56 protein-coding genes (2 of these 56 only partly in view) are annotated in these 54,748 nt (G+C 65.0%); 35 read left to right on the top strand and 21 right to left on the bottom strand.

The features are described from left to right. A protein-coding gene (locus tag JC616_RS23895) for an indolepyruvate ferredoxin oxidoreductase family protein (protein ID WP_227105865.1) crosses the window boundary here: on the bottom strand, nt 1-1,714 show its 5' end (the start). The gene continues 1,763 nt to the left of window position 1, outside the view; only the first 1,714 of its 3,477 coding nucleotides appear in the window; its start codon is at nt 1,712-1,714; the stop codon falls past the left edge of the window. A 604-nt stretch (nt 1,715-2,318) separates the two neighbouring features. Between JC616_RS23895 and rarD the strand changes: the two genes are divergently transcribed. From rarD to JC616_RS23870, 5 genes are all read left to right on the top strand, one after another. After that, nucleotides 2,319-3,233: an EamA family transporter RarD gene (rarD, locus tag JC616_RS23890; protein ID WP_227105863.1), complete on the top strand. Its 915-nt coding sequence runs from the start codon at nt 2,319-2,321 to the stop codon at nt 3,231-3,233. 302 nt (nt 3,234-3,535) lie between these two features. Then, complete coding sequence (locus JC616_RS23885) at nt 3,536-3,811, top strand: hypothetical protein (protein WP_081547485.1); 276 nt, start codon at nt 3,536-3,538, stop codon at nt 3,809-3,811. Between the two features lie 304 nt (nt 3,812-4,115). Further along, on the top strand, nt 4,116-4,307 hold the full coding sequence (locus JC616_RS23880; RefSeq protein ID WP_227105861.1) for a hypothetical protein: 192 nt from the start codon (nt 4,116-4,118) through the stop codon (nt 4,305-4,307). Next, nucleotides 4,301-4,864 carry a GNAT family N-acetyltransferase gene (locus JC616_RS23875; RefSeq protein WP_158274391.1) on the top strand — a complete coding sequence of 188 codons (564 nt, stop codon included), beginning with the start codon at nt 4,301-4,303 and terminating at the stop codon, nt 4,862-4,864. Before JC616_RS23880 ends, JC616_RS23875 begins: the two co-directional genes overlap by 7 nt. Nucleotides 4,865-4,987: 123 nt before the next feature. Continuing rightward, the gene (locus tag JC616_RS23870; RefSeq protein WP_227105859.1) at nt 4,988-6,862 is read left to right on the top strand and encodes a M3 family metallopeptidase; all 1,875 of its coding nucleotides are present in this window, start codon (nt 4,988-4,990) and stop codon (nt 6,860-6,862) included. A 212-nt stretch (nt 6,863-7,074) separates the two neighbouring features. Here the strand turns inward: JC616_RS23870 and JC616_RS23865 are convergent, their stop codons facing one another. The 3 genes from JC616_RS23865 to JC616_RS23855 form a co-directional block, all read right to left on the bottom strand. After that, nucleotides 7,075-7,635, bottom strand: coding sequence for a hypothetical protein (locus tag JC616_RS23865; protein ID WP_227105857.1), 561 nt, complete (start codon nt 7,633-7,635; stop codon nt 7,075-7,077). Between the two features lie 67 nt (nt 7,636-7,702). Next, nucleotides 7,703-8,572, bottom strand: coding sequence for a D-hexose-6-phosphate mutarotase (locus JC616_RS23860; RefSeq protein ID WP_227105855.1), 870 nt, complete (start codon nt 8,570-8,572; stop codon nt 7,703-7,705). A gap of 35 nt (nt 8,573-8,607) precedes the next feature. Beyond that, nucleotides 8,608-9,024 (bottom strand): Mpo1 family 2-hydroxy fatty acid dioxygenase, encoded by a 417-nt coding sequence (locus tag JC616_RS23855; RefSeq protein ID WP_107801302.1) that lies wholly within the window; start codon nt 9,022-9,024, stop codon nt 8,608-8,610. Nucleotides 9,025-9,179: 155 nt separating this feature from the next. Between JC616_RS23855 and hutC the strand changes: the two genes are divergently transcribed. The 6 genes from hutC to hutH all read left to right on the top strand — a co-directional run bounded on the left by hutC (nt 9,180) and on the right by hutH (nt 17,664). Next, the gene (hutC, locus tag JC616_RS23850) at nt 9,180-9,896 is read left to right on the top strand and encodes a histidine utilization repressor (protein WP_199225959.1); all 717 of its coding nucleotides are present in this window, start codon (nt 9,180-9,182) and stop codon (nt 9,894-9,896) included. A gap of 254 nt (nt 9,897-10,150) precedes the next feature. Next, nucleotides 10,151-11,398 (top strand): imidazolonepropionase, encoded by a 1,248-nt coding sequence (hutI, locus tag JC616_RS23845; RefSeq protein ID WP_227105854.1) that lies wholly within the window; start codon nt 10,151-10,153, stop codon nt 11,396-11,398. Between the two features lie 15 nt (nt 11,399-11,413). Then, on the top strand, nt 11,414-12,337 hold the full coding sequence (gene hutG, locus JC616_RS23840; protein WP_227105852.1) for a formimidoylglutamase: 924 nt from the start codon (nt 11,414-11,416) through the stop codon (nt 12,335-12,337). 75 nt (nt 12,338-12,412) lie between these two features. Further along, complete coding sequence (gene hutU, locus JC616_RS23835) at nt 12,413-14,086, top strand: urocanate hydratase (protein ID WP_107801300.1); 1,674 nt, start codon at nt 12,413-12,415, stop codon at nt 14,084-14,086. A 521-nt stretch (nt 14,087-14,607) separates the two neighbouring features. Continuing rightward, a complete protein-coding gene (locus JC616_RS23830; RefSeq protein ID WP_107801299.1) occupies nt 14,608-15,993 on the top strand; it encodes an amino acid permease in 1,386 nt (461 codons plus the stop codon). Between the two features lie 141 nt (nt 15,994-16,134). Next, complete coding sequence (gene hutH / locus JC616_RS23825; RefSeq protein ID WP_227105850.1) at nt 16,135-17,664, top strand: histidine ammonia-lyase; 1,530 nt, start codon at nt 16,135-16,137, stop codon at nt 17,662-17,664. A 62-nt stretch (nt 17,665-17,726) separates the two neighbouring features. Here the strand turns inward: hutH and JC616_RS23820 are convergent, their stop codons facing one another. Next, a complete protein-coding gene (locus JC616_RS23820) occupies nt 17,727-18,482 on the bottom strand; it encodes a BPSS1780 family membrane protein (protein WP_227105849.1) in 756 nt (251 codons plus the stop codon). A 429-nt stretch (nt 18,483-18,911) separates the two neighbouring features. Between JC616_RS23820 and tkt the strand changes: the two genes are divergently transcribed. The 11 genes from tkt to JC616_RS23765 all read left to right on the top strand — a co-directional run bounded on the left by tkt (nt 18,912) and on the right by JC616_RS23765 (nt 30,556). Then, nucleotides 18,912-20,897, top strand: a complete 1,986-nt coding sequence (tkt, locus tag JC616_RS23815; protein ID WP_227105848.1) for a transketolase — start codon at nt 18,912-18,914, stop codon at nt 20,895-20,897. A gap of 130 nt (nt 20,898-21,027) precedes the next feature. Further along, on the top strand, nt 21,028-22,038 hold the full coding sequence (gene gap / locus JC616_RS23810; protein ID WP_227105847.1) for a type I glyceraldehyde-3-phosphate dehydrogenase: 1,011 nt from the start codon (nt 21,028-21,030) through the stop codon (nt 22,036-22,038). Between the two features lie 186 nt (nt 22,039-22,224). Beyond that, nucleotides 22,225-23,340 carry a serine endopeptidase gene (locus JC616_RS23805; RefSeq protein ID WP_227105846.1) on the top strand — a complete coding sequence of 372 codons (1,116 nt, stop codon included), beginning with the start codon at nt 22,225-22,227 and terminating at the stop codon, nt 23,338-23,340. Further along, a complete protein-coding gene (locus JC616_RS23800) occupies nt 23,327-24,502 on the top strand; it encodes a phosphoglycerate kinase (protein ID WP_227105845.1) in 1,176 nt (391 codons plus the stop codon). The genes JC616_RS23805 and JC616_RS23800 overlap by 14 nt, the downstream gene beginning before the upstream one ends. Before the next feature lie 90 nt (nt 24,503-24,592). After that, a complete protein-coding gene (locus JC616_RS23795; RefSeq protein WP_227105844.1) occupies nt 24,593-25,222 on the top strand; it encodes a LysE family translocator in 630 nt (209 codons plus the stop codon). Nucleotides 25,223-25,308: 86 nt separating this feature from the next. Further along, nucleotides 25,309-26,373, top strand: a complete 1,065-nt coding sequence (fba, locus tag JC616_RS23790) for a class II fructose-bisphosphate aldolase (RefSeq protein WP_107801293.1) — start codon at nt 25,309-25,311, stop codon at nt 26,371-26,373. A gap of 118 nt (nt 26,374-26,491) precedes the next feature. Continuing rightward, nucleotides 26,492-27,316, top strand: a complete 825-nt coding sequence (locus JC616_RS23785; RefSeq protein WP_107801292.1) for an arginase family protein — start codon at nt 26,492-26,494, stop codon at nt 27,314-27,316. A gap of 74 nt (nt 27,317-27,390) precedes the next feature. After that, entirely contained in the window at nt 27,391-27,642 is a 252-nt protein-coding gene (gene moaD, locus JC616_RS23780) for a molybdopterin converting factor subunit 1 (RefSeq protein ID WP_107801291.1), read from the top strand. Nucleotides 27,643-27,644: 2 nt separating this feature from the next. Further along, nucleotides 27,645-28,103, top strand: coding sequence for a molybdopterin synthase catalytic subunit MoaE (moaE, locus tag JC616_RS23775; protein ID WP_107801290.1), 459 nt, complete (start codon nt 27,645-27,647; stop codon nt 28,101-28,103). Beyond that, complete coding sequence (gene mobA / locus JC616_RS23770) at nt 28,100-28,684, top strand: molybdenum cofactor guanylyltransferase MobA (RefSeq protein ID WP_227105842.1); 585 nt, start codon at nt 28,100-28,102, stop codon at nt 28,682-28,684. Before moaE ends, mobA begins: the two co-directional genes overlap by 4 nt. 180 nt (nt 28,685-28,864) lie before the next feature. Then, complete coding sequence (locus tag JC616_RS23765) at nt 28,865-30,556, top strand: bifunctional metallophosphatase/5'-nucleotidase (RefSeq protein ID WP_227105840.1); 1,692 nt, start codon at nt 28,865-28,867, stop codon at nt 30,554-30,556. A 15-nt stretch (nt 30,557-30,571) separates the two neighbouring features. On the opposite strand, the gene JC616_RS23760 is transcribed toward JC616_RS23765, so the two are convergent. After that, nucleotides 30,572-31,186, bottom strand: coding sequence for a 3'-5' exonuclease (locus JC616_RS23760; protein ID WP_227105838.1), 615 nt, complete (start codon nt 31,184-31,186; stop codon nt 30,572-30,574). 138 nt (nt 31,187-31,324) lie between these two features. Between JC616_RS23760 and JC616_RS23755 the strand changes: the two genes are divergently transcribed. Next, complete coding sequence (locus tag JC616_RS23755) at nt 31,325-31,936, top strand: EAL and HDOD domain-containing protein (protein ID WP_107801286.1); 612 nt, start codon at nt 31,325-31,327, stop codon at nt 31,934-31,936. A 13-nt stretch (nt 31,937-31,949) separates the two neighbouring features. Here the strand turns inward: JC616_RS23755 and JC616_RS23750 are convergent, their stop codons facing one another. Further along, a complete protein-coding gene (locus JC616_RS23750) occupies nt 31,950-32,750 on the bottom strand; it encodes a substrate-binding periplasmic protein (RefSeq protein ID WP_199225955.1) in 801 nt (266 codons plus the stop codon). 453 nt (nt 32,751-33,203) lie between these two features. Beyond that, nucleotides 33,204-34,637, bottom strand: a complete 1,434-nt coding sequence (locus JC616_RS23745; RefSeq protein ID WP_107801285.1) for a DEAD/DEAH box helicase — start codon at nt 34,635-34,637, stop codon at nt 33,204-33,206. Nucleotides 34,638-35,015: 378 nt separating this feature from the next. On the opposite strand from JC616_RS23745, the gene JC616_RS23740 reads away from it, so the two are divergent. Together JC616_RS23740 and JC616_RS23735 are read left to right on the top strand one after the other, a co-directional pair. Next, nucleotides 35,016-35,702 carry an MliC family protein gene (locus JC616_RS23740; RefSeq protein WP_227105837.1) on the top strand — a complete coding sequence of 229 codons (687 nt, stop codon included), beginning with the start codon at nt 35,016-35,018 and terminating at the stop codon, nt 35,700-35,702. Between the two features lie 237 nt (nt 35,703-35,939). Beyond that, nucleotides 35,940-36,476, top strand: a complete 537-nt coding sequence (locus tag JC616_RS23735; RefSeq protein WP_227105835.1) for a YaeQ family protein — start codon at nt 35,940-35,942, stop codon at nt 36,474-36,476. Here JC616_RS23735 and JC616_RS23730 read toward each other — a convergent pair. The 3 genes from JC616_RS23730 to JC616_RS23720 all read right to left on the bottom strand — a co-directional run bounded on the left by JC616_RS23730 (nt 36,469) and on the right by JC616_RS23720 (nt 37,279). Then, nucleotides 36,469-36,630 carry a hypothetical protein gene (locus JC616_RS23730; protein WP_158274390.1) on the bottom strand — a complete coding sequence of 54 codons (162 nt, stop codon included), beginning with the start codon at nt 36,628-36,630 and terminating at the stop codon, nt 36,469-36,471. The genes JC616_RS23735 and JC616_RS23730 overlap by 8 nt on opposite strands. Next, nucleotides 36,627-36,830, bottom strand: coding sequence for a hypothetical protein (locus tag JC616_RS23725; RefSeq protein ID WP_227105833.1), 204 nt, complete (start codon nt 36,828-36,830; stop codon nt 36,627-36,629). The genes JC616_RS23730 and JC616_RS23725 overlap by 4 nt, the downstream gene beginning before the upstream one ends. A gap of 143 nt (nt 36,831-36,973) precedes the next feature. Further along, a complete protein-coding gene (locus JC616_RS23720) occupies nt 36,974-37,279 on the bottom strand; it encodes an antibiotic biosynthesis monooxygenase family protein (RefSeq protein WP_227105831.1) in 306 nt (101 codons plus the stop codon). A 114-nt stretch (nt 37,280-37,393) separates the two neighbouring features. Between JC616_RS23720 and JC616_RS23715 the strand changes: the two genes are divergently transcribed. Together JC616_RS23715 and JC616_RS23710 are read left to right on the top strand one after the other, a co-directional pair. Then, a complete protein-coding gene (locus JC616_RS23715; RefSeq protein ID WP_158274389.1) occupies nt 37,394-37,921 on the top strand; it encodes a GNAT family N-acetyltransferase in 528 nt (175 codons plus the stop codon). A gap of 54 nt (nt 37,922-37,975) precedes the next feature. Beyond that, nucleotides 37,976-38,473 (top strand): M48 metallopeptidase family protein, encoded by a 498-nt coding sequence (locus JC616_RS23710; protein WP_227105829.1) that lies wholly within the window; start codon nt 37,976-37,978, stop codon nt 38,471-38,473. A gap of 61 nt (nt 38,474-38,534) precedes the next feature. On the opposite strand, the gene JC616_RS23705 is transcribed toward JC616_RS23710, so the two are convergent. Further along, nucleotides 38,535-39,533 (bottom strand): sulfate ABC transporter substrate-binding protein, encoded by a 999-nt coding sequence (locus JC616_RS23705; protein ID WP_227105827.1) that lies wholly within the window; start codon nt 39,531-39,533, stop codon nt 38,535-38,537. 210 nt (nt 39,534-39,743) lie between these two features. On the opposite strand from JC616_RS23705, the gene JC616_RS23700 reads away from it, so the two are divergent. From JC616_RS23700 to JC616_RS23690, 3 genes are all read left to right on the top strand, one after another. Further along, nucleotides 39,744-40,316: an RBBP9/YdeN family alpha/beta hydrolase gene (locus JC616_RS23700; RefSeq protein WP_107801277.1), complete on the top strand. Its 573-nt coding sequence runs from the start codon at nt 39,744-39,746 to the stop codon at nt 40,314-40,316. Between the two features lie 171 nt (nt 40,317-40,487). Then, entirely contained in the window at nt 40,488-41,438 is a 951-nt protein-coding gene (locus JC616_RS23695; RefSeq protein ID WP_227105825.1) for a substrate-binding domain-containing protein, read from the top strand. A gap of 113 nt (nt 41,439-41,551) precedes the next feature. Further along, nucleotides 41,552-42,094 carry a DUF2059 domain-containing protein gene (locus tag JC616_RS23690; RefSeq protein ID WP_107801275.1) on the top strand — a complete coding sequence of 181 codons (543 nt, stop codon included), beginning with the start codon at nt 41,552-41,554 and terminating at the stop codon, nt 42,092-42,094. Nucleotides 42,095-42,183: 89 nt separating this feature from the next. Here the strand turns inward: JC616_RS23690 and JC616_RS23685 are convergent, their stop codons facing one another. Next, nucleotides 42,184-42,408: a hypothetical protein gene (locus JC616_RS23685; protein WP_227105823.1), complete on the bottom strand. Its 225-nt coding sequence runs from the start codon at nt 42,406-42,408 to the stop codon at nt 42,184-42,186. 127 nt (nt 42,409-42,535) lie between these two features. On the opposite strand from JC616_RS23685, the gene JC616_RS23680 reads away from it, so the two are divergent. From JC616_RS23680 to JC616_RS23670, 3 genes are all read left to right on the top strand, one after another. Next, entirely contained in the window at nt 42,536-43,324 is a 789-nt protein-coding gene (locus tag JC616_RS23680; RefSeq protein WP_227105821.1) for a substrate-binding periplasmic protein, read from the top strand. Nucleotides 43,325-43,412: 88 nt separating this feature from the next. Beyond that, the gene (locus tag JC616_RS23675; protein WP_227105819.1) at nt 43,413-44,279 is read left to right on the top strand and encodes an NYN domain-containing protein; all 867 of its coding nucleotides are present in this window, start codon (nt 43,413-43,415) and stop codon (nt 44,277-44,279) included. 239 nt (nt 44,280-44,518) lie between these two features. Continuing rightward, nucleotides 44,519-45,037: a GNAT family N-acetyltransferase gene (locus JC616_RS23670; protein ID WP_107801271.1), complete on the top strand. Its 519-nt coding sequence runs from the start codon at nt 44,519-44,521 to the stop codon at nt 45,035-45,037. 105 nt (nt 45,038-45,142) lie between these two features. Here the strand turns inward: JC616_RS23670 and pyrI are convergent, their stop codons facing one another. The 4 genes from pyrI to JC616_RS23650 form a co-directional block, all read right to left on the bottom strand. Beyond that, nucleotides 45,143-45,601: an aspartate carbamoyltransferase regulatory subunit gene (pyrI, locus tag JC616_RS23665; protein ID WP_107801270.1), complete on the bottom strand. Its 459-nt coding sequence runs from the start codon at nt 45,599-45,601 to the stop codon at nt 45,143-45,145. A 20-nt stretch (nt 45,602-45,621) separates the two neighbouring features. Continuing rightward, nucleotides 45,622-46,542, bottom strand: a complete 921-nt coding sequence (gene pyrB, locus JC616_RS23660; protein ID WP_227105817.1) for an aspartate carbamoyltransferase — start codon at nt 46,540-46,542, stop codon at nt 45,622-45,624. A gap of 454 nt (nt 46,543-46,996) precedes the next feature. Continuing rightward, nucleotides 46,997-47,611, bottom strand: coding sequence for a LysE family transporter (locus JC616_RS23655; protein WP_227105815.1), 615 nt, complete (start codon nt 47,609-47,611; stop codon nt 46,997-46,999). A gap of 28 nt (nt 47,612-47,639) precedes the next feature. Beyond that, a complete protein-coding gene (locus tag JC616_RS23650; RefSeq protein ID WP_227105813.1) occupies nt 47,640-49,715 on the bottom strand; it encodes a methyl-accepting chemotaxis protein in 2,076 nt (691 codons plus the stop codon). Between the two features lie 493 nt (nt 49,716-50,208). Between JC616_RS23650 and JC616_RS23645 the strand changes: the two genes are divergently transcribed. Beyond that, on the top strand, nt 50,209-51,423 hold the full coding sequence (locus JC616_RS23645) for an HD-GYP domain-containing protein (protein WP_107801266.1): 1,215 nt from the start codon (nt 50,209-50,211) through the stop codon (nt 51,421-51,423). Nucleotides 51,424-51,451: 28 nt separating this feature from the next. On the opposite strand, the gene JC616_RS23640 is transcribed toward JC616_RS23645, so the two are convergent. Beyond that, on the bottom strand, nt 51,452-52,177 hold the full coding sequence (locus JC616_RS23640; protein ID WP_227105810.1) for a 16S rRNA (uracil(1498)-N(3))-methyltransferase: 726 nt from the start codon (nt 52,175-52,177) through the stop codon (nt 51,452-51,454). Between the two features lie 96 nt (nt 52,178-52,273). On the opposite strand from JC616_RS23640, the gene JC616_RS23635 reads away from it, so the two are divergent. Further along, the gene (locus JC616_RS23635) at nt 52,274-53,059 is read left to right on the top strand and encodes an inositol monophosphatase family protein (RefSeq protein WP_197081382.1); all 786 of its coding nucleotides are present in this window, start codon (nt 52,274-52,276) and stop codon (nt 53,057-53,059) included. 6 nt (nt 53,060-53,065) lie between these two features. Here JC616_RS23635 and JC616_RS23630 read toward each other — a convergent pair whose 3' ends face one another. The 3 genes from JC616_RS23630 to JC616_RS23620 form a co-directional block, all read right to left on the bottom strand. Continuing rightward, on the bottom strand, nt 53,066-53,413 hold the full coding sequence (locus tag JC616_RS23630) for a DMT family protein (RefSeq protein WP_107801265.1): 348 nt from the start codon (nt 53,411-53,413) through the stop codon (nt 53,066-53,068). Nucleotides 53,414-53,422: 9 nt separating this feature from the next. Then, on the bottom strand, nt 53,423-53,614 hold the full coding sequence (locus tag JC616_RS23625) for a Lar family restriction alleviation protein (RefSeq protein WP_227105808.1): 192 nt from the start codon (nt 53,612-53,614) through the stop codon (nt 53,423-53,425). A 72-nt stretch (nt 53,615-53,686) separates the two neighbouring features. Beyond that, nucleotides 53,687-54,748 carry the 3' portion of an SGNH/GDSL hydrolase family protein gene (locus JC616_RS23620; RefSeq protein ID WP_227105806.1) on the bottom strand. Its footprint extends 273 nt past the window's final position, so 1,062 of the gene's 1,335 nt are visible here — the last part of the coding sequence; its start codon lies beyond the right edge, outside the window — the gene reads right to left on this strand; it ends in the stop codon at nt 53,687-53,689.

Genomic DNA, 54,748 nt, shown 5'->3' with positions numbered 1-54,748 from the left:
GATCGTCGCTGGTGATCACGATGCGCTTGATGCCTTCCGCCGCCAGCTGGCGGGTGATCATGGGCACGTCCAGATAGCCGTCCACGTGCTGGCCGCCGGTCATCGCCACCGCGTCGTTGTACAGGATCTTGTAGGTGATGTTGACCTTGGCGGCCACGGCGGCGCGGATGGCCAGCAAGCCGGAGTGGAAGTAGGTGCCGTCGCCCAGATTGGTGAAAATGTGCTTGGTGTGGGTAAACGGCGCCTGGCCCACCCAGGTGATGCCTTCGCCGCCCATCTGGGTGAAGGTCTTGGTGCTGTCTGCCTGAATCCAGTGCGCCATATAGTGGCAGCCGATGCCGGCGACGGCGCGGCTGCCTTCCGGCACCTTGGTGCTGGTGTTGTGCGGACAGCCGGAGCAGTAGTGGGGCACGCGGGCGATGGACTCGCGCGGTTTGACCAGCTGGGCTTCCTTGTCGTCGTAGAACTTCAGCCTGTCGTGGATGATGGGGCTGTCGAAGATCAGCGCCAGCCGGCCGGCGATGGCGCGGGCGATCATCGCCGGGGTCAGCTCGCCGGCGGCCGGCAGCAGCCAGTCGCCGTGCGGCAGCGCCCATTCGCCTTTTTCGGCGAACTTGCCCACCACGCGCGGGCGCACGTCGTCGCGCCAGTTGTACAGCTGCTCTTTCAACTGGTATTCGATGATCTGGCGTTTTTCCTCCACCACCAGGATCTCTTCCAGGCCTTCTGCGAACTGGCGCACGCCCTCCGGCTCCAGCGGCCAGACCATGCCCACCTTGAAGATGCGCAGGCCGATGTCGGCGGCCAGCGCCTCGTCTATGCCCAGATCGTCCAGCGCCTGCATCACGTCCAGATAGCTTTTGCCACAGGTGATGATGCCCAGCCGCGGCTTGGGGGAATCCAGCGTGATGTGGTTCAGCTTGTTTGCGCGGGCATAGGCCAGCGCCGCGTACAGGCGGTGGTGCAGCACGCGTTTTTCCTGCGCCAGCGGCGCGTCCGGCCAGCGGATGTTGAGGCCGTCCTCGGGCAAGGGAAAGTCTTCCGGAATCTTGAACTGCAGCCGTTCCGGGGAGATGTCGACGATGGCGGAGCTTTCGATGGTGTCGGAGATCGCCTTGATCGACACCCAACAGCCGGAATAGCGGCTCATCGCCCAGCCGTGCAGGCCGTAGTCCAGGATTTCCTGTACCCCGGACGGGCTGAGCACCGGAATCATGCTGGCGGCGAGGATGTGGTCGGATTGATGCGGGAAGGTGGACGACTTGGCCGCGTGGTCGTCGCCGGCCACCAGCAGCACGCCGCCGTGGCGGCTGGTGCCGGCGGCATTGCCGTGCTTGAGCACGTCGCCGGAGCGGTCCACGCCCGGACCCTTGCCGTACCACAGCGCGTAGACGCCGTCGTATTTGGGGCCGTCGAACATATTCACCTGCTGGGTGCCCCAGACCGCGGTGGCGGCCAGGTCCTCGTTGAGGCCGGGGTGGAACACCACATTGTGTTCCTTCAGGTATTTGCCGGCCTTCTGCATGGTCTGGTCGACATTGCCCAGCGGGGAGCCGCGGTAGCCGGTGACGTAGCCGGCGGTATTGAGCCCGGCGGCGCGGTCCAGTTGTTGTTGCAGCATGGGCAGGCGCACCAGCGCCTGAATCCCGGTCATCAGCACCTGGCCGGTGGGGGCCGTGTATTTTTCTTCCAGGTCTGCGTGGCGGATCGACATGGTTTCTCCTCCTGTCATTCTCGGGCGCGTCCGCCGCGCGGCGGACGTCCCATCGCTTGTGGCGATGGGGCCGGCCTGCGCCTTGTGGGCGCGTTCGGCCGGCCTTCTCCTTAAGTTTTAGACCCGCTGGCCCGGTGTCACCGCCCTTATGAGAGCCTGTTTCACGTTTCGCGCGTTGAGCGCGGCAGACATTGAACAGGTTCTATGCAAGGGCGGCGGCCCGGTGTGTCTGCGCCCGCCGCATGTGTGCGGTCTGTGCGGCGCCGACGGCTTCTCCTTTGCTGTCAGCGGTTGAGCTCCATCTTCCAGCCGGTGTTTTTTTGATCGCCGGCATGTTTTGCATGCCGGCGCGGTCCCTGGTCCGGGGCTGGTTTCTAGAGTCTTTTCTCTATTTGATCGGACTATAAGTTACGTTTACGTCAACGTCAAAGAGATTGACTGAATTGGACGGCGACTGCGGCGATTGTGCCAGCGCAGCATGTTTGCCATCCGGAAAGTCATTGTTTTAAATATTGAACAATCTGTTGATTGAATAGCGGTTTTTCCGCTGAGGCAATTTGGTTAAGCTGTCATCCTGACCCCCTCCCTTGCTGTGTGAAATCCCATGAGTTCAGTTTCTTCTACCTCCGAAAGCGGCCGCGGCGTCGTTTTCACCGTTGCCGCCTTCATCTGTTGGGGTCTGTTTCCTTTGTACTGGAAGCCGCTGCACGATGTCCCGGCTTTGCAAATTCTGTGCCACCGCATTGTCTGGTCTGCGGTGTTCGTCGCGGCGGTGCTGACCGCGCGCAATCATTGGGGCTGGCTGCCGGCCGCGGTGCGCGAGCCGCGCAAACTGGGCATCTTCGGCCTGTCTTCCTTGCTGCTGTCGCTGAACTGGCTGATCTATATCTGGGCGGTGAATGCCGGCCACGTGGTGGAGGGCAGCCTGGGCTATTTCATCAATCCGCTGTTCAATGTGTTGTTGGGCCGGATCTTTCTGTCCGAGCGCTTGAGCGGGCTGCAGAACGCCGCCTTGCTGCTGGCGGCGGCCGGCGTGGCCTGGATCACTTACAGCGCCGGCGCCTTGCCGTGGATCGCGCTGTCGCTGGCGGCCACCTTCGGCTTGTACGGCCTGCTGCGCAAGAAGGCGCCCTTGGCCTCGCTGGAGGGCCTGGCTTTGGAAACCTTCCTGATGACGCCGCTGGCGGCGCTGGCCCTGGTCTGGTTTGAATGGCAGGGGCAGGGCGCTTTCGGCCATGGCTCCGCCGCGCAGACCGGTTTGCTGATAGGCGCCGGCGTGGTGACCGCGGTGCCCTTGCTGCTGTTCGCCGCCGGCGCGCGCCGGCTCAAGCTGGCGACGGTGGGAGTGATCCAGTACATCGGCCCCAGCATCCAGCTGGCGCTGGGCGTGCTCTTGTTCGGAGAGGCGTTCGACAGCGGCCGCGCGCTGGGTTTCGGCCTGATCTGGGCGGCGCTGCTGCTGTACTCCGCCGCCGGTCTGCTGCAGATGTGGCAGGGGCGACGCGCCGCCGCGACCTGAGTTTTTCCGCGTTTGGAGCAGCCCGCGTTTCGCAAGAAACGCGGGCTGTTTTCATTAGGAGAGTCTGCTATAAACCACTCAATGGGCCGTCGCCGAGTGTTTCCGGCGTCGGCCCATTGCCGAGCCGAATCCGGCCCGCGCCAGCCGTTCAAAAGCACCGAGCGCGGTTGCACCGCGCCGCCCATGCATCATTGCAATGCGTTGCCGCCCCTGATTGCCCCAAAAACAAGCATTCGCTCCGAGCCGCCCTCGTGCCGCCGGCGGCGGAGTGACATGGTCAATATTTTGCAAGGAGGCGCGTCATGGCGCTCTATCTGGTTAGCGTGGTTTTCTTCGGTTCGGATCTTCTGATCCGCTTGGCCCTGCGCGCGCGTTCCCGCGCCTGGGTGGGCGCGGCGCTGGCGGCAGGCCTGTTGCTGGCGTGCTTGCTGTATCCGATGTTGAGCGATTGGGCGCTGCCCTATATGCCGGACGAACACGGCATGCAGCTCTACGCGGCGATGGTGGGCCTGCAATTGGGCCTGACCGACGCGGCCATTTCCACCAGCCTGGCCCGTTATCTCGGCTGGTGGCGCTGAGCGCCTGCACCATGCCCGCCGGGCGCGGCGCGCCCCTTCGTACCGCTCCTACGCTTTTCTCGGCGGCGTTCGCCTGTCTCGTTCCCGCTCGCGAGGAGCGTAAACGGATTTAGAGGCTACGGCTTCCCTCTCTCCATGCCATAGGTATGTTTCGCTCAGATTATGCTTGACGCCATGCCATCCCGGTAGCAGACTGCGCAGCGTCGCCCGGCCCCACAAGCTGGACGACGCATGCCGGACGCCTTCCCGCTCCCCGCGGGCCAGCCGTCCATGATCTTTATCGTTCTTTACAGGTTACGCCATCATGGCATTGTTCTTTATTCCCCTGTCGCGGCACTTGCTGCGCGACATTCTCGGCGACGACCACACGGCGTTGACCGATAAAGCATGGCTGAGAAGCCAGACTCAACACCAGGATCAACAAGAGCGACACCGTCGCCAGGAGCTGGAACAGCGCATTCACCGGCTGCGGCTGGAGAAGGGCGGCTTATGCTGAGCCCCTTGCTCTACAGCCGGCGTCTGATGCTGCGCGATTTCCGCCCGGACGACCACGCCGCCTACGCGATGGCGCGCAGCGGCCGCGAGTTCGCCCGTCATTACCCGCCGGAAGAACTCACGCCTGCGCGCAGCGGGCAGTTATTGCTGCGCTTTCTGGAGCAGCAGCGCGACGCTCCCCGCCGCGGCTGGCAGCTGGCCATCGTGCGCGTCGAAGACAAGGCGCTGCTCGGTTCGGTCGGCCTGCGCGGCCTGGGACGCGGCGGCGAAGCCGGCTTCGGCATCGAACTGGCGGAATCGGCCTGGGGCCAGGGCTACGCTCTGGAGGCGGCGCGGATGATGCTGGACTTCGGCTACCGCCAATTGGGCTGGCACCGGATCTGGGCCGATTGCGCGCCCGGCAACATCGCCATGCTGCAATTGGCGCGGCGTTTGGGTTTCGTGGTGCAGCCGCTGGGCGCTGAGCCGAGGCTGAGCCTGCTCTTGTCCGCGGTGCCGCCGCCCTTCGCCGGCCCGCGGCGGGAAGTCCTGCAATGGGCGGCGGAAGCGCGCGGCTAGCTTGGGCGCGGCCCGCGCTTGACCGGCGGAGGACGCTCGCGCACACTTAATGCAAACTTCATAAACAGACTGTTCCGGCCCGCCACAAGCGGCCGACGGACAGCGCAAAGGAGAGTGAGCAAGATGACAGCGATTGCCGAACTGCGCGCGGGCTTCGACCAGCTCAACCGCGATTACCTGGCGGTGCACAAGACCAAGGAAGACCTGTTCTGGGACACCTATATGGCGGTGTCCGACGACCACGACGGTTTCGCCCGCGCGGAAGCCGCCTACAAGGCCTTCATCTCCAGCCCGGAGCGGCTGACGGCGGTGCGCGCGGCGCTGGAGGGCTTGCAGGCGCAGCCGGCCGGCGCGGAGCGCGACGCCCTGCTGCACGGTTATCGGGGATGGTTGGCCTTGTTCGAGAGCAATATCGTCGACAGCGAGGCGGCGCAGGAGCAGATGCGCCGGCTGATCGAGATGGAAGCCGCGTTGTTCGCCAAGCGCCGCGATCTCGCGCTCAGCCACGTCAACGAGCGCGGCGAGCGCGAAGAGGCGACGCTGACCATGTTGAGCATCAATATGACCACCAACCCGGACGCCGCCGCGCGCAAGAGCTCGCACGACGCCTTGCTCGATCTCGAGCGCTGGGTGTTGGACAACGGCTTCCTCGACATCGTCAAACAGCGCAACGCGCTGGCGCGCAGCCTGGGCAGCGCCGATTATTTCGAGCACAAGGTGCGCAAGAACGAGCAGATGACGCCGGAGGCGCTGTTCGCCGTGCTCGACGATTTCGAGGCGCGCACCCGCGACGCCAATCAGCAAGCGCTGCGGCGCCTGGCCGACGACAAGGGCGAGGACGCGCTGCTGCCGCACAATCTGCGTTTTCACATGAGCGGCGACGTCACCCGGCAGATGGACCCTTATCTGCCGTTCTCCAAGGCGGTGGAGCGCTGGGTGCTGAGTTTCCGCCGGCTGGGCGTGCAATACCGGCAAGCCACGATGCAGCTGGACCTGGTGGAGCGCAAGGGCAAGTATCAGAACGGTTTCTGCCACGGGCCGGTGCCTAGCTTCTACAACGATGGACGCTGGGTGCCGGGCCGGATCAATTTCACCGCCGACGCCACGCCGGATCAGGTGGGCAGCGGCGCGCGTGCGATCAATACCCTGTTCCACGAAGGCGGTCACGCCGCGCACTTCGCCAATGTGATCCAGAACGCGCCGTGCTTCTCCCAGGAGTTCGCGCCCACTTCGATGGCTTACGCCGAAACCCAGAGCATGTTCTGCGACAGCCTGCTGAACGATGCCGACTGGCTGAAGCGCTACGCGCGCAACGCCGCGGGGGAGGCGATGCCGGACGCCTTGATCCGCGCGCGCATCGAAGCGGTCCAGCCTTTCTTCGCCTTCTCCGAGCGCTCCATCGCCGTGGTCGCCTACTTCGAGCGCGAGCTGTACCGCTTGCCGGAGGCGGAACTGAAGCCGGAGACGGTGCTGGCGCTGGCGCGTCGTTGCGAGCGCGAGATTCTGGGCGTGGAATGCGGCCCGCGGCCGCTGCTGGCGATTCCGCATCTGCTGAATCAGGAATCGGCGGCGTCCTATCACGGCTATCTGCTGGCGCATATGGCGGTGTACCAGACTCGCGCCCATTTCCTGCGCGAATACGGCTATCTGACCGACAACCCGGCGATCGGCCCGCTGCTGGCCGAGCATTACTGGGCGCCGGGCAACAGCCTCAGCCACGACGCCACCTTGCTGAGCCTGACCGGCGAGCATTTCAACGCCCTTTATCTGGCGGAGGCCTGCAAGCGCAGCGCGGCCGAGGCCTGGCAAGAGGCGGAGCGGCAGATCGCCGCCGCCGCGGAGCGGAACTACGCGCGGGATTACCCGGAGCGGCTGGACGCGACGATACGGCTGGTGCACGGCGCCGAGCTGATCGCCGACAACGAGGCCGGGGAGGCGGAAATGTGCCGCCGTTTCGAGACTTGGGTCAGAGAGCGCTACCCGGCCGCGGCGCACTGAGAAGCTGTTCATAATCTGCTGCGCGTCGCGGAGCGTTACACGGTGAGTACAAGCTCAACATGCTCATGTACCACGTGCACATTCCGCTTTCTCAGACGCTCGCCTTAGCTCGCGAGATCGTAAACACGTGCTGAGGCCGCGCATGACAACGGCAGCCCAAGGGCTGCCGTTTTCTTTGTCCTCGCTCAGAAGCAGAAGCGGCGCTATAGACTTCAGGCCTGGCGGTAGATCAGCCGGCCTTCAAACAGCAGCTCGCTTGAATCCAGCCGGGCGTCGCCGCTGGGCGGCGCGGCGCGTTCGAACACGAAGCGCTGGCCCTGATATTCGATCCAGGCGTTGATGGGCTCGCCCTGAAAACGGCCCAGCACTTCTTCCGATCGGGTGACGAAGGCGTTGTCGGGCAGCACGAAGCCTTGCTGCGGCGTTTCCGACGGGCTTGCCTCCAGCGTCCAGTTTTCGTCGCCGGGCGGCTGCGGATCGTTGCGGGTGGCCATGTGCAGCCACATGCGGAAGGCCCAGTGCGGCAGCAGCACGCGGTGCACGCGCTTGTCGTCCGTGATCACGCAACGCACCGGGAAACCGGCGCCGCAGGACGGGCAGCGCGCCTGGGCCGCGAGGAAGATCTTGTCCTGCTGTTTGCTGGCGATGCCTTCCATATGCTCCGAGCCCACCATCGCGCGGCAGCTGGGGCAGTGTTTGCCGAAGCGGCGCACGCTGTTGCCGTTGGCAAAGGAAATCGGCAGGAAACGGGAAATCTTGTCGGGTCTGGCCATCGCTAGGGGTTCCGGAACTGAAAAACGCGGTCCGCCGGGCTGTGCGCCGCGGCGGCATCGGCCCTCATTATACCCCGGCCTCGCCGTGGAAGGGTTCCAGCGTCAAGCGGCAGGCCAGGCGGTGGCTGGCGCCGGGGGCGAGCTCGCGGACATCGTCGCCGGCGTTGGCGGTTTCCACGCAGACGAAATCAAGCCAGGCGGTGTCCGGCAAGTCGCCCAGCAAGGCGGTTTTCTCCGCCGCCGGATTCCACACCACCACGCTGCCGGCGCCTTCCGCTGTGACGCGAATGCAACGCCGCCAGACCGGGTCGCGCAGCAAGGCGGGGCGCTCGCTGTAAACAATGCTGTCCACCTCGCCCCGGAAGCGGAATTCGCCGTCCGGCCAGCGGCTTTCGCGGCCGGCCACCTTGTCGTGACAGCGCTCGCCGTCCAGGCCGGACAAGGCGGCTTGGCGCGCGTCGCCCACCGCCAGATAACTGTGCAGCGCGGCGCCGAGGCGTTGCGGGCGGTCGCCGAGGTTGCGGGTGGTCAGCGCCGCTTCCACCGCCGCGCCCAGCCGGTATTCCATTTCCGCCGTCAGGCCGTCGCATTCCGGGCCGGAGAGTTTCACGTGGAACGCGCCGGCGTCCTCGCGGACCTCGTCCAGGCGCCAGGCTTGCGTGCGCGCCACGCCGTGGGCCGGCAGGCTCGCGTCGTCGGGGTGCGGGCCGAACCAGGGCCAGCACAGCGGCACGCCGCCGCGTATGGCCTTGCCCGGCTGGTAGCGCGCCTGCGGCGACAAATACAGCAAGGGTTGCTGGCCGGCGGCGCGGAAGCTGAGCAACTGACCGCCCAGCAAGGAGATTTCCGCGTGAAAATCCGCCGTGGAGATGACGAGGATATCGACGCCGGGCGCGCGGCTGGACAGCGCGGCGGCGGGAGGCAGGGCGACGGACATACGGAGCTTCCGGGCAAAAAACCGATGATAGCGCGCTACAGCCAGCGGCGCAGCGTCCACAGCGGGCCGATCAGCAGGAATTGCAGATCGCGCAGAAAGGAGGGCTTTTTGCCCTCGATCGCGTGGCCGACGAACTGGCCGATCCAGGCGACGACGAACAGCCCCAGAGAGAGCAGCGCCAGCGGCAGGCCGGCGCGGGACGCCGCCTCCAGAAGCAAGAGCATGGGCAGGCACATCGCCGCCATCGCCAGCGCGGGCGCGCGGCCCAGCCGCCAATAGAAGGCCAGGCCGGCCGCCGCCGCCAGCCAGGCGAGGTTCAGCGGCGAGGGCACGCTGGAGAGCAGGCCCAAGAGCGCGAACACGATGGCGGGCACGCAGATTTTATGAATGCGGATATTGACGGGATGGCGGTGACTGAGATCATACTCTTGCAACCATTGCTCAAGCGTCATGTCAGGCCTCGCAAACGGGCGACGGGCTTCCATCTTGGCGCAGACAAGCGGCGGCGGCAATGCCCGCGGCCGGTTTTGTCTGCGCTGGATCAGGGGCTTGCGCGCCGCCTTGGGCTACAATCCTTTTGCCAACCGTTAATGTCTGGGTTCCCAAGGTGTCATCCACAGCACAACCGCGTTATCTGCGCATCAAGGAATACATCCTTGAAGGCATTCGTTCCCGCCAGTTTCTGCCAGGCGGCAAGATTCCGCCCGAGCTGGAGTTGGCGCGTCAGTTCCAGGTATCGCGCATGACCGTCAACAAGGCGGTGCGGGATCTGGCCGAGGCCGGCATCCTGCTGCGCTTCGCCGGCGACGGCACGTATGTGGCGGAGCGCAAGGCGGAGTCACCGCTGCTGGACATCAACAACATCTCCGAAGAAATCGAGGCGCGCGGCCATCGCCACAGCGCCGACGTCTACGAACTCAAGGCCGTGCAGGCTACCGAAGACGTGGCGCTGCGCCTGGGCGTGAAGGAGGGCAGCACGGTGTTCCGCTCGCTCATCGTCCACCGCGAGGACGATGTGGCCATCCAGCTGGAAGACCGCTACGTCAATCCCGCTTTCGCGCCGGATTATCTGGAGCAGGACTTCAGCAGCCGCACGCCCAACGACTACCTGATGAAGAACTGCCCGCTGACCGACATCGAGCACAGCGTGGAGGCGGTGCTGCCCAGCGCGGCCGAGCAGGCGATGCTGGACATGAGGGCGCAGGAGCCCTGCCTGTTGGTTTTGCGCCGCACTTGGTCGCACAAGAAGCTGGTCAGCTTCGCGCGGCTGACGCATCCGGGCTCGCGCTACAAATTGCGTTCGCAAACCCGGGTCAAGCGCTGAGCGGCGGCGGGGATGCTGCGCCGCAGCTTGCCGCGCTTGTTCGAGCGCAATATTGTATATACAAATAGAGGCTGAATTTTCCAGTCGCCTCAAGCCGCCGCCGGGCGGCTTTTTTGTTGCCATGCAACATCAAGTGATTGGACTATAAGTAAAATCTGCCAATTCGGCCTGTTTACAAAAATCACCGCTTCAAACTTGACAGGCTGTTTGGATAGGATTAATTGTATATACAAATAACCCGCAGCGAGCCCACCATGAGTCAAGCCGAAACGGATCGCCGCAGCCTGTGGATCAACGCCAGGCTGGCGACCATGGACCCTAGCCGCCCGGCGCCTTACGGCGCGCTGGACGGCCACGCGCTATTGCTGGAAGCCGGCCGCATCGTCGCGCTGCCGGCGGCCGCGGACGTGGACCCCGCCGGCTTCGACGGCGCGGTGATCGACGCCAAGGGCGCCTGGATCACGCCCGGCTTCATCGATTGCCACACTCACCTGGTTTACGGCGGCAACCGCGCCGCCGAATGGGAAAAGCGCCTCAACGGCGTGCCTTATCAGCAGATCGCCGCCGAGGGCGGCGGCATCGTCTCCACCGTGCGCGCCACCCGGGCGCTGGACGAAGCCGGCCTGGCCGCCGCCGCCAAGCCGCGCTTGCGAGCCTTGATGGCCGAGGGCGTGACCACGGTGGAGATCAAGTCCGGCTACGGCCTGAGCCTGGAGGACGAACTCAAGCAACTGCGCGCGGCGCGGCGCCTGCGGGACGAGCTGCCGGTGGAAGTGTCCGCCACCTTGCTGGCCGCCCACGCGCTGCCGCCTGAGTACGCCGGCCGGCCCGACGCCTACGTCGACCACATCGTGGACGACATCCTGCCGGCCGCCGCGCGCGCCGGCCTGGCCGAGGCGGTGGACGCTTTCTGCGAGAGCGTGGGCTTCAGCCCGGCGCAGACCCGCCGCGTGTTCGAAGCGGCGCGCGCGCACGGCCTCAAGGTCAAGGGCCATGTCGAGCAGTTGTCCAATCTGCACGGCGCCGAACTGGTGGCCGAGTTCGGCGGCTGGTCCGCCGATCACGTCGAATACCTGGACGCCGCCGGCGTGGCCGCGCTGAAGGCCGCCGGCACCGTGGCGGTGCTGCTGCCGGGCGCGTTCTACTTCCTGCGCGAAACCCAAAAGCCGCCGGTGGACCTGCTGCGCGCCGCCGGCGTGCCGATGGCGGTGTCCACCGATCTCAACCCCGGCACCAGTCCGTTCGCCTCCATCCGGCTGGCGATGAACCAGGCCTGCGTGCTGTTCGGTCTGACGCCGGAAGAGGCGCTGGCCGGCGTCACCCGCCACGCGGCGCAAGCCCTGGGCCGCGGCGCCAGCCACGGCCGGCTGGCCGCCGGCCATGTTGCCGACTTGCTGGTGTGGGACATCGATTCGCCGGCCGAGATCGTTTACGGCCTGGGCGACAATCCTTTGCGTCAGCGCGTGTTCCGCGGCGTGGCGCAGCATATGAAAGGCTGTTGAAGCATGAGCGTGGACATGAGTGTTTGGAGCGGCCGGGTCGACGCCGGCGAGGGCGATCTGGCGCGGCGCTGGCATCAGCTGGCGCGTCCCTACGCCGCCGGGCTGGAGCCGGGCGTCGGCATCGTCGGTTTCTCCTGCGACGAGGGCGTGCGCCGCAATCAGGGCCGCGTCGGCGCCGCCGCCGGCCCGACGGCGATCCGCAAGGCGCTGGCCAATCTGGCCTGGCATCAGGCCTTGCCCTTGTGCGACGCCGGCGACGTGGCCTGCGCCGACGGCGACCTGGACGCCGCGCAGGCGCGCTTGGGCGAACAGGTGCGCCGGCTGCGCGCCGACGGCCACTTTCCGCTGGTGCTGGGCGGCGGCCACGAAACCGCCTACGGCACCTGGCGCGGACTGGCGGCCGCGCATCCGGACAAGGTGATAGGCATCGTCAATTTCGACGCCCATTTCGACATCCGCGAAGCGGCCGAAGCCACCTCCGGCACCCCGTTCGCCCAGATCGCCGCCGACTGCGCGCAGGCCGGCCGGCCCTTCCATTATCTGTGCCTGGGCGTGGCCGAGCCGTCCAATACCCAGGCCTTGTTCGCCCGCGCCCGCGCGCTCGGCGTCAAGTGGACGCTGGACAGCGATATGACGCTGGACACCTTGTCCACGGTGCGCAGCGCGATGATGGCCTTCGTCGATCAGGTGGACATCGTCTACCTGACCATAGATCTGGATGTATTGCCCGCCAGCGTGATGCCGGCGGTTTCCGCCCCCGCCGCCATGGGGGTGGCGCTGCCCGTGGTCGAGGCCCTGGTCCGGCGTCTGGCCGAAAGCGGCAAATTGGCGGCCGCCGACCTGGTGGAACTGAACCCGGCCTTCGACATCGACAGCCACGGCGCCAAAACCGCCGCCCGGCTGGCGTGGAGCATAGGCCGGCATCTGAAACAGCCCTGAACCCGTTGATAGCGATAGCGTCATTCCCCGCCCGCCGGGCCACAACCGGCGGCGGGCCTACAAAGGAGAATACCGATGTCCGACCCGCGTTTTGATCCGACCCGCCACATCCGCGCGCCGCGCGGCAGCGAATTGACTTGCAAGAGCTGGCTGACCGAGGCCGCCTACCGCATGATCCAGAACAATCTGGACGCGGAAGTGGCCGAGCACCCGCAAAGCCTGGTGGTGTACGGCGGCATCGGCCGCGCCGCCCGCGATTGGAAGTGCTACGACACCATCCTGGACGTGCTCAAGCGTCTGGAGGACGACGAAACCCTGCTGGTGCAGTCCGGCAAGCCGGTGGGCGTGTTCAAGACCCACGCCGACGCGCCGCGCGTCTTGATCGCCAACTCCAATCTGGTGCCGCACTGGGCCAACTGGGAGCACTTCAACGAGCTGGATAAGAAGGGCCTGATGATGTACGGCCAGATGACGGCCGGCTCCTGGATCTACATCGGCTCGCAAGGCATTGTGCAGGGGACTTACGAAACCTTCTTCGCCGTCGCCAATCAGCATTTCGACGGCAAGCCGCAAGGCCGCTGGATCCTGACCGGCGGTCTGGGCGGCATGGGCGGCGCCCAGCCGCTGGCCGCCACCATGGCCGGCTTCAGCATGATCGCCGTCGAATGCGACGAGACCCGCATCGATTTCCGCTTGAAAACCCGCTATGTGGACCGCAAGGCCAAGACCCTGGACGAGGCGCTGGCCATCATCGACGAGGCCAAGCACAGCGGCAAGGCGGTGTCGGTGGGCTTGCTGGGCAACGCCGCCGACGTGTTCGCGGAGCTGGTGGCGCGCGGCATCACCCCGGACGTGGTCACCGACCAGACCTCGGCCCACGACCCGGTGCACGGCTATCTGCCGCAGGGCTGGACCGTGGAGCAATGGCGCGCCAAGCAGAAGACCTCCGGCGCCGAAATCACCGCCGCCGCCAAGAAATCGATGGCGGCGCAGGTGCGCGCGATGCTGACTTTGCAAGAACGCGGCGCCGCCACGCTGGACTACGGCAACAACATCCGCCAGATGGCGCTGGAAGAGGGCGTGGCCAACGCCTTCGACTTCCCCGGCTTCGTGCCCGCCTATGTGCGTCCGCTGTTCTGCGAGGGCATCGGCCCCTTCCGCTGGGTGGCGCTGTCCGGCGATCCGGAAGACATCTACAAGACCGACCAGAAGGTCAAGGAGCTGATCCCGGACGATCCGCATCTGCATAACTGGCTGGACATGGCCAAGGAGCGCATCAGCTTCCAGGGCTTGCCGGCGCGCATCTGCTGGGTGGGCCTGCAAGACCGCGCCCGTCTGGGCCTGGCCTTCAACGAGATGGTCAAGAACGGCGAATTGAAAGCCCCCATCGTGATTGGCCGCGACCATCTGGACTCAGGCTCGGTGGCCTCGCCCAACCGCGAGACCGAAAGCATGAAGGACGGCTCCGACGCCGTGTCGGACTGGCCGCTGCTGAACGCCTTGCTCAACACCGCCGGCGGCGCCACCTGGGTGTCGCTGCATCACGGCGGCGGCGTGGGCATGGGCTTCTCCCAGCATTCCGGCGTGGTCATCGTCTGCGACGGCAGCGACGCCGCGGCCAAGCGCGTGGGCCGCGTGCTGCGCAACGATCCGGGCACCGGGGTGATGCGTCACGCCGACGCCGGCTACGAGATCGCCGAGCACTGCGCGCGCGAGCAGGGGCTGGACCTGCCGATGCTGAAGCGCTGAGAACCTGTTTACGATCAGCTGCGCGTTGGCAGGATAGATGGAAAAGGGCGTTGAAAGCCGTTTCAGAATGCTCATGTGCCATATGACCATTCCGTGTCTTCAGCCGCAACGCCTTGTCCCGCTCTAGCGCGCAAGATCGTAAACCTGTTCTGAATGTAGGAACGCCGCCGCGCTCACGCCGGCGGCGGCTGGCGGCATCCGGGAGGGCCCGGATCCGCGGTCCCGCACGACAAGCTTGTACAAATAAGCGGCGGGGCTGGCAATCGTCTTGCAAAGGAAAAAAACGGTCATGTTGTTCTTGCCCGTCCACTGAGACGCACCGGCGCGTTCGCGCCCGCAGTCCGCATTGCTTCGTCATGACCGGCCGCTCTTTCCGCGTCTTGGTCTTGTGATCCGCCCACGCTGGCTCTACAGTTTGCCGGCGCTGGGTTGCTCAACGAAACATGCCGGGCCGCGGGATGCGGCGTAGCGGGCGCATCCGCGTTCGGTCGGCAAGCGCAGCCATGCCCAGGAGGAGAGAGATGCAAACACAAACACTGACGCGCGGCCTGTCCGCCCGTCACATCCGTTTCATGGCGCTGGGGTCGGCCATCGGCACCGGCTTGTTCTACGGTTCGGCGGCGGCGATACAGATGGCCGGTCCGGCGGTATTGCTGGCCTATTTGATCGGCGGCGCCGCCGTTTACATGGTGATGCGCGCGCTGGGCGAAATGGCGGTGCACAATCCGGTGGCCGGTTCCTTCGGCCATTACGCCACCAGCTACCTGGGCCCCTTGGCCGGGGTAATCACCGGCTGGACCTACGCTTTCGAGATGATCATCGTCTGCCTGGCCGACGTGACCGCCTTCGGCATCTATATGAGTTTGTGGTTTCCGGAAGTGGACCGCTGGGTCTGGGTGCTGAGCATCATCTTCTTCATCGGCGCCTTGAACCTGTGCAGCGTCAAGGTGTTCGGCGAGATGGAGTTCTGGCTGTCCATCGTCAAGGTGGGGGCCATTATTGCGATGATCATAGGCGGCGTGGCCATCATCCTGTTCGGCTTCGGCAGCGCCGAGGCCAGCGGCCTGCATAATTTATGGTCGCACGGAGGCTTCATGCCCAATGGCTGGGGCGGGGTGATCGCTTCGCTGGCGGTGGTGATGTTCGCCTTCGGCGGCATCGAGATCATCGGCATTTCCGCCGGCGAGGCGCAGGACCCGCAGCGCACCATCCCGCGTGCGATCAACGCGGTGCCGGTGCGCATCCTGTTGTTCTACGTGCTGACGCTGACCGTGCTGATGTCCATCTTCCCGTGGCCGAAGATCGGCAGCCAGGGCAGCCCCTTCGTGCAGATTTTCGAAAGCCTGGGCATTCCCGCCGCCGCCCATATTCTCAACGCGGTGGTGATCTCGGCGGCGATTTCGGCGATCAACAGCGACATCTTCGGCGCCGGCCGCATGTTGTACGGCATGGCGCGTCAGGGCCAGGCGCCGCAAAGCTTCGCCAAGCTGTCGGCCAACGGCGTGCCGTGGATGACGGTGCTGGTGATGGCCGCCGCCTTGCTGCTGGGCGTGGTGCTCAACTACCTGATGCCCAAGGACGTGTTCCTGCTGATCGCCTCCATCGCTACCTTCGCCACGGTGTGGGTATGGCTGATGATTCTGCTGTCTCAGGTGGCGATGCGTCGTCAGATGAGCAAGGAGCAGGCGGCGGAGCTGAAATTCCCGGTGCCGTTCTGGCCGTACGCGCCGCTGGCGGCGATAGGGTTCATGCTGTTCGTGATCGGCGTGCTCGGTTACTTCGAGGATACCCGCTCCGCGCTGCTGGTGGGCGCCGCTTGGGTGGCGCTGGTGGTGGCCGGCCACTTCCTGTGGAGCCGGGTGCTGGCGCCCGGCGCGGAGGCGGAGGCTCGGCGCGACGCCGCCTAAAGGCGCGGCGCAAGGTTTTCTGTCCGGCGGGCGCGGGCTCGCCGGAACATTCAAGCCGCTTGTCGGCAGGGCGCGATAACACAAGACCAGCGCTCACCGCGGCAAGCGGCGCTGCAAACGCTTTAGAAGGAGAATCTCAAGATGGTATTGAACATCGTTCCCGGCACGCTCAGCCTGGCCGAGCTGCGCCGCGTTTCACGTGAAACCGATCTGCAACTGCATCTGGACCCGTCCAGCCACGCCGGCATCGACGCCTCCGCCGCCACCGTGGCGCGGGTGCTGTCCGAAGGCCGCACCGCCTACGGCATCAACACCGGTTTCGGCCTGTTGGCCAATACCCGCATCGCGCCGGAAGAGCTGGAGCTGTTGCAGCGCTCCATCGTGCTGTCGCACGCCGCCGGCATCGGCGCGCCGATGGAAGAATCCACGGTGCGCCTGGTGATGGCCTTGAAGATCAACTCGCTGGCGCGCGGTTTTTCCGGCATCCGCCGGCTGGTGATCGAGGCGCTGATCACCCTGTTCAACCAGCGCATCTATCCGGTGATCCCGCAGAAGGGCTCGGTGGGCGCGTCCGGCGATCTGGCGCCGCTGTCGCATATGAGCGCGGTGCTGATCGGCGAGGGCGAAGCCTTCGTCAACGGCACCCGCGTGCCGGGCGCGGTGGCGATGCGCTCCGCCGGCCTGGAACCCATCACCCTGGCGCCCAAGGAAGGCCTGGCCTTGCTGAACGGCACTCAGGCGTCCACCGCCTTCGCGCTGGAAGGCCTGTTCGCCGCGGAAGACCTGTACGCCTCGGCTTCGGTGGCCGGCGCGCTGTCGGTGGAAGCCGCGCTGGGCAGCCGCACCCCGTTCGACGAGCGCATCCACGCGGTGCGCGGCCACGCCGGCCAGATCGACGCCGCCCGCATCTACCGCGATCTGCTGGAGCATAGCGAGATCGAGGGCTCGCACGAGAACTGCGGCAAGGTGCAGGACCCGTATTCGCTGCGCTGCCAGCCGCAAGTGATGGGCGCCTGCCTGACCCAGATCCGCCAGGCCGCCGCGGTGCTGACGGTGGAGGCCAACTCGGTGTCCGACAACCCGCTGGTGTTCGCCGCCGACAACGACATCCTGTCCGGCGGCAATTTCCACGCCGAGCCGGTGGCCTTCGCCGCCGACAACCTGGCCTTGGCCCTGGCCGAAATCGGCTCGCTGTCCGAGCGCCGGATGGCGCTGCTGATCGACAGCAATCTGTCCAAGCTGCCGCCCTTCCTGGTCAATAACGGCGGGGTCAACTCCGGCTTCATGATCGCCCAGGTCACCGGCGCGGCCCTGGCTTCGGAAAACAAATCGCTGGCGCACCCGGCCTCGGTGGACAGCCTGCCCACCTCGGCCAACCAGGAAGACCACGTGTCCATGGCCACTTTCGCCGGCCGCCGTCTGCGCGACATGGCCGGCAACACCGCCGGCATCCTGGCGGTGGAATTGCTGGCGGCCTGCCAGGGCGTGGACTTCCGCGCGCCGCACAAGACCTCGGCCAAGCTGGAAGCGGCCAAGGCCGAGCTGCGTGAACAGGTGAGCTTCTACGACAAGGACCGCTACTTCGCGCCGGACATCGAGAAAGCCGCCGCGTTGGTGGCCAGCGGCTCTTACAACCGCTTCGTCGAAGCCGGCCTGCTGCCCTCGCTGTAAGCGCCGCCGCAGCCGCAAAAAAAAGCCCGCCTGACGGCGGGCTTTTCTTATTCAACGGCGCTTTAGAACACCACCGGCTCGTCCGGACGCGCCGGCGCCGCGGATTGGCCGAAAATATCTTTCCAGCCGGTGTAGGCGGTCACGTACAGCACCGGGAACCACAGCAAGAGGCCCAGACCCAGCGGAATCATCGCGATGAAGGCCAGCACCGCCAGCATCAGGCCGCTGACCAGCACCGCGCCCCAGTTGGCGAGGCCGGCTTGCAAGCTGGTGCGGATCGCTTGCCATGGGCCGGCCTGGTTCAGCGTCACCAGCGCCGGCGCGAACCAGTAAGCCAGGCTGACCAGGAAGATGGCCACGCCGCCGATGAAGGCGAACAGCGCGATGGGGCCGGCGATCACCGGGATCGCGTTGGGATCGCTCTTGGCCACGCTCACGCCCATCGCGCCCATCAACAGGCCCAGCACCACGCCAATGACGATCAGGATGGCCAGGTAGAGCATGCCCACATTGATCAGCGGCCGCAGCGCGGTCTTGAAGCCGGCGAACAGATCGCCCAGTTCCAGCTCCGAGCCCTGCTCGCATTTCTTCGCCGCCAGGATGAAGCCGGCGGCGAACACCGGCGCCAGGAAGAAGGACAGCGGGCCGCCCAGCAAGGGGATCATGTTGACGATGAAATTGATCACCAGATAGGCCAGCGCCAGCAGGACCCAGGTCAGCGGCTGCTGGCGGACGATGTAAAAGGCCTCCACGATCCAGCGCCAGCCGCGTCCGAAAGCGACTTTGCGCGGAGCGGGTAGGGCATCGAATGATTGCATCGAAATCTCCAAAAAGGTTGTGGCGATCGAGCCGGCGGCGCTTGGCCGCGTCGGCCGGTTCGGTTTTTTTCGCGGCTAAAGACAGAGCCAGACTGACAGCGATTTGCGTCGCGGGTTTCCCTGCCGGCGCGTCCGTCGCGCATTCTGCCCATTCGTCATCGGCGGAACCCGGCGCGGAGTCGCTCGCAGGCTTTTGATTCAAAATGCATTTTATGCCGGCCTGGGCATTATCTTGCAAAACGGCCGCATCCGGCTATTTTTCATGCCCCTTCATGCCGCAGCGGTATTCCGCGCGGCGGGGCGGTTGCCGCCAATGGTGAAAATCGGCGATAATTCCATGATTTTGCGACGGTTGGTCCATGCCGGAGGCATGTTCGGATGGCGCGGCCGTCGTCCCGGTTTCCACACAAGTCTTGAGGTTTTCCCGAAATGGTCACCCGTACCGAGCTTGCCAACGCCATCCGTTTCCTGTCCATGGATGCCGTTGAAAAAGCCAAATCCGGTCACCCCGGCGCCCCGATGGGGATGGCAGACATCGCGGAAGTATTGTGGCGCGATCACCTGAAACACAACCCGGCCAATCCCAACTGGCCAGACCGCGACCGCTTCGTGCTGTCCAACGGTCACGGTTCCATGTTGATCTACAGCCTGTTGCACCTCACCGGTTACGACCTCTCCATCGAAGACCTCAAGCAGTTCCGTCAGCTTCACTCCAAGACTCCCGGCCATCCCGAATACGGCTACGCTCCCGGCATTGAAACCACCACCGGCCCGCTGGGCCAGGGCATCACCAACGCGGTGGGCATGGCGCTGGCCGAGAAAATGCTGGCGTCGCAGTTCAACCGCGACGGCCATCAGATCGTAGACCACCACACTTACGCCTTCCTGGGCGACGGCTGCCTGATGGAGGGCATCAGCCACGAAGCGTGCTCGCTGGCCGGCACCTGGGGGCTCAACAAGCTGATCGCCTTCTGGGACGACAACGGCATTTCTATCGACGGTCATGTGGAAGGCTGGTTCACCGACGACACCCCGGCCCGCTTCGAAGCCTACGGCTGGCAGGTGATCAAGAACGTCAACGGCCACGATCCGGTGGAAGTGGCCACCGCCATCGCCACCGCGCAAAAGGAAAGCGCGCGTCCGACGCTGATCTGCTGCAAGACCACCATCGGTTTTGGCGCGCCCACCAAGCAAGGCAGCCACGATTGCCACGGCGCGCCGCTGGGCGCGGCCGAAATCGCCGCCGCGCGCGAAGGCCTGAACTGGCCGCACGCGCCGTTCGAGATCCCGGCCGAGATCTACGCCGAGTGGAGCGCGCGCGACAAGGGCGCGCTGGCCGAGATCGAATGGAACAAGCGCTTCGACGCCTACCGCGCCGCTTTCCCGGAACTGGCCGCCGAATTCAGCCGCCGCATGAGCGGCGAATTGCCGTCCGGCTGGGAAGAGACCAAGGCCGCCGCGCTGGCCAAGATCGCCGACGCCGCCCAGACCGTGGCCACCCGCAAGGCCAGCCAGATCGCGCTGGAAGCGCTGTCGCCGGCGCTGCCGGAATTCGTCGGCGGTTCCGCCGACCTGACCGGCTCCAACCTGACCAACTGGTCCGGCTCCAAGTGGATTGACCGCGACGGCCAGGGCAACTACATCAGCTACGGCGTGCGCGAGTTCGGCATGGCCGCCATCATGAACGGCATGACCCTGCACGGCGGCCTGCGTCCGTACGGCGGCACCTTCCTGATGTTCAGCGAATACGCGCGCAACGCCTTGCGCATGGCTTCGCTGATGAAGATCAATCCGATCTTCGTGTTCACCCACGATTCCATCGGCCTGGGCGAAGACGGCCCCACCCACCAGCCGGTGGAGCAAGTGGCCACGCTGCGCTACATCCCCAACCACCACACCTGGCGTCCGTGCGACACCGCCGAAACCGCGGCGGCCTGGGCGCACGCCGTCGAGCAGAAGACCACGCCGAGCAGCATGGTGCTGAGCCGCCAGAACCTGCCCTTCGTCGCCCGCGACGCGGCGCAGCTGGCCGCCATCCAGAAGGGCGGCTATGTGCTGCGCGACGCCGCCGGCGCCCGCGCGGTGCTGATCGCCACCGGTTCCGAAGTGGAACTGGCGCTGAAGGCGCAGGAGGCGCTGGCGGCGGAAGGCGTCGCCGTGCGCGTGGTGTCCATGCCGTGCACCAATGTGTTCGACCGCCAGGACAAGGCCTGGCGCGACAGCGTGCTGCCGGCGGGCCTGCCGCGGCTGGCGATCGAAGCCGGCCACCCGGACTTCTGGCGCAAATACGTGGGCCTGGACGGCGATGTGGTCGGCATCGACCACTTCGGCGAATCCGCCCCGGCCCCGCAGCTGTTCCAGGCCTTCGGCTTCACCGTCGACAATGTAGTGGCCAAGACCAAAGCGCTGCTGTGATGTAAAGACAGGCCATTGCGAAAGCAATGGCCTTTTGTTCGCCGTTTCATGTAGTGGACGCACTACACAACACGCGGAGCGCCGGCCGGGAAACCGGGCGCTCCGGATCGTCCCCAGGAGATTTAGAAGCATGACTATCCGCATCGCCATCAATGGTTACGGCCGCATCGGCCGCCAGGTACTGCGCGCCATCTACGAAAACCAGCTGCATGACGATTTCAAAGTAGTGGCCGTCAACGCCACCGGCGATCTCAACATCAATGCCCACCTGACCAAGTTCGACACCGTGCACGGCCGTTTCCCCGGCGAGGTCGAGCAGGACGACGCCCACCTGATCCTGAACGGCGACAAAATCCCGTTCTTCAGCACCCGCAACCCGGCGGAACTGCCGTGGAAAGCGCTGGACGTGGATCTGGTGCTGGAATGCACCGGCGCCTTCACCAGCAAGGAAAAATGCCAGGCCCACCTGGACGCCGGCGCCAAGAAGGTGCTGATTTCCGCGCCGGGCGGCGACGATGTCGACGCCACCATCGTTTACGGCGTCAATCACGACGTGCTGAAGCCGGAAATGACCGTGGTGTCCAATGCCAGCTGCACCACCAACTGCCTGGCCCCGGTGGCCAAGGCGCTGCACCAGGCCATCGGCATCAAGAAAGGCCTGATGACCACCATTCACGCCTTCACCAACGACCAGGTGCTGACCGACGTCAAGCACAAGGACCTGCGCCGCGCCCGCTCCGCCACCGACAATATGATTCCGACCAAGACCGGCGCGGCCAAGGCCGTGGGCCTGGTGCTGCCGGAGCTGAAGGGCAAGCTGGACGGTTTCTCGGTGCGCGTGCCCACCATCAACGTGTCGCTGGTGGACCTGACGTTCAGCGCCGCGCGCGACACCACCAAGGACGAGGTCAACGACATCCTGAAGGAAGCGTCCAACAGCGCGATGAAGGGCATCCTGGGCTACAACACCCTGCCGCTGGTGTCCGGCGACTTCAACCACACCGAAGAAGCCTCCACCTTCGACTCCACGCTGACCAAGGTGACCGGCGGCAATATGGTGAAAGTGCTGGCCTGGTACGACAATGAATGGGGTTTCAGCTGCCAGATGCTGCGCACCGCGCGCGCGATGTTCGCTTGCTGACGACGAAGTGATCCAGGAAATCCGGGCCGGCATGCGTTGCCGGCCCGGATTTTTTGCGTCCGCTAGCGCGGGCGCTACATCCACCGGCATTTGATTGGTGTTAAGGTAGGGCCGTTTTTTTGGCATACACTTGCCGGGCGATCGCCGATATCGCCCCCCGCTGAACCGCCGTCACAGGAGAGCAGCATGCGACAGAACCAAGCATTGTCCCGCCCGGAAAAATGGGTCCGGCTGGCCTCCTGGCTGGTGGCTTTGGTGTTCGCCGGCTTTCTGTCCAATCTGGGCGAATTGGTGATCCGCGATCTGTTCTACGTGCCGGACGGCGGCCCGCCGCAGCTGGAAACGCTGCAGCAGCAGGCCGGCATCGAGCCGCTGCGGCAGCGGCAGCAGGTTTTGCAGCGCCAGAACGACGCGCAGCGCGCCCAGCTGGAAAACCTCGGCGCCACCCGCGAGCAGCTGGAACGCAATTACCAGACTCAGCGCAAGGGCCTGGCCAACTGGCTGGCCAGCCGCGCCGCCAGCGCCGATCCGCAGCAAAGCGCCGAAGTCAGCCGCCGCACCCGGGAACTGGACGCCCTGCAGGCGCAGATCCTGCAATGGCAGCAGAAGGAAGACCGGGCGAGCGACGGCCTGCGCGCGCTGGAGCGGAGCCGGCAAACGCTGCAAGAAGAGATCGCCCGGGTGGATGCCGTCGCCCAGGACCGTTACCAGCAGGCCTACCAGCGTTTCGAGTTGAAAGTGTTCCTGCTGCGGCTGGCGGTGATCCTGCCGCTGCTCTTGCTGGCGGTATGGCTGTTCAGCCGCTATCGGACGCATCGTTACTGGTTCTTCGTTTACGGCTTCGGCCTGTTCGCGCTGTTCGCCTTCTTCGTCGAACTGCTGCCCTATCTGCCCAATTTTGGCGGCTATGTGCGGCTGGCCGTCGGCATCGCGCTGACGGTGTTCGCCGGCCTGCGCATGATTCAGGCCTTCCAGCGCTACGCCGAGAAAAAGCGCGCCGAGCTGCAGCAAAGCCAGAGCGAGCGCGCGCGCCACGTGGCCTACGCCCAGGCCTTGGGCGCCTACCAGAAGAAAACTTGCCCGTCCTGCGACCATCAATACAATATTGCCGGCGACGACGCCGACTACTGCGTGCACTGCGGCCTGCAGCTGTTCCGCGGCTGCGACTGCGGCGCGCGCAATTTCGCCTTTTTTCCGTACTGCAAAAAATGCGGCCGCCCCGGCGCCAAGCCGGAGCCTGCGCCGATGAATCAATCGACAAGCGAATCCAAACCCGAGCGAGCGAACGATGAAATTCAATAAACTTTCCGAACAGGCCCTGGCCGGCAAGCGCGTGCTGATCCGCGTGGACATGAACGTGCCGGTGAAAAACGGCGTCATCGGCGACGATACCCGCATCCGCGCCAGCCTGCCGTCCATCGAGCTGTGCCTGAAAGCCGGCGCCGGCGTGATCCTGATGACCCATCTGGGCCGCCCCACCGAGGGCGAGCCCAAGCCGGAAGACAGTCTGGCGCCGGTGGTGGAGCGCCTGTCCGGCCTGCTGGGCCGGCCGGTGCGCCTGGTGGCGGACTGGCAGTCCGGCCTCAGCGTGGCGCCCGGCGAAGTGGCGATGCTGGAAAACGTGCGCCTGAACAAGGGCGAGAAAAAGAACAACGCCGACCTGGGCCGCGCCTACGCCGCCTTGTGCGACGTGTTCGTCAACGACGCCTTCGGCACCGCCCACCGCGCCGAAGCCTCCACCCACGCGGTGGCCCAGTTCGCGCCGGCCGCCTGCGCCGGCGTGCTGCTCTCCGCCGAGCTGGAAGCGCTGGGCAAGGCCTTGCAAGCGCCGGCGCGGCCGCTGGTGGCCATTGTCGCCGGCTCCAAGGTGTCCACCAAGTTGACCATTCTGGAATCGCTGGCCGACAAGGTGGACCAGTTGATCGTGGGCGGCGGCATCGCCAACACCTTCTTGCTGGCCGAGGGCAAGGCCATAGGCAAATCGCTGGCCGAAGCCGAGCTGGTCGACGAGGCCAAAAAAGTGATCGCCAAGATTCGCGCCCGCGGCGGCGATGTGCCGTTGCCGGCTGACGTGGTCTGCGCCAAGGAGTTCGCCGAAACCGCCGCCGCCGTGACCAAGAGCGCGGCGGAGGTGGAGGCCGACGACATGATTCTGGACATCGGCCCGGATTCCGCGCAGGCGCTGGCCGCCATCATCGCCCAGGCCGGCACCGTGGTGTGGAACGGCCCGGTGGGCGTGTTCGAGTTCGAGCAGTTCGGCGGCGGCACCAAGACCCTGGCCCAGGCCATCGCGGCTTCGCCGGCCTTCTCCATCGCCGGCGGCGGCGACACCCTGGCCGCCATCGCCAAGTACGGCATCACCGACGACATCAGCTACATCTCCACCGGCGGCGGCGCCTTCCTGGAGTTCCTGGAAGGCAAGGAGCTGCCGGCGGTGGCCATCCTGGGCGAGCGCGCGGGCTGAGGGGAAAAAGGCTATCGGGATGAATGGCTTGCGTTACACTGGCGTATTCGCCGCCGTTTCATTCTGATGGCCCACCCGCCGGAGATATCCATGTCGCTCAATACCTGGTTGCTGTTCGTCACCACCGTGTTTTTCGTCTCGGCCACGCCCGGCCCCAATATGTTGCTGGCGATGACCCACGGCATTCACTACGGGGTGCGGCGCACGCTGATGACTTGTCTTGGCCTGATGACGGCGCTGGGTTTGATCATGTTCGGCTCCGCCGCCGGACTGGGCGCGGTGCTAGCCACCTCCGAACTGCTGTTTTCCTTGGTAAAATACGCCGGCGCCGCGTATTTGATCTATCTGGGGATCAAGACCTGGCGCAGCCAGCCGCAGCCGGTGGAGGAAATCCGCGAGGCGGCGTCCGGCAAGCACACGCCCTGGGGCATGTTCCGCACCGGCTTTCTGGTGGCGATGAGCAACCCCAAGGCCTTTATCTTTTTTACCGCGCTGTTCCCGCAGTTCATGAACGCGCAGCAGCCGCAGGGGCCGCAGTTGGCGATCCTGGCGGCGACGTTTTACGTGATCGAGGCGTCCTGGCAGCTGGCTTACGCCGGCGGCGGCGCGCGTTTGGCCGGCTGGCTGAACAGCGCGCGGCGCCTCAAGCTGGTCAACAAAGTGTCCGGCGGCGCTTTCGTCGGCGCCGGCCTGTTGTTGTCCGGCGTGTCCAGACACTGAATTGATGAATTCGCCTCGGGCCGCCGCGCGGTCCGGGCGCCAACCATGCTCCGCCCCGGCGGAGCAGTTTGCGGAGATTGAACACCATGGCTCTCGTTTCCATGCGTCAGCTGCTGGACCACGCAGCGGAATTCGGCTACGGCCTGCCGGCCTTCAACGTCAACAACCTGGAGCAGATGCGCGCCATCATGGAGGCCGCCGACAAGGTGAACGCCCCGGTGATCGTGCAGGCCTCCGCCGGCGCGCGCAAATACGCCGGCGCGCCCTTCCTGCGCCACATGATCCTGGCCGCGGTGGAAGAGTTTCCGCACATCCCGGTGGTGATGCACCAGGACCACGGCACCAGCCCGGACGTGTGCCAGCGTTCTATCCAGCTCGGCTTCTCCTCGGTGATGATGGACGGCTCGCTGAAAAGCGACGGCAAGACCCCGGCCGACTACGCCTACAACGTGGACGTGACCCGCACCGTGGTTAATTTCGCCCACGCCTGCGGCGTGTCGGTGGAAGGCGAGATCGGCTGCCTGGGCAGCCTGGAAACCGGCATGGCCGGCGAAGAAGACGGCGTGGGCGCCGAAGGCGTGCTGGACCACAGCCAGCTGCTGACCGATCCGGAAGAAGCCGCCCAGTTCGTCAAGGACACCGGCGTGGACGCGTTGGCCATCGCCATCGGCACCAGCCACGGCGCTTACAAATTCAGCAAGAAGCCCACCGGCGACGTGCTGCGCATCGACCGCATCAAGGAAATCCACGCCCGCATCCCCAACACCCACCTGGTGATGCACGGCTCCTCCAGCGTGCCGCAGGAATGGCTGCAGATCATCAACGAGTTCGGCGGCGATCTGGGCGAAACCTACGGCGTGCCGGTGGAAGAGATCGTGGAAGGCATCAAGCACGGCGTGCGCAAGGTCAATATCGACACCGACCTGCGCCTGGCCTCCACCGGCGCCATCCGCCGCTTCCTGGCCCAGCATCCGGCCGAGTTCGATCCGCGCAAATACCTGAAAGTGTCCACCGACGCGATGCGCGACATCTGTATCGCCCGCTACGAGGCGTTCGGTTCCGCCGGTCAGGCCAGCAAGATCAAGGCGATCAACCTGGACGCCATGGCCAATAAATACCTGAAGGGCGAGCTGGCGCAGATCGTTAAGTAAGCGTCGCCGCATCGTGCATTCCTAAAGCCGCTCGTCAGAGCGGCTTTTTGCATTGCGCCATGACTTGTCCCCACCGGCGCATTAGGCTGGTTCTTTACTCTGGCGTCAGGAGGGGGCAATGGGGTATTTGGAAATCGTGTTTCCACAGTGGCAGGGGACTGGAGCGTGTCAGGCATTGGCGGAAGGCGCGATCCATGCGCAGCAGGCGGCGGGCTTGATCTCTGCGCAACGGGTGGCATTGACGGCGACGCCGGCAACGGAACGACAGGATGGCATCGATCATCTAGAGGCTTTGCTGGCGCAGCAGCAATCTTGCTGGCGGTTGCTGCAACAACGGCAGCCGGAGCGGCTCCTGGTTTGCGGCGGGGATTGCGGTGTAGAGGTGGCGCCGCTGGCTTATCTGAACCATTGTTTGCAGGGCCGGCTCAATGTGGTCTGGCTGGACGCGCATGGAGATTTGAATACCCCGGCCAGTTCGCCCAGCGGACACTTTCATGGCATGCCCTTGCGCTTGCTGATGGGAGAAGGGCACCCGTTGATGCTGGCGCTGCTGAGCACGAAGCTAGCATCGGAGCAAGTGATCCTGGCCGGTCAACGCAATTTGGACACCGCGGAACGGGATTGGATAGACGCTACGCGGCTGCGTTTGTTCAGCGTGGAGGCGATGGCGGAGAACCCCGGCTGCGTTGCAGAGGCGTTGAATCCCGGCTGGCCTTGTTATATCCACCTGGATTTGGATGTGTTAGACCCGGAAAGCCATCCTTGGGTGTGCTGTCCAACACCCGGGGGACTGGCCTTGGAAAGACTGCATCAGGTGATCGACGCGATTACTGAGCGTGTCACTCTAGTGGGGGCTGGCGTGACCGAGTGTACGGCGGGGCGTGTGGAGGATGCGGCGACCGCTGGTGCCTTGCTGCGGCGCTTGCGTTCCAGTCTGGCCTAGCCACCTTGACGTATTGGAGGCCCGGCGCGGATTGCTTACACTGCGGTATCCGCTCAACTGCGCAGAGGCAGGCGATGAAACTGAATCTTTTGTATTTTGCCCGCTTGCGGGACGAGTTCGGCCTGGAGAGCGAACATTTGGACAGCGACGCGGCCACGGTGGAGGAACTGCTGGTGGAGTTGCGGCTGCGCGGCGAGGCCTGGTCGCGGGAACTGGCCGCCGACCGGGTGTTCCGCGTGGCGGTGAACCAGCAGATGGCGCGGTTGGACTCCGTTCTGAGCGACGGCGACGAAGTGGCGGTGTTTCCGCCGGTGACCGGAGGATGAGCATGGACGCGTTCACGGTGCGGGTGCAGCCGCAGCGTTTCAGCGCCGGCGTGGAAATCGACGCGCTGTCCGGCAACCCGGCCTGCGGCGCGGTGGTCAGCTTCAGCGGGCTGGTGCGCGATTACGGCGACAGCCGCGATGTGACGGCGCTGGAGCTGGAGCATTATCCGGGCATGACCGAAAAGGCCTTGGAGGCCATCGTGGAGGAAGCGCGCCGGCGTTGGCCGCTGCAGGCGGCCACCGTCATCCATCGCGTGGGGCGGCTGGCGCTGGGCGAGCCCATCGTGCTGGTGGCGGTGGCCAGCAGCCACCGCCGCGACGCCTTCGCCGCCGCGGAATTCCTGATGGACTATCTGAAGCAGGACGCGCCGTTCTGGAAAAAGGAAATCCTGGCGGACGGCCGCGAGCGCTGGGTGGAGGCCAAACACAGCGACGCCCAGGCGGCGGAACGCTGGCAATGAGCCACCAGGCGCTGATTCTGGCCGGCGGCCGCGCCACGCGCATGGGCGGCGTCGACAAGGGCCTGGTGATATTGTCCGGGCGGCCGCTGCTGGCGCACGCCTTGTCCGCCTTGTCCGCGCAGATGCCGCCGCCCGAACGGGTGTGGATCTCGGCCAATCGCAATCTGGACGTGTACACCGGCTTTGGCTGCCCGCTGCTGCCGGACAGCCTGCCGGATTATCCGGGGCCGCTGGCCGGGGTGCTGGCGGCTCTGGAGCGCGAGGACGGCGCGGTCTGGCTGGTGATGCCTTGCGACGCGGTGCGGCTGCCGGCCGATTTCTCGCACCGGCTGCTGGCGGAAGTGGCGAACGGCCGCCAGGCCGCCAGCGCGCGCGACCGCGAAGGCTGGCATCCCAGCCTGCTGGCGCTGGGGCCCGGCCTCCGCGCCGGACTGGCCGCCTATCTGGCCGGCGGCGGCCGTTCCATCCGCGGTTGGCTGGCCGGTCTTAACCATGTCGAAGTCGGCTTCGACCATCTCTTTCCCAATCTCAACACCGCGGACGCGCTGGCGGCGCTGGAGGCGGAGCCGCGCGCCGACTGAGGCCGGCATGGCGGGTTGCTTCGCATCACGAAAGTTTTAACTCTTTGTCATTTTGTTTTGCTATAGTGCGCGCGATCGGAGCGTCTATCGCGGTCCATGGCAGTGGACGGACGTCTCCTCATTCGGTCGCGGCCGGCGGCGCCGGTGCGCGCGACAACAAACAAGACAAGGATGCGTTTCGTGAAACTGAAAACCATGAGCTTGTGCCTGGCGGTGAGCCTGGCGCTGTTCGGCTGTTCCGCCGGCTCCGGCGGCTGGGGGCCGGGCGACCAGAACACCGGCGTCTCGCGCCAGCCGGTGGCGGTGAAGATGATCGCCTTCAACGATTTCCACGGCAATCTGGACATGCCGGGCCAACTGACGGTGCCGGATCCGGCCGACCCGAGCAAGACGATCAAGATCAACGCCGGCGGCGTTGATTACCTGGCGGCCTGGGTGCAATCGCTGCGCGCCAAATCGCCCAACACCGTGGTGGTGTCGGCCGGTGATCTGATCGGCGCCAGCCCGCTGGTGTCCGGCCTGTTCCACGACGAGCCCACCATCGAGGCGATGAATCTGCTGGGCCTGGACCTCAACGCCGTCGGCAACCATGAGTTCGACGACGGCCAGCAGGAATTGCTGCGCATGCAGAACGGCGGCTGCAAGACGGGCGCGCCCACCACCTCCTGCCAGAACGGCAAGTTCGCCGGTGCCAAGTTCAAGTTTCTGGCGGCCAACGTCAAGAAAAGCGACGGCGGCACCTTGTTCCCCGCTTACGAGATCAAGAAGTTCGGCGGCATCCCGGTGGCCTTCATCGGCATGACGCTGAAAGGCACGCCGGAAATCGTGTCGCCGGACGGCATCAAGGGCTTGAGCTTCCAGGACGAGGCGGCCACGGTGAACCAGCTGATTCCGCAACTGAAACGTCAGGGCGTGTCCGCCGTGGTGGTGGTGGTGCACGAGGGCGGCTATCAAAGCGGCAATTTCAATGAATGCAACGGCGTGTCCGGCCCCATCGTCGACATCGTCAAGAAGCTGGACCCGGCGGTGAAGCTGGTGGTCACCGGCCACACCCATCAGGCCTACAACTGCGTGATCGACGGCCGCCGGGTGACCAGCGCCAAGAACTACGGTCAGTTGTTCACCGAGATCGACTTCGTGCTGGACCCGGCCACCCGCGACGTCAAGCCCGGCTCCATCCAGGCGCAGAACCGGGTGGTGGCGCGCGACATCGCGCCGCTGGCCTCGGTCAGCAATCTGGTCAAGCTGTACAAGGACTTGGTGGCCCCGGTGGCCAACCGCGTGGTGGGCCAGGCGGCGGGCGCCCTGGACCGCACTCCGTCCGCGGCCGGCGAAACCGCGCTGGGCGACGTGGTGGCCGACGCGCAATTGGCGGCCGGCGCCGCCCAGGGCGCGGTGGTGGCCTTCATGAATCCGGGCGGCGTGCGCGCCGACATCCTTCCCGGCGTCGGCGGCGCTGTGACGTACAACCAATTGTTCACCACCCAGCCCTTCGGCAATGTGATGACCACGCTGACCCTGAGCGGCGCGCAGATCGACCAGCTGCTGGAGCAGCAATGGAGCGATCCGTCCAAGGTCAAGATTCTGCAAGTGTCCAAGGGATTCAGCTATAGCTGGAGCCTGTCGGCGCCGGCGGGCGCCAAGGTGGACATCCCCAGCATCAAGATCAACGGCGTGGCCATCGATCCGCAGGCCAGCTACCGGGTGCAGGTCAACAACTTCATCGCCGGCGGCGGCGACGGCTTCACCGTGCTGACCCAGGGGAGCAACCGGGTGGGCGGCGGCGTGGACGTGGATGTGCTGGAGAGCTATTTCGCCAGCGCTTCGCCAGTGGCGGTGCCGGCGCTGAACCGCATCACGCGGCTGCCTTGATGTTCCGGCGCGGCTTCAGCCGCCGCGCCGCAAACCGCCGCGGGCGTCCAGCTCGCGGTACACCCGCAGCGCCACCCAGGCGTCGTTGCCGGCGTAGGCTTGTTGCGCCGGCGTCAGCGGCAGTTTGGACCAGTTGGTGGTGGACAGCTTCTTGGATTTGCGGAAGTACTGGCCGAACAGCCGCGCCACCGCCTGCACCGCGCCGACGGTGATGCGCGCATCGTCGCTGGAGAAGTGGTCCACCAGGTCCAGCACCCGGCCGCAGCGGATGCCCAGCCGCTGTTGCAGCAGCGTCTGGTCCGAACTGAGCTCGAAGCCCACCAAGAGCCGCTGAGGGTCTTCCAGCAGGGTTTTCAGCTCCGGCGCGCACTGGCCGTCCTGCACCGGGAACAGCCAGGCGCGGTCGTCGCAGGCCAGCTGGACCAGGTGCGGACCGGTCGGTTTTTCGCCCTTGTGGAAAGTGGGGCGGGATTCGGTGTCGAAGCCCAGCTCCGCGCAGCCGGCCAGGTCCCGCAACGCGGCGGCGGCCAGCTCCGGCGTGGCGGCCAGCCGCACCTGTTCCGGCGTCAGGCCGGCGAACAGCGGCAGCGCCTTGATCTCCTCGCGGGGAATTTGTCGGGTTGGCAACATGGCGGACTCGCTGACTTGAGGGTAATTTGCAACCTTACCGCATTTAATGACGATGGTCAGGCATAAGCTGTCATATTTTTTGACGGCACCAGCAGGAGATGCCCAACAGCGGTGGCAATATCCTGTAGTATCGTCGGCATGCCTAATTCTTCACGTTATCTTGGCCGGCAGGCAATCGTCGACCGCCAGCAGCAGCTGGTGGCCTATGAACTATTGTTCCGTTCCAGCCCGGCCAATTTCGCCTTGGTGCGCGACGATCTGCTCGCCAGCGCCGAGGTGCTGCGCAACGCCTTCGGAGAGCTGGGCTGCGCGGATGTGTTGGGCCAGTTCCCCGGTTTCATCAACGCCAGCGCCGATTTGTTGCAAGATCCCATCCTGGACCAATTGCCGGCGGAGCGGCTGGTGTTGGAAATCCTGGAAACGGTGACCGTCACCCAGGACTTGCTGCAACGCATGGCCTTGTTGCGCCAGCGCGGCTTTCGCCTGGCGTTGGACGACGTGATCCACCTGGGGCCGGATCAGGCGGCGATGCTGCCGCTGGTGGACATCGTCAAAGTGGACGTGGCGGCGGTGGAAGCGGAACGCTTGCCGGAACTGATGGCGCAATTGAGCGATTTCGACGGCATCCTGCTGGCGGAAAAGGTGGACAGCCGCGAGCAGTTCGAACGTTGCCGCGCGCTGGGCTTCCATTGGTTCCAGGGCTATTTTCACGGCCGGCCGGTGGTGTTGAGCAGCGCGGACGCGCCTTAGCGCCGTTCTCGCTTCACTGCGCCTTGATCGGTTTGTGGTAGGCCAGGCTGGCGGCGCGGGTCTCCGCCACGATGCGCTCGAACTCCCCGCTGTCCTGCAAGGCCTTCAGGCCGCGATTGAAACGTTCCACCAACTCCGGGCCCTGGCGGTGTTTGCGCCAGATCACCACGTGCAGCGGCGCCACCCAGAACGATTTGCTCTGCGGCTCCAATTGCTGGGCCAGCCGCGGCTGGAAGTTGCGGGCGATCAGGTATTGGCCCACTTCCACGTCGATGGGGAATAAGTCGATGCGGCCGGCCAGCAGCTTGCGCAGATTGGTGACGTCGTCCGGCGCCATGTCCGGAATCAGGTGGCCGGCCTTGACCTGCCGGTTGAACTCGTCGGAATAGAAGTTGCCGACCGTGACGCCCACCCGCGCGTGGCGCAGATTGGACAGATCGTTCCAGGGAAAACTGGCGCTGCGGCGCTGGAAAAACACCATGCGCGCATGCAACACCGGTTGGGTGAACAGCAGGTCCTGTTTGCGTTCCGGCGTCGGCGCCCAGCCGAAGCTGCCGTCCACGGTGCCGTTGCGCGCCGATTGCAGCGTGCGGTTGTTGGGGTAGTAACGGAAGGCGACGTCGACGTTGGCGCGGGCGAAGGCCTCTTTGACCAAACGCGACAAAATGCCGTCGTACGGCAGTTCCTTGCCCATATAGGGCGGCCACTCCTGGTTGGACAGGGTGATTTTCAGACGTGGCGCGGCCTGCGGCTGAGCTGCCGCCAGCAGGACTACAGCCAGGCTGCCCAGCAGCCAGCTGCGAAGTCTCATCATTTCCCCGAATCCTTGCTCGATCTGTGCGCGCGGCATGCGTGCTGCCCGTGCGGAGCGCGGCGCGCGCCGTCTCCGCTCGATATTCTTGTCGGCCCCAAGGGCCTATTGCTGAATCGTAGGCAGGTTTGGCGTCCGGCGTAAAGCGCTTCCATCGCCGCGGGGTCGGCGAAGAAGCGCGGCGCCGCTTGCGCGGGCTTAGAGCCGCTAACAAAACCTCGCAGAGAACCTGAGCCAAGGCGCGCCGACGTAGGCAGTACTAGTCGTACGACAAGGAGGCGCAACGCTGGATCAGGGGTTTTGTTAGCGGGTCTTAGAGCCTGTTCAAAGTCTCGCGAACAAGGGCGGGACAAGGCGAAAACAAGCGAAAAAGCGGAATGTACACGTGGTACATGAGCATCTTGAGCTTGTTTTCAACGCCGTATCGCCGAAGCACAGCAGACTATGAACTGGTTCTTAGCGGCCTTTCGGCGGGCTGAACAACGCCGAGCTCGGACGCGAGGAGGCGGGCTTGCCGCGCTGACCCTGACCCTGGCCTTGCGACGAGCGCTGACCCGGCTGGCCGGTTGTGGCGTTTTTGGCCTGACCCTGTCCTTGACCCTGGCGCGGCTTGGACGCCGGCGAGCGATGGCCGTGGCCGGTGGGCTTGCTGTCCGGCTGGTGGCGCGGTTTGCCGCCGCCGCCCTGGCGTTGCGGCTGGCCGCGGCGGTTGCCGCCGCCCATCGGGATGGGTTCCGGTTTCACCGACAGATCGGCCTCGAAGCCCGGCACCGCGAAGCGCTCGATCGATTGCTTGGTGAGCTTCTCGATGTCTTTCAGGAAGCTGAACTCGTCCACGCAGACCAGCGATACCGCCTCGCCCCTGCTGCCGGCGCGGCCGGTGCGGCCGATGCGGTGCACGTAGTCTTCCGGCACATTGGGCAGTTCGAAGTTGACCACGTGCGGCAGTTGGTCGATGTCCAGGCCGCGCGCGGCGATGTCGGTGGCGACCAGCACTTGCAATTCGCCGCTCTTGAAGTCGGCCAGCGCGCGGGTACGCGCGTTCTGGCTCTTGTTGCCGTGAATCGCGGCGGCGGGGATGCCGGTCTTGTCCAGTTTTTCCGCCAGACGGTTGGCGCCGTGCTTGGTGCGGGTGAACACCAGCGCCTGGAACCAGTTGTGTTCCTTGATCAGATGGATCAGCAGATCGGTTTTGCGGTCGCGGTCCACCAGGTGGATCTTCTGATCCACCAGCTCGTTGGTGGTGTTGCGGCGCGCCACTTCCACCAGCTTGGGGCTGTCCAGCAGACGATCGGCCAGGCCCTTGATCTCGTCGGAGAAGGTGGCGGAGAACAGCAGGTTCTGGCGCTTGGCCGGCAGCAGCGCCAGCACTTTGCGGATGTCGTGGATGAAGCCCATGTCCAGCATGCGGTCGGCTTCGTCCAGCACCAGGATCTCAACGCCGGACAAATCGATGTTGCGCTGGCCGGCGTGGTCCAGCAGGCGGCCGGGGGTGGCCACCAGGATGTCCAGCGGCTTGCGCAGTTCGCGGGTTTGCGGGTTGATGTTGACGCCGCCGAACATCACCATGGATTTGAGCGGCAGGTATTTGCCGTAGGTTTGCACCGACTCCTCCACCTGAGCGGCCAGCTCGCGGGTGGGCGTCAGCACCAGCGCGCGCGGACGGCCCGGCTGGGTGGACGGCTTGCCCATCAGCAGCTGCAGCAAGGGCAGGGTGAAGCCGGCGGTTTTGCCGGTGCCGGTCTGGGCCGCGGCCAGCAGATCGCCGCCTTGCAGCACTTGCGGGATGGCTTGGGCCTGGATCGGGGTGGGGGTGGTGTAACCGGTTTCGCTGACGGCGCGCAACAGGGATTCGGCCAGACCGAGGTCGGCAAAGGTGAGTGTGGACATGTTTGCTCCTGCGACGGCCTATCGCAGTATGTGCGAACCAATCCAGGCTGACGGGAAAAAGTTAGGGATGCGATGGGCGCTTCGGGATGAAGCGCGCGCGACGCGCAAAGATTGGAATTGCGCGCGAGAGGCCGGAGTTTACCTTCAAATTGTCGGTTTGGGAACTTGTCGCGGCATTGTCATATCCATTCCAACGGAATCCTGAGCCGCGAAAAGCCTTTTTGACGGCCGATATTATTAATAAATGCGAATGGGCGAACTGGTATCATGCTGTCACGTCGCCGGGGTTGAGCGCATCGGCCCGCGGCGGAGAGATGCCCTGTTTTGATGTGTCCGCCCGGCATGGGCGGCGAATAACGCAGTTCAGAGGAAATCGGTATGCCTGGATCCGCCCATAGGCTGGTCGGCTTGATCATATTGTGTCCGGCCTTGGCGCTGGCCGCCGGCAAGGGCGGGTCGGAAGGCGGCCACGGCCGCGCGGCGGAGAGCGGCAGGACCGCCGAGGACACGGCGGAGGCCAATCCGCCGGCGGCGACCGATTTCAATTGCGAAAAGCCGGGCAATCCGGTGGAGGCCATGGTGTGCCAGGACGACAGCCTGACCCGCCAGGACAATCGGCTGGAAAAGGTCTACGCCCTGGCGCTGGAACAGGCCCAGCAAGGCCGGCCGGGGGCCGAGGCCAAGCTGATCGCCGAGCAGCGCCGCTGGGTCAAAAGTCTGAAGGACTGCGTCAAGACCGAGGACATGCATATGTGTCTGGGCGACGTCTACATCATGCGCATCACCCAATTGCAGGCGGCCTGGGGGCTGGCGCCGTCGCTGACGCCCTTGCGCTATGTCTGCAAGGGCAACGCCACCCGCACCGTGCTGGCCACCTTCTATCGCACCCACCCGCCCACGGTGAAGCTGGAGTACAACGGCTCCACCGCCATTCTGCATCAGGGCCTGAGCGGCAGCGGCGCGCGTTACGCGGCGCCGGGGCTGGAACTGTGGATCAAGGGCCGCGAGGCCAGTATCACCTGGCGCGGCGAACCTTTGGACTGCTCCAGCCAGCCTTCGCCTTAAGAACCTGTTTACGATCTGCTGCGCGTCGTCAGACGTCACACGGTGAGTACCGCTTCGTACCGTGTGTACACTCCGCTTTCTCAGCCGTTTTCGTCTTGTCTCGCTCTAGCCCGCGAGATCGTAAACGCGTTCTAAGAGGCCGTTCATGGCGGCGCGCCCCGCCGTCTAGCGATTGAACGGGCGCAATGGCCGGCGGCCCCGTACAATGGCTTCTTTTTTCGCAAAGCCGGTTTCCGCATGGCCCTGTCCGCCACCATTTATAAAGCCAATCTCGCCGTATCCGACATGGATCGCGGCTATTACGCCAGTCATCAGCTGACGCTGGCCCAGCATCCGTCCGAAACCATGGAACGCATGATGCTGCGTCTGGCCGCCTTTGCGCTCAACGCCAGCGAAACCCTGCAATTCAGCCGCGGTCTGAGCGCCGACGACGAGCCCGAGTTGTGGCAGAAAAACTATGCCGACGAGATCGAGTTGTGGGTGGAACTGGGCGAGCCCGACGAAAAACGGCTGAAGAAAGCGTGCAGCCGCGCCGAGCGCGTGGTGTTGTACAGCTACGGCGGCCGCGCCAGCGAAGTGTGGTGGCCGCAGATGGAGAACAAGCTGGCCCGGCTGGACAAGCTCAGCGTGTTTCGCGTCGAGACGGCCACGCTGGCGGAACTGGTCGCCATCTGCCAGCGCAGCATGCAGTTGAGCGCCACCATCCAGGACGGTCAGATGTGGCTGGCCGACGAGTCCAACAATGTGCTGGTGGAGCCGCTGCGGCTCAAATAAGACGTAGCCAGGCGCGCAGCCGCTGCAGCAAGCCCGTTTGGGCCGCGCGCGGCAGCCGCGTCTTGCGTTTGAGCCAGGGCCTATCCTGATGGCGGGCCTGGGCGTAGGCGTGCAATAGCCGGCGGTGGCGCAGGGCGAGATCGCCGCGCTTCATCGCCGCGCGCTCACCAAGCGCCACCAGGCGCGCAAGGACGCTCGCCAGCCGCCATCGGGCGGGGTCCGGGCGGACGCGGCCGGAAAGCGGGCGTTGAGAATATAACGGCGCAGCGCCAAGGGCGCCGCGTCATCGTCCGGCAGATAGTCGGGAATGCCGCGCGTCGGCAGCGCGCGGCGGACGGGTTTGCTTGCGCTCATCGGCAAGGGCCTCGCAGTGGGATCTTGGCTGCATGCTAGGCTCCGGCGCGTAAAAAGCGGCTAAAGAAAGCGTGGGCGCGGATAAAAAGCGGCTAGTCGCGCCACGGTCCGGTTCCACGTGAAACAGCGCCATGCCGCGGACCTCAGTCTGACGCGTCCAAGGTCCATTCATAGCTGCGTTCGATACAGGCCACCTCCACCCGGTATTGCCGATACCAGCGCTCCCGTCCCAGTTGCTGCGCCAGCACGTGGTCGGCATGCGCCTTCCAGGCGCGGATGCTGTCGGCGTCCGGCCAGTAGGATAAGGCGATTTCCTGGCCGTCTTCACAGGCGGAAACAAAGGCGAGGCAGCCGAAGTGCTCCATGGCCAGCCGGCGCATCTGCTGGGCGACCGCGGAGTATTCCGCATCCAGTTGCCGCGTGGCGGCGCGAAAAATCACGACATGCATGGAAAGTCTTCCTCGCATAAGGTAGGCGGTATCGGTATTGTCTCGATTGCCGGCGGCCTTGGCCAGAGCCAGTTGGACCGCCGGTGTGGAACCACCGCGGCAAGGGGAGCGAACATGAATCAGGGTTTGTTGTTGCGAGCGGCTGACGCTCGGGACGCCGAGCGGATCGCGGCGCTGCATGTCGCCAGTTGGCAAGAGCATTATCGCGGCATCTTGCCGGACGAATATCTGGATTTGCGCGCCGCGGACGAACGCCTGGCCATGTGGCGGGAGCGCTTCGCCGCGCCGGGCGCGCTGTGGGTGCGGCTGGCGCTGTGGCAGGATGAGCCGGCGGGCTTTGTTTGCCTATTGCCGGACGAGGCGCCGGAGCGGGGCGTGTATCTGGATAATCTGCATGTGAAGGCCGGGCAGCAGGGACGCGGCATCGGCCGCGCGCTGATGGCGGCGGCGGCGGCGGAGGCCTTGCGCGTCGCGCCGGGGCGGCCCTTGTTTCTGTGGGCCTACCAGGCCAATCGGGACGCCTGCGCCTTTTACCGGGCGCTGGGCGGCGAGGCGTCCGCGCCTTGCGAGGTGGACACCGTCGGCGGCCGGCGCGCGCTGGCGCTCAGTTATCAGTGGGACGATCCGTCCTGCTTGCTGTAATGCCGGTTTGCGCCGCGGCAACACCTGATCGCGCAGTCGTTTTACAATGGCGCGATGTCTACCCTCAACTATTTGCAGCATTATCCCGCCGCCTTGCTCGGCCAGGTGCAGGCGCTGCTGGATTCCGGCCAGCTGGGCGGCTGGCTGGCGCGCAAGTATCCGGAGAGCCACGATGTGCAGACGGACAAGGCGCTGTATCAGTACGTGTCCGAGATCAAGCTGCGTTATCTGAAGAACGCCGCCTTGCCGGCCAAGGTGAGGTACGACAGCCAGCAGCATCCGGTCAAGGGCACGCTGGGCACCAATACCTTTGTGTCGCGGGTGCAGGGCGGCAAGCTGAAGACCAAGAACGAAATCCGCGTCGCCGCGCTGTTTCGCGACGCGCCCTTGCCCTTCCTGCGCATGATCGTGGTGCATGAGCTGGCCCACCTGAAGGAGAAGGACCACAACAAGGCCTTCTACCAGCTGTGCTGCCACATGGAGCCGGACTACCACCAGCTGGAGTTCGACATGCGGGTGTGGCTGACCTGGAGAGAAAGCCAGATGGCCTGATCCGCGTTTCCCGCATTGACAACAGCCCGGCTTTGCCGGGCTGTTCGCGTTGAGGGGCGGGTTATTTCTTGGTGATGAGCTGATCAAACACGCCGCCGTCGGCGAAGTGTTTGTGCTGGGCGCCGCGCCAATCGCCGAAAGTGTCTTTCAGGGTGAACAGCTTGACCTTGGGGAACTGGCCCGCGTATTGCGCGGCGATCTTGGCGTCGCGCGGCCGGTAGTAGTTCTGCGCGGCGATGGTCTGTCCCTGCGGGGTGTACAGGAACTTCAGATAGGCTTCGGCCAGCTTGCGATTGCCTTTCTTGTCGGCCACCTTGTCCACCACCGCCACCGGCGGTTCGGCCAGGATGGACAGCGAAGGGGTGACGATGTCGAATTTGTCCGGACCCAGTTCCTTCACCGCCAGCACCGCCTCGTTTTCCCAGGCCAGCAACACGTCGCCCAAGCCGCGCTGGGCGAAGGTCAGCGTCGCGCCGCGCGCGCCGGTGTCCAGCACCGGCACGTGCTTGTACAGTTCGCCGACATAGGCGCGGGCCTTGGCCTCGTTGCCGCCGGGCTGCTTCAGCGCGTAGCCCCAGGCCGCCAGATAATTCCAGCGCGCGCCGCCGGAGGTTTTGGGATTGGGCGTGATCACCTGGATGCCGGGCTTGATCAGATCGCCCCAGTCGCGGATGCCCTTGGGGTTGCCCTTGCGCACCAGGAACACGATGGTGGAGGTGTAGGGCGAGCTATTGTCCGGCAGCCGGCTTTGCCAGTTCTTGGGCAGCAGGCCCTGGTCCGCCAGCACGTCGATGTCGTAGGCCAGCGCCAGCGTGGCCACATCGGCTTCCAGGCCGTGCTGGATGGCCAGCGATTGCTTGCCGGAGCCGCCGTGCGATTGCTTGATGGCGACGTCGCCGCCCTGTTTCTTCCATTGCTCGGCGAAAGCCTTGTTGACGTCCTGATACAGCTCGCGGGTGGGGTCGTAAGAAACGTTGAGCAGCTCGGCGGCCAGCAGCGGCGTGGCGGCGCCGAACAGGGCGAGAGACAGCAGGGCGTGGCGGAAGGTATGACGTGGCATGGCGGTGTCCTGAGGAGGCAAGCGATGGATGCATCTAATCAGAAATGTTTTAGCGCCAGAAGTGATTGTTTTTTATCTTTAAATTCCAAATAAGTCTATGTAATGGCGCGATCTTTTAGAGGAATCGGGAATAAGTTTCTCGTTCAATATCATTTCCAAGAATATCAAAGTCATTCTACAGTGCGAGTTCCCCCTTTGAGGAGCTGAGCGATGGAACCTTCGCTGGCGGATTTCGACTTGATCATTCAGCCCGGCTGGCGCAACTCCGGCCCGCGGCACTGGCAAAGCCATTGGCAACGCCGCTTGAACGCCGCGCGGGTGGAGGTGGGCGATTGGGACGCGCCGCAGCTGGACGACTGGCTGCGGGGTTTGGATCAGGCGCTGGACCGGACGCGCAAGCCGGTCATCGTCATCGCCCACAGCCTGGGTTGCGTGGCGGTGGCGCATTACGCCCAGCGCCATCCGCGGCGGATCGCCGGCGCCTTGCTGGTGGCGCCGGCGGACGTGGAGCGGCCCTTCGTGCCGCGCGAGCTGATGGGCTTTGCGCCGACGCCGCGCCAAGCCCTGCCGTTTCCCGCCAGAATGGTGGCGAGCAGCAACGATCCCTTCTGCAAGACCCCGCGCGCGGCGCGGCTGGCCGGTTACTGGCGCGCGCCCATCGCCTGGCTGCGCCAGGCCGGCCACATCAATGTGGAGTCCGGCCACGGGCAGTGGGAGGAGGGCTGGCTGCAGCTGGATTTGCTGGCGCAAAGGGTGAGGGCCAGCTTGAACCAGGCGGCTTGAGAAGCGGTTGACTGTCTGCCGCCTCGCGACGGGCGATAGCGGGCTCGCCTATCCGCGGCTTCGGCCGCAAGGCCTTGCCTCGCCCTGGCTCGGCGGCGCCGAGTCCGGTTTCGTAGCGGGGTCGGCGTGATCTAAACTGGGGTGACACGCATCTAACCATCCTGGGTGGCCATGAGATCGAGCCGATTCCTTGCCTGTTGCTGGCTGTCCCTGGCCGGAGCCGTTTACGCCGCGCCCTTGAGCCGCATCGGCATCTCCGTGGGAGCGCTGGACAACCCTTTCTACCAGATCGTCGCGCGTGGCGCGCTGAACGAGGCGCGCGCGGCCAATCCCAATGCGCAAGTCACCACCCTGTCCGCCAATTTCAGCCTGGAGCGGCAGGAGGAACAAGTGCGGCAGCTACTGCGCCAGCAGGTGGAGCTGATCCTGCTGGTGGCCGCGGACAGCAAGGCGGTGGCGCCGCTGGTGCGGCTGGCGCATCAGGCCGGGGTGCGGGTGGTGGCGGTGGACGTGGACGCGCCCGGCGCCAACGGCACGGTCAAATCGGACAATGTCCAGGCCGGCGCGCTGGCTTGCCGTTATCTGGCGGAGCGGATGCGCGGCCGCGGCGCGCTGGTGATTCAGAGCGGTCCGCCGGTGTCTTCGGTCTGGGACCGGGTGGCCGGCTGTCGCCGCAGTCTGGCCGCTTTCCCCAAGATCCGGCTGCTCAGCCATCAGGAGAGCGGTTTGGCGTCCAGCTGGGGCGGCAAGCGGCTGATGGAGCGGCATCTGCGGCGCTACCCGGAGATCAACGGCGTGTTCGCCAGCAACGACCGCCAGGCGCTGGGGGCGGAGCAGGCGGTGAGGGAGGCGGGGCGCAAGGAGGTGATGATAGCCGGCGTGGACGGTTCGCCGGACATCGAGAAGGCGCTGCGCGGCGATAGCCAGATCGTGGCGTCCTCCAGCCAGGCCCCGTACGCCATCGGCGTGGAGGCGGTGAAGCTGGGCCGTCAATTGCTGGACAACCCCAAAGCCAAGCCGCGCACGGTGACGGTGCCGGTGCAGCTGATCACCCGCGCCAATATCGGCGCCTATCAGGGTTGGCAGAGTCAGCTGCCGCCGGCGCCCGCGGCGGCGCGCTAGGAGACGGCTCCCGGTCTTTTTTGACCTGCGGCGGCGGCGGTGTCACACTGCCGGTGTTTCCGCGTCGGCCTGGCCGACGCCAGCTGTTTCCAACTCAAGCCAAAGGATTCCACATGTTCGCATCACGCCCGCTCAAAGCCGGCCTGGCCGCCCTGGCGCTGACTTTGCCGCTGCTGGCGCACGCCGACGCCGCCCAGGACGCCGCCGTCAAAGAGTTGTCCGCCACGCTGAACCTGAACAATATGCTGCCGGAGCTGGCGCAGCGCACCACCGCCAGCGCCATGCCGCTGCTGCAGGAATACTTCGTCAAGAACAAGATCAAGCTGAGCGAAGCCCAGCAGAAAAAAGCGCAGGAAGGCTTCAAGACCTACGGCGAGAACGTGCACAAGCTGGCCAGCGATTACTTCGGTTCCAGCGCGGCCAAGCAGCAGTTCGAACAGACCGTGGCCAAGGCCTACAGCGCTCAGTTCAGCGCCGACGAACTCAAGCAGATCAACGTGTTCTACAAGACCGCCGCCGGTCAGAAGCTGCTGAAGCAGCAGCCGCAGATCATCAACACCATCGCCGGCGATACGCTGAAGGCCGCCGAGCCGGTGCTGCTGCCCAAGATGCGCGCCGCCGCGGAAAGCTTCGGCAAGAGCGTCGCCAAGAAATAAGCGAAGACGCGTAGCGCGATCCAAGCCGCCCAAGGGCGGCTTTTTGCTTGTCCGCGCGCCAGCTTGGTGCCGCGGCGCACCATTCCGGTTCAGTTCAGCATCAGGCTGAGCCGGCGCGCGGTGTCCACCGCGGCCTCCGCTTGGCTGGATTCTTCCTGCCATACCCAGACATTGTGGGTCGGGTCCAGCGCCTCGACCAGCCACAGGCGGCCGCCGCCGCCCAGCGCCACCTGGCGCGCGCGCACCGGCCGGCGATAATTGAACATCACCACCTCGCTGGTGGCGGCGGGCGTTTGGCGCGAAAACAGTTTCATGGCGGGCCTCGCGGCGGGAGTGGACGATGCCTGCGACGCTGCAAGACTCGTGCCAACGCCTGGACGGCGCAGCGGCTATAACGTGTTTATCGACACGGATTATGTCATTCAAATGATCAGATCGGGCTTGTTGTTATGGTTGCTGGCCGGACTGGCGGCGGGCGCCGCCGCCGCGCCGCCGCGCCAGGTGGTGGTCTTGGTCGACAACGGCTATCCGCCGTATTCCTACGAGAAGGACGGCCGGGCGGAGGGCGTTTACAACGAGGTGCTGCGCGCGGCCTCGCAGCGTTTGAGCGACTATCGCATCGATCTGCGGCCGGTGCCGTGGAAGCGCGGCCTGTCCGAGCTGGAAGCCGGCCGCGCGCCGGCGCTGTCGCCGCCGTATTACCGGCCGGAGCGCGACTACATGGGATATTCGGCGCCGTTCTGGCAGGAGCAGCTGGCGGTGTATTGCCGGGCGGAGATCATGCGCGCGCCGCGTCCGCACTGGCCGGCGGACTTTGTGGGCCTGCGCTTTGGCAACAACGCCGGTTTCCGTCCCGGCGGCAAGGCGTTCTGGCTGGCGGTGCAGCGCGGAGACATCCAGCTGGACGAGGCGCCGGACACCCAGGGCAATCTGCTGAAGCTGATCAATGGCCGCACCGACTGTTATTTGAACGACAAACTGTCCATTCTCTACGTGCTGGAGCGCTTGCAGCGGCGCGGCGCGATCAGCCCGGAGCAGCGCGGCGAACTGGTGGCGGCGGCCAGCCTGAACGGCGAGCAGGCCTATGTCGGTTTCACCAAGCATGGCCAGCAGCGTTTTCCCTATCTGGACGATTTCATCCGGCAGTTGAACGCCGTCTTGGAGCAGATGAAGCGCGAGGGGCGGATTGCCGCCATTGTGGAGCAGACGCTGCGCGCCGCGCCGCCGTAGCCGCGGTTCATCGCCGCGCCCGGCCGCCGGTTTTGACAGCCGCGACGGCCGGTTTTAGCATGGCTCGGTTGCCTAAGGGAAAGCAAGCATGGAAAACCGCAAACTGGCGGTATTGATCGACGCGGACAACGCGCAGTCGGCGCTGATCGCCGAATTGCTGGCCGAGGTGGCCAAATACGGCACCGCCGTGGTCAAGCGCGCCTACGGCGACTGGACCACCAGCCAGCTGAAGGGCTGGAAGGAAGTGCTGCACCAGTACGCGATTTCGCCGATCCAGCAGTTCGCCTACACCAAGGGCAAGAATTCCACCGACTCCGCGCTGATCATAGACGCGATGGACCTGCTCTACACCGGCAATTTCGACGGCTTCTGCCTGGTGTCCTCCGACAGCGATTTCACTCGGCTGGCCACCCGGCTGCGCGAATCCGGGCTGATGGTGATCGGCCTGGGCGAACAGTCCAAGACGCCGCGGCCCTTCATCGCCGCCTGCGACAAATTCGTGTTCACCGAGATTCTGCGGCCGGAGCCGGCGGCGGCCAAGAGCGCGGCCGACAAGCCCAAGACGCGCAGCGCGCGCAGCCGCGCCAAACCGCAGCCGGAGAAGGATCGCCATCCGCTGCAGGACATGTTCACCAATGCGATCGAGGCGGTGTCGCGCGACAGCGGCTGGGCCGAGCTGTCGGTGGTGGGCACTTATCTGGCCAAGAACGACCCCTCGTTCGACCCGCGGGTTTACGGTCATTCCCGGCTGTCGCAGATGGTGAAAAAGCTGGACTTCCTGACGGTGCAGGAAAGCCGCAACGGCTCCAAACTGCATTGCGAGATCCGGCTCAAACAGGACGGGGAATCCGTGCTCGCGGCGCCCGTGATAACGCCGCCCGCGGCGGAGCCGACGCCGGAGACGCCGGTGCGCAAGAAGCGCAGCCCGCGCAAAAAGCCGGCTGCTGCCGGCTGAACCGGCTGCTGGTACACTGTTTGCATTCCTAAAGAACGTATTTACGATCTCGCGAGCTAAGGCGAGACAAGGCGAAAACAGCTGAGAAAGCGGAATGTACAGGTGGTACATGAGCATTTCGAAGTTGGTTTCAACACGGTATCGCCGACGCGTAGCAGATCGTAAATAGGTTCTAAGGATCCGCGTTGGCGTCCGTGCCCGCGATCCAAAAAACAAGCCACATCAGCAAGGGACAGAACATGATTATCCGCGACGCCACGCTGGAAGACCTGGCGGCGATACTCGATATCTACAACGAGGTCATCGCCACCACCACCGCCATCTACAACGACGATCCGCTGTCCGCCGGCGAGTTCGCCGTCTGGTTCCAGGACCGCACCGCCGCCGGTTATCCGGTGCTGTTGGCCGAGGAAAACGGCAAGATCCTGGGCTTTTCCAGCTTTGGCGATTTCCGCGTCAAGCCGGGCTACCGCTTCACCGTGGAACACAGCGTGCATCTGTCCGCCGACGCGCGCGGCAAGGGCATAGGCACCGCCTTGGTGCAAGCGCTGTTCCCGCGCGCCAAGGCGCTGGGCAAACACACCATGGTGGGCGCGGTGGACGCCGCCAACGCGGGTTCTATCCGCTTCCATGAAAAATTGGGTTTCCAGCAGGTGGGCATGCTGCCGCAGGTGGGATTCAAGTTCGGCCGCTGGCTGGACCTGGTGTTCTTGCAGCGCTTCATCGACGGCGCCAGCGAGGGCCCGGCGGCGTCCTGAGCCTGAAATGAGAAGCGCCGCAGATGACTGCGGCGCTTGCTCGTGCTTTTTACCACTGTCGAACGCAGTGTTTTCTTGATATTTCTCTATTCACCCTTGTACGACTTAGCGCACCTCTGCAACGATATCCCTACTGAACACCTTTTCGCAATACTTGCATTTCATTTTTGTGTCGCGCGCCTGGGGTTTGACGTAGAAAAAGCTGGTCACCGGCTCATTGTGCGAGACGCAATTGGAGTTGGGGCAGGAGAAGATGCCTTCGATGGTGTCCGGCAGCGCCAGCTTGTGTTTCTTCACCACTTCGAAATTGTCGATCACGTTGACGGTGGCCTGCGGCGCGAACAGCGCCAGCTCGTTGGCCTGCTCCTCCGACAGCGCGATGTTCTCCACCTTGATGATGTCCTTGGCGCCCATGTGGCGGCTGGACAGGTTCAGGCCCACGGTGACGCGCTCGCCGGTTTCGCTGAGCTTGAACAGGCGCAGGATGATCAGGCCCTGGCCGGCCGGGATGTGGTCGATGACGGTGCCTTGCTTCAGCGCTTCTACGGTGCGGGTGTATTGCATGATGGTTTCCTTTTCCTGAATCAGACGGTCTCGTTCAACACCAGCGACAGCAGCGCCTGGCGCGCGTAGACCCCGTTCTTGGCCTGTTCGAAGTAATAAGCGTGCGGCGTGGCGTCCACGCTGGTTTCGATCTCGTCGACGCGCGGCAGCGGGTGCAGAATCTTCATATTGGTGCGGGCGCTGTGCAGCATGTCGGCGCGCAGCACGAACTTGCCCTGGATTTTCTTGAACTCGGCCTCGTCGAAGCGCTCGCGCTGCACCCGGGTCATGTACAGCACGTCCACTTGCGGGATCACGTCGTCCAGGCTGCCGACCACGGTATACTGAATGCCTTTTTCGTCCAGCTCTTCGCAGATGTAGTCCGGCATCGCCAACTGCTCCGGCGACACGAAGTAGAAGCGCGCGCCGAACAGCGACAGCGCCTGGGTCAACGAATGCACGGTGCGGCCGTATTTGAGGTCGCCGACGAAGGCGACGGTGAGGTTTTCCAGCGTGCCCTGGGTTTCGCGGATGGTGAACAGGTCCAGCAGGGTCTGGGTCGGGTGCTGGTTGGAGCCGTCGCCGCCATTGATGATGGGCACGGCGGAGAATTCGCTGGCCAGCCGCGCCGCGCCTTCCTTGGGATGGCGCATCACCACCGCGTCGGTGTAGGACGCGATGATCTTGATCGAATCCGCCAGGGTTTCGCCCTTTTTGGCGCTGGTGTTGCCGCCGTCGGCGAAGCCGATGACGCTGCCGCCCAGCCGTTGCACCGCGGTCTCGAAGGACAGCCGGGTGCGGGTGGACGGTTCGAAGAAACAGCTGCCCACCAGCTTGTCCTTCAGCAGGTCGTTGCGCGGCTGTTGTTTCAGGCGGGCTGCCGTGGCCACCACCAGCTCCAGTTCCTCGCGGCTGAAGTCCGGTATGGAAATGATGTGTTTGCGGTAGAGGGGGTTGGCCATGGTCGCGTCCTTTCAATATTGGCTTTATGAGTCGCGGGTAAAAAAAAAGCCCCTGGCATCAGGAGCTTGTTTTATTACTGCGTCGGGGTCCGGGAACGGCAAGGCCTCGCGCCAACGCCAGATCGCCGCCGTGGCGGGCGGTGCGTCGTGCGGGAAGCGTCGTTGCGTGGTTCATTGCCTGTGGTCCGAACAAAATTGCGGGATTGTAATCCCAATTCCGGATCGGCGGTAAGACCCGTGTCGCATTTATCGAAATTGATGGCAGAAAAGGGACACTTCCGCGCGCGGGCAAGCTGGAGCCCAGAGCCTGTTCAAAGTCTAGCGAGCTAGAGCGAGACAAGGCCTTGCGGCTGAGAAAGCGGAATGTACTCGTGGCACATGAGCATTTCGAAGCCGGTTTCAACGCCCTTTGCCATCCATCCTGCGCGACGCGCAGCAGACTATGAACAGATCCTCAGCGCAGCGCGTATTTGATCCCCAGGCCCAGAAAGCAGACGCCTAGCAGGCGGTTGAGCAGCAGGCGGCCGCCGGGGGCGAACGCGCGGCGGCGCAGATGGCCGGCCAGCCACACCAGCAGCGCCAGGTAGAGCATATTGATCAGGCAGAACACCGCGGCCAGCTGTGCGAAGCCGGCCGGGCCGGCGCGGCCGGCGTCCAGGAATTGCGGGAAGAAGGCCATGAAGAACAGGATGGCCTTGGGGTTGGCCAGGGTGATCAATAGCGAGCGGCGGAAGCAGGCGCCGGCGCTGCGTTGATCCGTGGCGGTCACGGCCGAGGCACCGCCGTCGCGGCGGAACAGCAGCTTGGCGCCCAACCAGGCCAGGTACAGCGCGCCGGCGTAGCGCAGCAGCTCGAACCAGCCTGGGTGGGCGGCCAGCAGCGCCGCCACGCCGCCGCCGGCCAGCGCGATCAGGATCAGGTCGCCGGCCAGCAGGCCGGCCTGGGCCGCGTAGCCGGCGCGCAGCCCGCCGCCGCTCAGCGCGCCGAGGATGGACAGGGTGCCGGCGCCCGGCGTCACCACCAGCAGCAGCGAGGCGGCGACAAACGGCCACCAGTCGATTGCCGTCATCAGGATTTTCCTTTCGCGGTCCGGCGGTTCAAGTGCGGAAATCGCCCACCAGCGCCTCCAGCCGCGCCGACAATTCGCGCAGATGGCCGACCGAGGCGGCCACCTGGCGCACCACGTCGCTATTGCTCTGCGCCATGCTGCTGATGCGCTCCACGTTCTGGGCGATCTCCAGGCTGGCGGCGGATTGCTCGCGGGTGGAGGAGGCGATGTCGACGATGCTGCCCACCAGGCCGTGGCTGCGGTCCAGCACGGTCTGCATCGCCTGATTGGCGTCTTCGGCGATGGCCACGCTATTGCCCACCAGCTGGCTGCTCTTTTGCACATCGCTGACCGCGTCGCGGGTTTCCTGGCCGATGGCGTTGACGATGCGGCTGATCTCCACCGTGGCCTCGGCGGTGCGGCCGGCCAGATTGCGCACCTCGTCCGCCACCACGGCGAAGCCGCGGCCCATTTCCCCGGCGCGCGCCGCTTCGATCGCCGCGTTCAGCGCCAAGAGATTGGTCTGGTCCGCGATGTCCTTGATCACGTTGACGATGGTGCTGACCTCGGCCGAACGCGCGCCCAGGCCGTTCACCCGTTCCGCCAGCGCGTGCATATTGTCGGTCATGCGGCGGATTTCGGCGGTGACCTGGTTGACGGTGGCGACGCTCTGCTCGGTCAGGCTGCCGGTTTCCCGCGCGGTGCTCTCCGCCAGTTGGGCGGTGTTGGCGATGTGCTGCACGCTGACGGTGACTTCCTCCACGCCGGCGGCGGTGGCGCTGGCGGCGTCCGATTGCGAGGCGGAGGCGCTTTCCACTTGGCGCGCGGACTCCTGCAGGGACACCGCCGCCGCGGTGACCGCCAGGCTTTGCTCGCGCACTTCCACGAACATGTCGCGCAGGCTGGCGATGAAGCGGTTGAAGGCGTCGGCGGTGCGGCCGATTTCGTCGCGGTTGCGGATCGGGATGCGTATGGTCAGATCGCCCTTGCCGGACGCCAACTGTTCCATGGTGGCGGCCAGATGGTTCAGCGGCCGGGTCAGCGCGCGTACCACGCCGGCCAGCACCAGCAGGATCAGCGCCAGCGCCACCGCGCCGATCAGCACCGCGGTCAGGCTTTGCCTGCGCGCGTCGGCGGTGATGGCGGCGGTGGGAATGCTGACGCCCAGCGTCCAGAACTGGCCGGTATTGGCCACTTTGACCGGGTGGAAGAAGTGGGTGAAGCCGCCGGCCTCGTAGACGAAGTCCTCGCCTTGCTTGATCTTGGCCAGATAGGGCGTCAGCGGGCTGTCCTTGGGCGCGGGTTTGCCCAGCAGGCCGGCTTCCGGGTTCACCACGTAGAGGCCGCCTTCGGACAGCATGCTGACGTAGCCGGTTTCATACAGCCGGATCTGGCCGAATTTTTTTTGCAGATCGTCCAGCGCGATGTCGGTGGCGGACACGCCCAGCATCTTACCAGCGGCGTCCTTGATCACCACGGCCAGCGAGCTTTCCAGGATCTTGCGGTTCTGCACCTCGTAGGGGTAGGGCTCGGTGATGGTGTCGCGGCCGCGTTGCTTGGGCACGTAGTAGAAATCGCCCCAGCCCGGTTTTTCGTAGTCCGGCTGATAGCTTTCCGGATGCTCCTTGAACTTGGGGAACTCCTTGACCCGGTCCGCCGACATCATCACGTCCATCTGCGCCTTGCCCTTGTCGTTCTTGGTGACATAGGGCTGATAGCGGCCGGTGGGGTCGTGGCGCGGCCAGTCCATGCGGAAGCCGTTGTCGTTGCCGTCGAAGGCGTTGGGTTCCCACAGCATCCACAGGCCCACGGATTGCGGCGCGTTGTCCAGCATCTGCTGGATGGTGTTGTCGGTGTGCTTGCGGTCCGGGTGCGCGACGCGCTGTATGCCCTGCACCGCGTCGGCCAGATGGCGCGGCAGGGTGAAGTTGCGGGCGAAGTCGCTTTCCGCGTCCTTGGCGTAGCTGCTGGCCTGTTCCGAGGCCAGCTTGTAGCCCTGGTCCACTGCCGAGCTATAGCTCTGCCAGGCGATCAGGCCGATCATGACGGCGAAGCCGACGGCGATGGCGGCCGCGGCCACCAGAATGATGCGGGTGCTCAGGCGGCCCCATTTCTGCTGTTCCATTCTTCTTTCCCCAATACCTTGCGAAGCTTGTTCTATGGCGGTCTGCCGCGGCCGCGCGCGAGCGGAGGCGAAGCCCGGCGTCTTGCCCTTATTTATAGACATTAAAGCCAGAGCCACGCACCGGTCCATGCCGACGCGCTAAAAGCGGGCCGCGGAGCGGCCGAACGTGGGGAGCGCGCCACAGCGGACGCGGCGGCAATATTTACAGCCGCGTGACAAGCGGCGGCGCGCTGCGTTATCTAGCAGGCTTTGCGCGAGTTTGACGGTGAATTCGCACGTCATGCGAAGCCGCTTGCCTGACCGACGGGCTAATGGAATACCTTGCAAATGCCGATAGTGGAGTTGATGCTGAAAGAAGGCGCGCCCGGGCGGCAAGGGGCGGGCCGGTCCATTTTCGCCGGCGACATCGGCCGGCGGGGTCTGGGTGACAGGATGGCGGAGACGCATGCGCGCGGCCGGCGGCACAGGCGCGCGGCGGGATAAAGAGCACAGAATGATCAAGTGCATAGAAGTGGCCGATCTCAAGGTGGGCATGTACATCCACGATCTGAACTGCGATTGGATGTCGCACCCCTTTTTGCTTAAGCGTTTTTTGATCAAGCACGAGGAAGAGATCCACAAGATCGCCGACTCCGGCATTCACGAGGTGTACATCGATACGCGCAAGGGCTTGGATCTGCCTTCCGCGCCGACCGCCACCGAGGTGAAGAAGCTGCTGGAGGAGCAGATCCGCGAGTTCGGCAGCAGCGAAACCATTTTGGAGCGGCAGGTGGAGGCCGGCGCCGAGTTCGGCCGCGCCCAGCTGATCCACAGCGAAGCCAACCAGATCATCCAGGGCATTCTCAAGGACGTGCGCCTGGGCAAGCAGGTGGAGCTGGAGATGGTGGAGCCCTCGGTGAGCAAGATGACCTCGTCCATCCTGCGCAACGGCGGCGCGCTGCTGTCGCTGTGCCGGATCAAGGACAAGGACAATTACACCTTCCAGCATTCGGTCAGCGTCGGCGCCTTGATGGTCAGCTTCTGCAACGCAATGGGGATGAGCAAGGAGGTGATTCATCACGCCGGCATCGGCGGCATGCTGCACGATATCGGCAAGATGAAGATTCCGGACCGCATTCTCAACAAGCCGGGCAAATTGACCGAGCAGGAGTTCTCGGTGATGAAGTGCCATGTGGTGGAGAGCAAGCAGATCCTGCTGCAAACCACCGGCATTTCCGAAACCGCGGTGCTGGTGGCGGCCCAGCACCATGAGCGCCACGACGGCAGCGGCTATCCGGCCGGGCTCAAGGGCGAGGAGATTTCACAACTGGGGCAGATGGCGGCCATCGTCGACGTCTACGACGCGCTGACCTCGGACCGCTGCTATCACAAGGGCATGGCGCCCACCGACGCCTTGCGCAAGATCTACGAGTGGTCGAAGTTCCACTTCAATCCGCAGCTGGTGCAGGCCTTTATGCGCAGCATAGGCATTTATCCTATCGGTACCCTGGTGCGGCTGGAGAGCGGCCGGCTGGGCGTGGTGGTGGAGCAGAACGAGAGCAATCTGATCTCGCCCAAGGTGAAGGTGTTTTTCAGCACCAAGAGCAATGTCTACATCCCCCCGGAGCTGGTGGACCTGTCGCGCGGCATGGGTTTCGGCGGCGGCGACCGCATCGTCAAACATGAGTCGCCGGACAAGTGGAAGATAGATCCGCTGCGTTTCCTATAGCGGGGCAGAGCGCCCCGCGCCGCTCGGGCTAGCGGTAATCCCCCCACACGGTCTGTATCGCCGCCACCGCGGCCAGCGCCGCGGTTTCGGTGCGCAGGATGCGCGGACCCAGTTTCAGCGGCGTCCAGCCGGCGCTTAGCGCCGCGGCTTCTTCGCGCGCGGAGTAACCGCCTTCCGGGCCGGCCATCAGCCAGGCGCGCGCCGGCGCGGCGGCGATGTCGGCCAGGCGCCGGGTGCCGGCCGGAGACAGAATCAGCCGCGCGTCGGCGTCCGGAGCCTGTTTCAGCCATTGCTCCAGCGACAGGATGGGCAATACTTGAGGAATGGCGTTGCGGCCGCTTTGTTCGCAGGCGGAAATCACGATCTCCTGCCAGCGGGCCACGCGCTTGTCGGCGCGCTCGCCGGACAACTTGACGATGGAGCGCTCCGCGGCGATGGGCTGGAACGCGGATATGCCCATTTCCACGCCTTTTTGCAGGGTGAACTCCATTTTGTCGCCGCCGGAAATGGCTTGGGCCAGGCCCAGCCAGATCGGCGTTTCACGTGAAACGTCGTCGAAGCCTTCGATGAGGCAATGCGCGTCGCGCTTCATCACCGCGTCCAGCGTGGCGGCGTACTCGCCGCCGCGGCCGTTGAACAAGGTGACGGCGTCGCCGGCGCCTAGCCGCAACACCTGGACATGGCGCACCACGGTGTCCGGCAGGGCCAGCGTTTGGCCGACGCTGAGGTCGGCGTCAATGTAAAACCTGGGCATGACGTATTGAAAGTCGCTGTTGATACCGGTATTTTGCTTTGTTTGCTGCGATTGCAGCAAATAGATTGCAGCGGCCTTGGGGGAAAACGAATGCAGGTGCTGGAACAGGTGATGCAGGTGCTCAGGGAAGTGGCGCGCGACGAGGTGATGCCGCGCTTTTTGCGAGTGGGCAAAAGCCGCAAGGACGACGGCACGCTGTTCACCGAGGCCGATATGGCTTGCCAGCAGGCTTTGCAGGCCGCCTTGCCCCGCATCCTGCCGCACCCGGTGTTGGGCGAGGAGATGGAATTGGCCGAGCAGGACCGGCTGTGGGCGGAAAATCAGGACGGTTTGTGGGTGGTGGACCCGATAGACGGCACCACCAACTTCGTCAACGGCCTGCCGTATTTCGCCATCTCAGTCGGCCTGATGGTGGGCGGCAAGAGCCGGCTGGGCGTGATCTACAACCCCGTGTCCCAGGAAATGTTCTACGCCAGCCGCGGCGAGGGCGCTTATCTGAACGGTCAGCGCCTGCCGCTGAAAACCGTGGTCAACACCATGTGCGACGCCATCGCCAGCGTGGAGGTCAAATACCTGCGCTCCGGCAAGCTGGCCGCGCGCATCGGCAGCACCTGCCCCTGCGGCAGCCTGCGCAATCTGGGTTCCAGCACGCTGGATTGGTGTTATCTGGCGGCCGGCCGCTACGATCTTTATCTTCATGGCGGTCAGCGGCTGTGGGATTACGCCGCCGGCGCGGTGATCCTGGAAGAGGCCGGCGGCCAGATCGCCAGCCTCAACAGCGACGATTACTGGAGCGATGTGATCTGGAAGCGTTCCGCCATCGCCGCGCTCAATCCGGAGTTGTTCTCCCAATGGCATCGCTGGGTGCGCGCCAACCAGTAGCCGGCTTCAGCCGCGGAACATGAAGTAGACCGCGCCCACCAGACACAGCCCGGCCCAGACATAGTCCCAGCGGAAGGGCTGGTTCATGTAGAACACCGCGAACGGTATGAATACCGACAGCGATATCACTTCCTGAATGATCTTCAGCTGCGACAGCGTCATCGCGCCGTAGCCGACGCGGTTGGCCGGCACCTGCAGCAAATACTCGAACAAGGCGATGCCCCAGCTGGCCAGCGCGGCCAGCCACCAGGGCTTGGAAGACATGTCCTTCAGGTGGGCGTACCAGGCGAAGGTCATGAACACATTGGACAACACCAGCAGCAGCGGCGTCAGCAGATAGGGCGAGAGATTCATGGTGCGCGCTCAGCGGCCGGCGTTCCAGTTGGCGACGGCTTCTTTCTTGTTGTCGGCCTGGGCGCCGATGGCGCTGCAATTGCCGTTGTCCGGATAGCGGCTGCATTGCACCCAGAAGCGGCGGGAGCCGGCCTTGACCAGCAAGGCGGGCGCGCCGCATTTGGGGCAGGGTCTGAGGACGGTTTGCGGTGTCTGGCTCATGGCGGAAAGTCCGGCTGAAACCGGCATCTTACCCCAAGCCGCCGCGTGATGGCGGCGGCTTGGGGTCAGCGCTTAGCGGCGCGCCTTCAGCGCCGCAGCGGCGGAGACCGCCGGATCCGCGGCCTTGACGAAGTTGGCGACATAGCCGCCCAGCAACTTATGCGTGTGGGTGGTGGGGTGCAGCACGTCCCAGAACACGAAGGCGTCCGGATTGCCGCATTCCGCGCGCGGCTTCTGCTCCCAGATATAGGGCAGGCTGGCGTTGCCGGCAATGTCCAGGCAGGACTGGGTGGCGTTGCTGACCTGGTACTTGGCCGGATGGTCGAGCAGGTCGTCGAACAAGGTGTTGCTGTCGAACAGATTCAGCTTCAGCGTGTTGCCGTACTTCTGCTGCAATTGCGTGATTAGCAGCGCCAGCTTGGCGTTGTAGTCGCGCACTTGCGGCGCCAGCGCGGCGGCCTTGCCGCTGGCCTGGGCCGCCGGGGTGCGGGCCAGGTTGGGCAGGTTAAGCACCACGATGTGACGCGCGCCGGCGGTGATGATGCGTTCCAGCGCCTTGCCCTGATCGCTTATCACCTGGTCCACGGTGCGACCGTAGTTGAGCAAGTCGTTGCCGCCTATCAGCATGGTGAACAGGGTGTTTTCCGGCCGGTAATTGGCGGCTTTCTGCATGTATTGCGACCATGATTCCACCTGCTGCAGCAAGCCCGGCACCACCAGGTGCTGATCGCCGGCGGAGCCGCCTATCGCCCAGTTGTAGATCGGCAGCTTCAGCTGTTCGGCCAGATATTCCACCCAGACCCGGTCGTTGCTGAAGCGGCCGATGAACCAGCTCTTGGCGTTGGGCAGCCGCCATTGCGAGGCGCCGTACATGTTCTGAGTGTCGGACAGGCTGTCGCCGAACACGATCAGCTTGTTGACGCCGGCCGGCTGGCTGGCGCTGTCCTGGCTCCAGATAGTGTGGTTGTAGGACATCTGGTTGTTGGCGGCGGCGTACAGCGCCACCGGGCGGCTGAGGCCCTTGGCCGCGAGCGTCTTCTGGCAGACGGCGGCCAGGGTGTCCTGGGCCACGTCGCTGTAGAACATATTCTTCAGCGCGACGATGCTGCCGGACCACCAGTAGCCGTTGACGCG

Origin of the sequence: Chromobacterium rhizoryzae, assembly GCF_020544465.1 — a bacterium.
Classification (GTDB): domain Bacteria; phylum Pseudomonadota; class Gammaproteobacteria; order Burkholderiales; family Chromobacteriaceae; genus Chromobacterium.
The sequence above is the reverse complement of the archived record's forward strand: the minus strand, read 5'-3'. Positions and strand labels throughout refer to the sequence as shown.

Excerpts from the sequence above, each read along its gene's own strand:
- rarD (WP_227105863.1), top strand. The coding sequence starts at position 2,319 with ATGAGTTCAGTTTCTTCTACCTCCGAAAGCGGCCGCGGCGTCGTTTTC.
- JC616_RS23885 (WP_081547485.1), top strand. The coding sequence starts at position 3,536 with ATGGCGCTCTATCTGGTTAGCGTGGTTTTCTTCGGTTCGGATCTTCTG.
- JC616_RS23880 (WP_227105861.1), top strand. The coding sequence starts at position 4,116 with ATGGCATTGTTCTTTATTCCCCTGTCGCGGCACTTGCTGCGCGACATT.
- JC616_RS23875 (WP_158274391.1), top strand. The coding sequence starts at position 4,301 with ATGCTGAGCCCCTTGCTCTACAGCCGGCGTCTGATGCTGCGCGATTTC.
- JC616_RS23870 (WP_227105859.1), top strand. The coding sequence starts at position 4,988 with ATGACAGCGATTGCCGAACTGCGCGCGGGCTTCGACCAGCTCAACCGC.
- JC616_RS23865 (WP_227105857.1), bottom strand. The coding sequence starts at position 7,635 with ATGGCCAGACCCGACAAGATTTCCCGTTTCCTGCCGATTTCCTTTGCC.
- JC616_RS23860 (WP_227105855.1), bottom strand. The coding sequence starts at position 8,572 with ATGTCCGTCGCCCTGCCTCCCGCCGCCGCGCTGTCCAGCCGCGCGCCC.
- JC616_RS23855 (WP_107801302.1), bottom strand. The coding sequence starts at position 9,024 with ATGACGCTTGAGCAATGGTTGCAAGAGTATGATCTCAGTCACCGCCAT.
- hutI (WP_227105854.1), top strand. The coding sequence starts at position 10,151 with ATGAGTCAAGCCGAAACGGATCGCCGCAGCCTGTGGATCAACGCCAGG.
- hutG (WP_227105852.1), top strand. The coding sequence starts at position 11,414 with ATGAGTGTTTGGAGCGGCCGGGTCGACGCCGGCGAGGGCGATCTGGCG.
- hutU (WP_107801300.1), top strand. The coding sequence starts at position 12,413 with ATGTCCGACCCGCGTTTTGATCCGACCCGCCACATCCGCGCGCCGCGC.
- JC616_RS23830 (WP_107801299.1), top strand. The coding sequence starts at position 14,608 with ATGCAAACACAAACACTGACGCGCGGCCTGTCCGCCCGTCACATCCGT.
- hutH (WP_227105850.1), top strand. The coding sequence starts at position 16,135 with ATGGTATTGAACATCGTTCCCGGCACGCTCAGCCTGGCCGAGCTGCGC.
- JC616_RS23820 (WP_227105849.1), bottom strand. The coding sequence starts at position 18,482 with ATGCAATCATTCGATGCCCTACCCGCTCCGCGCAAAGTCGCTTTCGGA.
- tkt (WP_227105848.1), top strand. The coding sequence starts at position 18,912 with ATGGTCACCCGTACCGAGCTTGCCAACGCCATCCGTTTCCTGTCCATG.
- gap (WP_227105847.1), top strand. The coding sequence starts at position 21,028 with ATGACTATCCGCATCGCCATCAATGGTTACGGCCGCATCGGCCGCCAG.
- JC616_RS23805 (WP_227105846.1), top strand. The coding sequence starts at position 22,225 with ATGCGACAGAACCAAGCATTGTCCCGCCCGGAAAAATGGGTCCGGCTG.
- JC616_RS23800 (WP_227105845.1), top strand. The coding sequence starts at position 23,327 with ATGAAATTCAATAAACTTTCCGAACAGGCCCTGGCCGGCAAGCGCGTG.
- JC616_RS23795 (WP_227105844.1), top strand. The coding sequence starts at position 24,593 with ATGTCGCTCAATACCTGGTTGCTGTTCGTCACCACCGTGTTTTTCGTC.
- fba (WP_107801293.1), top strand. The coding sequence starts at position 25,309 with ATGGCTCTCGTTTCCATGCGTCAGCTGCTGGACCACGCAGCGGAATTC.
- JC616_RS23785 (WP_107801292.1), top strand. The coding sequence starts at position 26,492 with ATGGGGTATTTGGAAATCGTGTTTCCACAGTGGCAGGGGACTGGAGCG.
- moaD (WP_107801291.1), top strand. The coding sequence starts at position 27,391 with ATGAAACTGAATCTTTTGTATTTTGCCCGCTTGCGGGACGAGTTCGGC.
- moaE (WP_107801290.1), top strand. The coding sequence starts at position 27,645 with ATGGACGCGTTCACGGTGCGGGTGCAGCCGCAGCGTTTCAGCGCCGGC.
- mobA (WP_227105842.1), top strand. The coding sequence starts at position 28,100 with ATGAGCCACCAGGCGCTGATTCTGGCCGGCGGCCGCGCCACGCGCATG.
- JC616_RS23760 (WP_227105838.1), bottom strand. The coding sequence starts at position 31,186 with ATGTTGCCAACCCGACAAATTCCCCGCGAGGAGATCAAGGCGCTGCCG.
- JC616_RS23755 (WP_107801286.1), top strand. The coding sequence starts at position 31,325 with ATGCCTAATTCTTCACGTTATCTTGGCCGGCAGGCAATCGTCGACCGC.
- JC616_RS23750 (WP_199225955.1), bottom strand. The coding sequence starts at position 32,750 with ATGATGAGACTTCGCAGCTGGCTGCTGGGCAGCCTGGCTGTAGTCCTG.
- JC616_RS23745 (WP_107801285.1), bottom strand. The coding sequence starts at position 34,637 with ATGTCCACACTCACCTTTGCCGACCTCGGTCTGGCCGAATCCCTGTTG.
- JC616_RS23740 (WP_227105837.1), top strand. The coding sequence starts at position 35,016 with ATGCCTGGATCCGCCCATAGGCTGGTCGGCTTGATCATATTGTGTCCG.
- JC616_RS23735 (WP_227105835.1), top strand. The coding sequence starts at position 35,940 with ATGGCCCTGTCCGCCACCATTTATAAAGCCAATCTCGCCGTATCCGAC.
- JC616_RS23730 (WP_158274390.1), bottom strand. The coding sequence starts at position 36,630 with ATGAAGCGCGGCGATCTCGCCCTGCGCCACCGCCGGCTATTGCACGCC.
- JC616_RS23725 (WP_227105833.1), bottom strand. The coding sequence starts at position 36,830 with ATGAGCGCAAGCAAACCCGTCCGCCGCGCGCTGCCGACGCGCGGCATT.
- JC616_RS23720 (WP_227105831.1), bottom strand. The coding sequence starts at position 37,279 with ATGCATGTCGTGATTTTTCGCGCCGCCACGCGGCAACTGGATGCGGAA.
- JC616_RS23715 (WP_158274389.1), top strand. The coding sequence starts at position 37,394 with ATGAATCAGGGTTTGTTGTTGCGAGCGGCTGACGCTCGGGACGCCGAG.
- JC616_RS23710 (WP_227105829.1), top strand. The coding sequence starts at position 37,976 with ATGTCTACCCTCAACTATTTGCAGCATTATCCCGCCGCCTTGCTCGGC.
- JC616_RS23705 (WP_227105827.1), bottom strand. The coding sequence starts at position 39,533 with ATGCCACGTCATACCTTCCGCCACGCCCTGCTGTCTCTCGCCCTGTTC.
- JC616_RS23700 (WP_107801277.1), top strand. The coding sequence starts at position 39,744 with ATGGAACCTTCGCTGGCGGATTTCGACTTGATCATTCAGCCCGGCTGG.
- JC616_RS23695 (WP_227105825.1), top strand. The coding sequence starts at position 40,488 with ATGAGATCGAGCCGATTCCTTGCCTGTTGCTGGCTGTCCCTGGCCGGA.
- JC616_RS23690 (WP_107801275.1), top strand. The coding sequence starts at position 41,552 with ATGTTCGCATCACGCCCGCTCAAAGCCGGCCTGGCCGCCCTGGCGCTG.
- JC616_RS23685 (WP_227105823.1), bottom strand. The coding sequence starts at position 42,408 with ATGAAACTGTTTTCGCGCCAAACGCCCGCCGCCACCAGCGAGGTGGTG.
- JC616_RS23675 (WP_227105819.1), top strand. The coding sequence starts at position 43,413 with ATGGAAAACCGCAAACTGGCGGTATTGATCGACGCGGACAACGCGCAG.
- JC616_RS23670 (WP_107801271.1), top strand. The coding sequence starts at position 44,519 with ATGATTATCCGCGACGCCACGCTGGAAGACCTGGCGGCGATACTCGAT.
- pyrI (WP_107801270.1), bottom strand. The coding sequence starts at position 45,601 with ATGCAATACACCCGCACCGTAGAAGCGCTGAAGCAAGGCACCGTCATC.
- pyrB (WP_227105817.1), bottom strand. The coding sequence starts at position 46,542 with ATGGCCAACCCCCTCTACCGCAAACACATCATTTCCATACCGGACTTC.
- JC616_RS23655 (WP_227105815.1), bottom strand. The coding sequence starts at position 47,611 with ATGACGGCAATCGACTGGTGGCCGTTTGTCGCCGCCTCGCTGCTGCTG.
- JC616_RS23650 (WP_227105813.1), bottom strand. The coding sequence starts at position 49,715 with ATGGAACAGCAGAAATGGGGCCGCCTGAGCACCCGCATCATTCTGGTG.
- JC616_RS23645 (WP_107801266.1), top strand. The coding sequence starts at position 50,209 with ATGATCAAGTGCATAGAAGTGGCCGATCTCAAGGTGGGCATGTACATC.
- JC616_RS23640 (WP_227105810.1), bottom strand. The coding sequence starts at position 52,177 with ATGCCCAGGTTTTACATTGACGCCGACCTCAGCGTCGGCCAAACGCTG.
- JC616_RS23630 (WP_107801265.1), bottom strand. The coding sequence starts at position 53,413 with ATGAATCTCTCGCCCTATCTGCTGACGCCGCTGCTGCTGGTGTTGTCC.
- JC616_RS23625 (WP_227105808.1), bottom strand. The coding sequence starts at position 53,614 with ATGAGCCAGACACCGCAAACCGTCCTCAGACCCTGCCCCAAATGCGGC.